Genomic DNA, 57,671 nt, shown 5'->3' with positions numbered 1-57,671 from the left:
GCATTGGGTTGGCTTCATGCTCAAGAACGCTTTTTTCAAATGGACTTGTTGCGCCGCAATTCTGCAGGTGAATTGTCAGAGTTGTTTGGCCCAGTGGCGTTAAGTCATGACAAGCGAATTCGTATCCACCAGTTCAGAAAACGTGCTAAACAGCGCTTTCAAACTATTCCAGAGAGTCAAAAGGCTATAATCACGGCATACACACAAGGAGTTAACCAAGGGTTAGAGGCGCTCACAACTCCTCCTTACGAATATTTATTACTTACAAGCAAGCCGAAAAAGTGGGCCGAAGCGGATACATTTTTAGTGTTATTTTCCATGTTTATGGATTTGCAGGATGAATTTGGCCAACGAGAACAACTCCTTGGCCACCTCAAAGAACACGTAATGAGCGATGTATTTGCGTTTTTAAATCCCAAAGGAAGCATTTGGGACTCAGCCATCGATGGCACACGTTTTCGAGAAAGCTCTATACCTCGACACGGGTTCGAACCTGCTCCAATCATAGATCAAGTCCCCTCACAAGAGATGCTTCAATCTAGCGAGACACACGAAGGTCTTCCAGGCAGTAATAGCTGGGTAGTAAGTGGCAAATTGACTACAGGTAACGGCGCCATATTAGCGAATGATATGCACTTAGGTATCGGAGTTCCCAACATTTGGTACCGCGCTTCTTTAAATTACCCGTTGCAATCTGTTGCTAAGGAAATCACAAATATCTCACTACATGGGGTGACATTGCCAGGTACCCCAGCTTTAATTGTTGGTTCCAATACGCTTATCGCTTGGGGCTTTACCAATAGCTACGGCGATTGGTCTGATGTTGTGAAAATCGAACTTGGTAACGCTGCAAATTCTTATCTGACAAACGATGGCGAACAACAATTTGTTGTAGACTTTGAGACCATCATGGTCAAAGGTGCCCCAACTGAACAGGTTGAAATAAAAAAAACGATTTGGGGACCAATCATAAACCCTAAAGAGCCTGCCACACCAAAAGCTATTCGTTGGGTTGCTCATGATGATCATGGCGTTAACTTTAATTTATTAAACTTGGCTCATGCAAAATCGGCGAAAGAGGCACTCTCAATCGCTCCGACATTAGGGATCCCAGCCCAAAATATCATCGTCGCCGACGCTAAGGGAAATATTGGCTGGACGATCGCTGGTGCCATACCTAACCGCAAAGCGCCTGGGTTTAGTCAACTAGATTGGCAGGTCCCACATTATTGGTATAAACATGACGTAACGTGGCAAGGCTACGTTCCAGCAGCTCAATATCCAGTCGTTTACAACCCAAGCAGCAATCGCATTTGGACAGGAAACAGTCGAGTTGTGGGCGATGAAGCATATGAAATTATTGGCAATGGCGGCTATGCATTAGGTGCAAGAAGTCAACAAATTCAAAAAAAATTAGAGTCACGAGAACAATTCTCTGAGCTCGATATGCTATCGATACAAAACGACCATAAAGCCGTGTTCTTGTCCCGTTGGCATCGCTTTATTATGGATAAAGTATTGCCAAATGTTGCTTTACCGGAAGACGAGTTAAAACAAATTAAAAACTACCTAATTCAATGGCAACAGGCAGCATCAGCTGACTCGGTTGGGTATACCATAGTTAGGCAATACCGCTTAAACCTCAGAGATAAAGCATTTGAAAAACTTACAAGAGATAGCAACATACAACCGAACAAAGTAAAAAGCTTACGCTTGATTCGCCACCAGTTGGAAACGCCACTGTGGTCGATGGTCACAGAGCAGCCCTTACATTTGTTGAATGACAAATATGATACATATACAGATATGTTTACCAGTGTCTTTATCGATACCACTCGTCAATTAGAAGACAAATATGGCACATTAAGTAACGCAACATGGGGAAATGTAAACAAAACAAAAATCGAACACCCGTTGGCAAGGGCCATTCCATTGCTTGGTCCTCTATTAAATATGCCTGAATACAGCGCCACTGGTGATAGTTATATGCCACGCGTGCAAGGTGTAAGGTTCGGCTCAAGCCAGCGTCTTGTTGTTATGCCTGGGCAAGAGTCCCGAGGAATAATGCATATGCCATCTGGACAGGCATCACACCCCTTTAGCCCTTATTTTGGTTCAGGGCACAAGGACTGGATTGATGGTACGCCAAGCCCTTTATTACCAGGTAAAACAGAATATTCTTTGACTTTAGTTCCTGAGCACAAGTTAGCGCTAGAGTCCAAAAACTAACATAAATGGAGTGTCGCAAAGATTTGCGGCCCTCTTCATTAGACATACTAAAAAAAGGAGCAAGTTGTTGAGTAATACGCCATCTGATTTGATAAGTTTGAGGGAAAAAATATCAAGTATCGACAGCAAACTGTTGTCTTTACTTGCTGAGCGTCGAGCAATTTCAAAACAAGTTGCCGAGCAAAAAATAGCTCAGAACAAACCAGTAAGAGATCTTGCCAGGGAAGAGCAAATGCTTATTGACCTGATAGAGCAAGGGCAAAAAAAATCACTTGATGGCTACTTTGTTAAGCAAGTTTTTCAAACCATCATCGAAGACTCTGTTCTGCATCAACAGGCACTGTTACAAGAGTTTTTAAATCTGCCAAACGGAGATGCCACCATTAATCGTGTCGCCTACCTAGGTAGTCAGGGCTCTTACAGTAACTTGGCGTGCCACAAGTACTTTTCTCGTTACCCTGGCGAATTAAAAGCCATGGGTTGTTCTAGCTTTGCTGAAATCATTGAAAAAGTCGAACACAAACATGCAGACTATGGGATCCTGCCTATCGAAAACACCTCTTCAGGCAGCATCAACGACGTATATGACTTATTACAACATACCTCACTATCGATTGTTGGCGAGCTAACTCACCCCGTCAACCATTGCATGGTCAGTGCCGTACCTACTCAACTAGAGCGAATTAAAACACTCTATGCCCATCCTCAGGTTTATGCACAATGCAGTCACTTTTTGGCCCAATTTGACGATGTAAATATTGTTCACTGTGAAGCGTCCTCTGCGGCGTTTGAAGCGATTCAAAGCGATACAACGGGGACAGTGGCAGCATTAGGTAGTGGTGAAGGAGCACGCCTATATGGCCTGCAAATCATCGCCGAAGCGCTCGCAAATCAAAAGAAAAATTACAGTCGCTTTATCGTACTAGCCAACAAACCAATTGATGTTGCCTCTCAAGTCCCTGCCAAAACCACTTGGATAATGTCGACAGAACAAAAGCCTGGTGCGTTAGTAGATGCGTTGCTTATTTTAAAACAACACGGCGTAAATATGTCTAAACTCGAGTCGCGTCCAATTACTGGAAACCCTTGGGAAGAAATGTTTTACGTTGATGTCGAGGGCAATGTTAGAGATAGTAATATGCAAAGGGCGATTGACGAGCTTCAACAAACAACGCGATATTTGAAGGTCTTAGGTTGTTATCCGAATGAAGATGTACAACCTGTAAAAATTGCTTAACTCATTAACTCATTAACTCATCATGCCTAAATATTTCGGTATATTTAGGACGAGTCCATAAAAAGTAAAAAGGTCACTCAAATGTTGAAGTGACCTTTTTTATTACTCATTTACGTATTTTAATGGGGAGCCATTATTTACTTCGACATTTTGCCTCAGCTCCTCAACCTGAACATGAACTTCTAATAGGGACCGTTGCAGCTCTTCAATTACTTTCATGTCTATTTCATCGCTACTGACCTTTTCATCTAAGTGCTCAGAAGCTTGTCTCAATTTAGATAATGACTCTTGAATGTCCGTCATTGGAAAACCTTTTGTTATTGTTTTTTCCATTCGTTCATCTATGAACATTCATGCCAGCCTTGGCTATCTCAGGCAATATACTACCTGTACGTAGGTATTTCTACTTTTTGTTATAAGGTTGGTGATGACAAAACGGCGTCTTTTCCTCAAGACGAGTTTGAATGTCCTTTACGTATCCCTGTTTTCTTTCTTTTGTGTCTTCGCAGTAGAGCGACTTTTTATATTCATCAACTTCGACAATTTCCATGTTGACCCTTATCTTTTTGAAAACACGCGGTAGCTTTTGCCCTGGGATTTGAATGTGATGCATACCACCACTATACAAAAACAGAATATTGCCCCCTTCCAGCTCATCAATGATATCTGCAACACCACCACGCACTGACATTGGATTTCCGTGTTTATCATTACCGTCTCTACGGCGCATTCTGCCTTCCGGTAAAATTGCGACGATTGCATCGTCATTGACTCGGTTCAAAAAGTTATGCCAAGACTCATCTCGCTTACGACTTATCGGTACCACACCAGGAACTAACGCATGAAAAAAGCGCCCTACTATTGGACGACTCGTTGTGATGTCGGCAACTGGCAACAGTACGTGTCGAGCAATTTTCCAGATAAAGGGGAATGGGGCTAGTCTGACTAACATAGCTTCAAATAAGCTAGTGTGATTAAGTAAGACCATTAACTTAACGTCTTTTAAATCTGGGTATTGTTTTTTACTCAACCACGTCACTTCAAATCGATAAAATAACCAGCTGATAATTTTTACCGTCGACATAACAGTAAAGCTAAAACATTGCGCAAATCGATTGGCACGCATTTGTCACCTATACATATTTTTTATTGGGGAATGAAAACCAAAATGCTAGTTAGCTTGATAGTTCAGATATGACTCTAGACCATCCGCTAAATATTGCTTTAATGAACGGCTCGGTGCACTAGGCAGGTGTACGCTAAGTAACATGCCTGGTGTATCGTTAAAGCTTTCATCTATGCCAATGCAATAAAATCGAGCAGCCATCTTTTGATATTGTTTCATCAGTACCGGAACATCTTTACTATCTCGTTCCCAGCCTTTGACGACGGCGGATAATACCCTATCTTGGTCTCGATGTTTAGTAAAAAACTCTGTCAATTCGGGGTTGATCGGTACATTAAAAGGTGTTTTAGCCGAAACTTGGTCACTTGGCTGAGTCACCACCTGACGAATAGCTTCGACCGATTCAGGGCGATATAGCTTACTAAGAGAAACGGTGCCATACAAAGTGCGATACTGCGGATGCCGAACAACAAACTCCCCTATTCCACGCCACAATAAAAACAAGCCATAAAAACTTCGTTGGTGTTCGGGAACAATAAATGAGCGCCCCATTTCTAAACATGGCTCGGTCTGGTTTATAAAGCCGGGTTTAAAATCAAACATTTTGGCGAGGTACAATCCCTTCATTCCAAATTTCTGCAACAGCTTATCTGTCTGTCCCATTCGATAGGCACCTATGATTTCCAAACTGCTTTGCTCAACAATAAACAAGTGAGTATATGTTGCATCAAAACCATCAGTATCAATGGGTTCGCCTGAGCCTTCGTTGTGCTCTCTAAACACCCGCTCTCTCTGTCTTGCTATTTCATTAACAATGTTAGGCAATTGATTTTGATAGCCATAAAACACTGAAAAGCCTTTGTATTCCAGAAGTTGCTGTGATTTTGGCAATGCATCTAACTCGAGCTGTATCAGCGATTTATCTGTCGGTTTAGCCAGTGGTTGCATAGTATCGATTACATCATCTGGCCACATGTATTCATAACGAGAGTCCAACAGGTGAGCCTGCAAACGGATATAATCATTAATAACGTCCACAGATTTAAGCTTCGCGAGTAAAGGAGTATCTAAGCGTTGACCCACTCGCATTTGAATCGGCGTGCCACGACGCTTTGTTATTTCGCGAAACATCATCAAAAGTTTGGTTTTAGACCATATTCGCGCCAAGTTTATAAAGGTTCTACTGTTTTGCCCTTCGAAGAAGACGGGTAGAACTGGTGAGTCGGTACCTTTGGCAAGTTGTGCCGCAACTCGGTTCCAATCACCATCACAAACTCGACGACGTGCTGATTCATACTCAGCGACTTTCCCACTAGGAAAAACAACCAGCACGCCACCGTCATTTAAATGTTGTCGGCAGGCTCTAAGTGCTGCCATATTGGCCGGGTTTTTAGGCTTTAAGGGATCAATAAAAATAAATTGCGTTTCGAGTTCTTTGAACATAGAAAGCGCTTTATTTGCCAACACTTTTACGTCAGGCCTAAGACGGCCAACTTCGTAGGCCAACCCAACGCCTTCTAAACAGCCAAAAGGGTGATTGGACACCACAATACAAGCACCTTCAATTGGTAATTGTTTTTTGAGATCTGTGGCGCCCATGAGAGGGGTTTTCAAAAATCGTAACAATTCTCGACTAAAATCTTGTTTATCTAGTCCAGGTAAATGACTATTGCGATACAGTTCATCCAACTTATCCAATGCCATAATTTTATCGCCAACACTTAGTAGCGGGCGCCAAAATGGCTTCCATAACTTTGATTGTTTTTTTATTTCAAAAAGTGAACGTAAACTTATTTTTGATACAACATTTACTTTCGTCATTGGCGCTTATTTTCGTTAGATTTTTGGTAAAGAACATTGCAGTGTGACGTAGACACTGCAAATTTCAATGGATTTATAAGCATTTAAACATTTGTCGAACTTAATGTGGAATTTTTTTGAGCCTCTGAAGGTCTACTCTGTCATGAAAACAAAATACCTTACATATGAAGCGTTAGTTAGAGCGTACAGCAAAGACTTATATCGCTATGGCTATTGGCTCTGTAAAGATGCAAACGTCGTAGAGGATATTGTCCAGGAAACGTTTTTACGCGCTTGGCGCTCACTGGATTCATTAAAAGATGAAAGCGCAGCTAAATCTTGGCTCATAACAATACTCCGTCGAGAAAATGCTCGCCGATTTGAACGCAAACAGTTTGACCTCGTCGATATCGATGATAACGACGTCGCTGACACTCACGTTAATAGTTCGGAAGAAGACATGGAAATTCAATTGCTTCGTCGCCAAATATTCAAACTTGAGGCCGAATATCGTGAACCTTTGCTATTACAAGTCGTCGGTGGGTTTTCCGGTGATGAAATAGCTAATATTTTAGAACTCAATCGAAATACCGTAATGACACGCCTCTTTAGAGCCCGTAATCAACTCAAAGATGCGCTTGAAAACACTACTCAACAACGAGGAGTTCAAAATGGATGAGTTAACTTTCCGTAGAAAATTATATGCAGATCCTTCTGATAACTCTTCTGAGGTTGTTGAAGCGTGTAAAGCAGATAAAAATAAAGCGAATTTTAAAGCTGATTTACTTCAGTTTGATGAAAAACTAGAACAAGCATTTAAGGTCGATGTACCGGATAACTTTTCGGAGCGCATTTTATTGCGTCAAGGAATAAATCAGCAACAAACAAAGAAACGTCAGTTCAAATCACACTTTGCGCTTGCTGCGTCTATCGTGGCGGCTTTTGGTATTACCGTTGGAGTGATTCAATACGCGCCACAGCTACAAGGGATTAGCCACCAAGGCATTGTTGGTCATGCTATCGCGCACATGACCTCAGAACTAGATCATATTCCGAGTGATGGTGAAGCGACACTCGACCAACTTAATGAAAAGTTAGCTTATTTTGGTGGGCAGTTAATTGATCAATTAGCACAAATAAAATTTGTGAGCTTTTGTACATTTGAGGGCACGCGCAGTTTACATGTTGTTATGAACGACAATGGTAAAGACGTCACTGTTTTTGTCATCCCTAAGTCAGCGGGATTGGAGCCTCAATATAGCGCGGCGCAGGATGGCTACAATGGCACTATGTTTGACACCTTAAATGCCAATATTGTGGTTGTCAGTGATGATAAAAATGTGAGTTACAATTGGTCACAAAAATTAACAACCGCTTTAAAGTGGCAGAAAGTCTGACTTACCGACCGATTGGTACGATGAGCAGTCTGGATTTTGAGATAGAGGGGATTCTCCAAATAGAATTTAATGGTTACTATAACAAACACAGTAGATATTATTCCTATTTGGAGAAGGACGAAAAATATGGATAGCTTTGACAGACACATTCTCTCACTCTTGCAAAACGATGGCTCCATGTCATTAGCGGAAATTTCAGAGCAAATCGGCTTATCACAGACACCTTGTTGGCGTCGAATTCAGCAACTTGAGCAAAGTGGCGTGATCCGAAAGCGCGTCGCTTTACTTGACCCAGAAAAACTCAACGTTGGCTTAACTGTTTTTGTTAGTTTAAAGACGAATCAGCATACGCCTGATTGGGCAAAATTGGTTGATGACTTCGCTAACAGCTCTACAGAAATCATTGAATTTTACAGGTTAAGTGGTGAAACGGATTACCTGATGAAGGTACTAGTACCGGACATGAAAGCTTATGATGAGTTTTATCAACGCCTTATTCGTCAAGCTGGTTTCAGCGACGTGAGTTCTAGTTTTGCTATGGAGCAAATGAAATACTCAACTGAAGTACCTTTAGCATACAGTTAGTAACAAAAGCTCACACTAAAGAATCCTATTCCTCCAAATCAGCCTTTGAGAAATAATTTTTCAAAGGCTTTTTTTATGCCTGTAAAAATAACAAAAACATTCCTGCCGATTAGAATCATAATAACCCCCTAAAAGAATATAACTTCATTACAGGTATTAAAATTGGAAAATTATTTCAATAAATTTAGAGTGGATATCATTGGTAATGATCTAACCCACCCGAATCAGTCCGGTCAAATTCTGTACGCAGATTGGACGGCAAGTGGGCGATTGTATAGACCAATTGAAAACCAGCTTACCAATGAAATTGGTCCTTACGTTGCCAACCCTCATACAGAGAATACACACACAGGTCGAGTAATTGGTAATTATTACAAACAAGCAAGACAGTTAATCAAACGTCACGTGAATGCCAGTGATGACTACGCATTGATCAACTGTGGAGCGGGTGCAACAAGCGCCATTGTAAAATTGCAACGACTGCTTAACTTAACTAAGTCCAAGTCAAACTCAATGAGCAAAAAACAACCAGCAAAAGCTGGTATTTTAGGTAGACTTATCACTTTCTTTCGTTCTAATGATAAAAACAATCTTCCAGTCGTTTTTGTGTCACATATGGAGCACCACTCCAACCATACAAGCTGGAATACGTGTGACGTAGATGTTGTCGTTATTAAACGTGGGCTTGGTGGCCAGCCTTGTTATGACGATTTGGAACAACAACTCAAATCTTACCAAAGCCGAAAGGTTAAAATTGGGGCATTTACCGCTTGCAGCAATGTTACAGGCATCCATACGAACGTACGTCGCCTAGCTAGAACGATGCACTTGAACGGCGGTGTTTGCTTTATTGACTATGCTTGCTCAGCTCCATATGTAGATATAGATATGATGCCAAGTGACCCACTTGAGCATATCGATGCTATTTATTTTTCTCCCCACAAGTTTTTAGGAGGGCCAGGCTCCGCCGGAGTATTGGTGTTTAACAAAAAGTTATATCAACTCAGTCACACAGCCCCAGATAAACCTGGTGGTGGAACGGTAAAATGGACAAACCCATGGGGCCAACAAGCCTTCTTCGAAGATATTGAGCGACGAGAGGATGGCGGGACACCACCGTTTCTGCAAGTAATAAAGACCGCCAAAGCAATAGAATTAAAGGAGCAAATGGGTGTTGCTAATATTCAGCAACGTGAATCTGAACTCTTGCAAATTTTATTCGATGGATTAGCTGCGATTCCCTCGCTCTCTTTATTAGAGCCAGAGGTAAAACAAAGGCTTTGCATCGTATCCTTTTATATCGAAGGTTTACATCACAACTTAATCGTTCGCTTACTCGACGACAAGTTTGGCATTCAAAGTCGAGGAGGTTGCAGTTGTGCTGGCACATACGGTCATACTTTACTAAACGTGAGTCAGCAGCAATCACAAAAAATAGTTAACGAAATCAACCGTGGCAATTTGTCTAATAAACCTGGCTGGGTAAGAATTTCACTTCACCCAACAAATACAGATAATGAAGCGTTGTTTATCGTGCAAGCAATAGAACAAATTGTATTAAATGCAGATGCTTGGAGTGATGAATACAGGTTTGTACCGCAAAGTGGCGACTTTGAAAGAGAAATTGTCTAATGCTGAATATAACAGTCTAACTAGCAGCATTTATTTTACTTGAACCAGCGACTTCCGCTCACTTACAAATAACTGAGCAAACTAACGTCTCACAGCAGCACAACAAAAAAAGAGAGCCTAAGCTCTCTTTTTCAATAACGATTTATTCAACTATTGAGCAATGATCAATATTGAACAAAAACGTTTAGTACTTTGATTAAGCTACGATTTCTAATAACTCAACGTCAAATACTAGTGTTTGGAATGGACCAATCGCACCACCGGCACCTTGCTCACCGTATGCTAGTTCGTAAGGAATTGCTAAACGCCATTTTGAACCAACTGTCATCATTTGTAGAGCTTCAGTCCAGCCTTTGATAACGCCGCCCACTGGGAACTCAACTGGTTCGCCACGGTCATAAGAGCTATCAAATACAGTACCGTCGATTAATGTACCGTGGTAATGAGTTTTAACTGTGCTTGCTGCTGTTGGCTTCTCACCTGAACCTTCTGTAATTACTTCGTACTGAAGACCAGACTCAGTAACTGTAACGCCTTCGCGCTTCGCGTTTTCGTCTAGGAATTTTTGACCTTCAGCAGATGCTTCTTTAGCACGTTCAGCTTGAGCTGCTTGCATACGCTCATTGATCACGCCAAATGCTGTACGTAGATCTTCAACAGCAACGGCCATTTCTTTACCTTCTAATGCATCAATAACACCTTGTGCTACGGCATTTGCATCTAGACCTTCAAATGGATTGCTTGCTACTTGGTCACCGATTTGACGGCCAATACCGTAACTAGCTTGCTGTTCTACAGTTGTATATTGAGACATAGTTCTCTCTTAAATTTACGTGTTAGAAAGCGCAAGATAGTAACACAAGCAAGGCCTTTATAAAAAGGGGGTCACTCTTTGTCAAAACTATCGACGATTATAGCGCCCATTGACGCAGGCATTGTGATCACGATTAGACGTTTAAAGGCAACTATAGGCTCGCTTAGTAGTGGGAGCTTATCTAGCGATAATAAAACCAAACCAACCACTAGGGCTGCCAACAAGTAAGCGATAGCAATTCGCCACAAAAACACCGGAATACGATATTTGATATTGCCTTGAAAAACACTGTTGTATGCAAACAGTCCCAAAAACAAAATTGAAAGAACAAAGACTAAAAGTAGATTTTCGAGCGGGAGTGTCGCCCCTAACTTCCATGCTTCTTCAGAAAATGAAATAGGGACTGCCAGTGCAAATGCACCTATTGTCACTTGACTGGCATCTTCAAGGTTGAACCTTAAGTCCATTGGCAAGATTTTAGTCCTCACCTTCTAATAAATTATATAAAATACGGCGTACATTATCAGACTCGAATGGCTTGTCACAAAGCGCATTAACACCTGCCTGTTCTATGTTAGCCAAATGTGTCTCGTTGGCTTCTGAGCTCACCATTAGAATTGGCAGATGAGATTGGCCGCTTTGAGTTCGGATAAACCTCGTTAGCTCCTCACCATTGACTTCAGGCATGTTGTAGTCCGTCACGACCAAGTCGAACATTTCATTCTGAAGTACTTCAATTGCTTCAGAACCATCACAAACCTGCGTAATTAAATCAATACCTAAATTATTCAATACTCGAGTGATAAAATTACGCGCCATTCGACTGTCATCAACCACTAAAACACGTACCGACTTAATATCAAAGTAAGACAATTGCAATTCGTCAGCACTGAGTAGATCAATGGTTGAATTGATTGCCGTACCTAAATGCTCAGGTGTAAATGGCTTTGGTAAAATAGCCACGACGCCTGATTGTCTGAAGTTTTCAAGCTGCTCTTTATTCGATTCACTTGATACCAACATAAAAGGAATGTCGGCCATTTCCTCTGTGTTCTTTAACTTCTTCACTAAATCCAGAGCCGTACCATCTTCAAAATACATAGCACTGGTGACCAGATCAGGTTCTGTGTTTTTGATCATTTGAAGCGCTGCTTCTATTCCATCTGCAAAATCGACATTAACAATGTCTTCTTTTGCCAACTGCTTGGCAATGAACTTTTGTTGAGTTCTTGACGGCTCAACAATTAATATTGATAAATCACTTGGTGCTAAATCGGACATAGCTTTTATTCTCTTTTATTGTACTGCTATTCAACTCAATGCTAACTGGAACTTTTAAAAACTAACCACCGGCGAGTTTACATTTGTAACCCATCGATTCTAAAATCGTTTTTAGTTGTTCGCGATCATCTCCCTGAATTTCGATCGTTCCGTCTTTGACCGCGCCACCTTTTCCGCATTTTTTCTTGATATTCTGAGCAAGTTTTTTAAATTCTTCTGGCGCTAACTCTATACCACTAATGATACAAACGCCTTTGCCTTTACGCCCTTTTGTTTGACGCTGTATTCGCAAATGTCCATCTGCATAAGCCTCACCGATAACCTCTGGCGCTTCTGGCTCATCTTCGATTCGTCCTTGGTCTGTTGAATAAACCAATTTACTTAATTGACTTTGCCAATCTGACATTTTGAGACCTCATATACATAAAACGGGGCGAAATTTAGCACACCTTTTTTTATTTAAAAATGCTTTTATCTCAGTACTTAAGATTTGTAACCCAAGACCTTTTAGTCTATAAACATTACAGGTAAGTGTTATGCTGTTTGAGGGTTATCTAAATAATCATCGTTCCCTGTAAGTTTAGCACTCAAACCCAAATGTATTTTATTTCTTCTATTTAAAGGAAAGCTTTATGAGTTTAGTAACTTCGACCTCAACTGATGGCAAGACGTTCATCATGCAAATTAAAGGAAAGTTCGACTTCAATTTGGTCCAAGACTTCAGACTGGCTTATGCAAACGTCACAAATGATACCGAAACGGTAGTTGTAGACCTACGAGAAACGGAATACATGGATAGTTCTGCTTTAGGTATGCTACTAAATATGCAAAAGCTATTGTCTGACAAGGTTGACAACTTCAAAATTTCCAACTGTCGACCACAAATAAAGAAAATCCTCCAAATCTCGCGTTTTGATAAGAAATTTGACATTGATTAATACGGACATTCCTCATGTCACTACAAATTTTAGTCGTTGATGATCAACAAATTAACCGAACCATTCTTTCCCGTAGTTTGGAAAAGGAGAATTATAAGGTCATCACGGCGGCCAATGGTTTAGAAGCGTTAGAGGCTTTTACACACAACGACCCTGACATTGTTTTACTCGATGCATTGATGCCTGTAATGGACGGTTTCACGGCCGCGCCAAAACTTAAAAAGCTGTCAGCCGATGTCTACTTGCCTATCATTTTCTTAACCGCCCTTGATGATCAAGAAAGCCTAAAACGCTGCTTAGAAGTTGGAGGGGATGACTTTTTAAGTAAGCCATTTGACCAAGTTATTCTTGCTGCCAAAATCAAAGCGCACGCCAGAATACGTGAACTTAGTAAAAAAACATTCGAACAAAAAAAGCAGCTCGATTACTACCGCCTTCAAACCGAACGAGAATTTCAGATTGTCGAGCATATTTTTAATCGAGCCTTACAAGGTAATTATCACGCCCCAGATTTAATCGACTTCTATTTGTCACCTGCCGCCATGTTTAACGGTGACATTATGCTGACAAACCTGGGTCCAACCGGAAATCTGTACATAATGATGGGTGACTTTACCGGTCATGGCTTAGCTTCTGCTATTGGTACATTGCCGGTATCTAGGGCTTTTTATGCGCTAACCAAAAAAGGCCTCTCTGTCGGAGAAGTAGCCGCTGAAATTAATTCCATACTCCTTACCCTACTTCCAAGTGACATGTTTTGCGCCGCGGCGGTTATTGAAATGAGTCATAGCGGTAAGAGTGTTACGTTCTGGAATGGCGGTACACCGGATATCTTTATTGTTAATGATAACTCGGGTATCAGAGAAATTGTGTCTGCCCAACACATGCCACTTGGCGTGTTAGATGACGATGAATTTGAATCACACACTACGAACGTAAATGTATCTAAAGAAGACAGAGTATTTATTTACTCTGACGGGGTCACCGAGTTAGTTAACCCGAGCGGCGAGATGTTTGGTGAAGCGAGACTTATCCAACGACTTAATGATCTGAATAACAATGATATCGAATCAATAGTAGAAGCATTACAAAACTTTAAAGGAGAGCAAGAGCAACACGATGATATCTCAATGCTAGCGTTACGCTGTGATTCTACACCTATTAGCAAAACCATTATTGAAGATAATTACTCAAAGCTTCCACACCACTACGAATTACACTTAGACGCTGAGGCAATCAAAACGGCCTCCCCGATTGAAGAGTTAGTCGACACAATCGCGAGTATTAAAGGGGTACAAAGGCACAAGTCGACACTTTTCCTCTTAATTTCTGAAGCTTACAATAACGCAGTAGAGCATGGCATTTTGGGCATGAGTTCTAATGTCAAAGACCAAAATGATGGGTTTATTGAATATTACGCTCTTCGACAAAGCAAGTTAGAAGAGTTGACCGAAGGTCATATTAAAATTGACATCAAGTACTCGCCTAATGATTTCATGTTCATTATCAATATTACCGATAGCGGTAGTGGTTTCGACACATCAAAACTCAACCCAAATGATGCAACTGATGATCAATCGTTTGGTCGAGGTAATGAATTGATCAGAGAACTGTCAAAATCAGTTTCTTATAACGAAAAAGGAAATCAAGTTACGATTTGTTATCAACTATTTGACCGTACTTAGCAGATTTAAGGGTATTTCTGGTTTACAACTCAGTCGTCTTATAATAGGATTCTTGACGTTTAGACGTCTAAACACCTTTCCATTTAGAAAGGGTCGCGTCAATTTGTTCTATTTCGATGTTAAAAGCATCAGGTAAATCGGTGAATACTATGTCAGCATTAATTAAATCAGAAGCCGCTCAGCACTATTACGAGCAACTTAACCTATGGTGTAATGCACACCAACCTACGCTGTCGTTGTCATACCAAGTACCTATGTTAGGCGAAGGTGGCACCTGTTCACTCTTTGGCGAACTAGACGAAACTCCATTTAATTTACACAGCGAGCTAAAAGCTCAAGAGCTAGCTGTATTAAAGGACGTGCAAAGTGTTGTTGACTGGGTCAAAGCTCAAACCAACGTTGATTGGTTTGGTGTGTATTTGGCTCGTGAAAACAAACAAAACGAAAAAGTCCTCACAAAACTTGCCTATTTTGGCAAACCATCACGTGCAGAATTCCCACTTAACGAAGAGTTTTCAGCATTGAGTAACAACGTTACAGTTGCACTTACCGGCCAATCAAAAGTGATCAATGATGTAACTGAGTACCGCAATAATGGTGGTGAATATTACACGTGCGATCCTCATGTGAACTCAGAACTTTGTTTACCTATTTTTGCTTTACACGATTCGCAAAATAAAAATGCCCTTTTGGCTAGCGAAGAACAAAAAATAGTTGGTATTATAGATGTCGAATGTTTTGCAACGAATTGCTTCGATGACCAACAAAAAGAATTATTTTCAGCGGTCTGTGAAAAATTATCTGAGCTGTTAACGTTGCGCTAACCCGTCCACTTTCATTGGTGGCACCAGAGCAAAGAGAGACTTGCATGTTTGAACAACTTAAACCGGTTCCTACCGATCCTATTTTAGGCCTAATGGCCGAATTCAAAGCCGACACAAACCCAAAGAAAGTCGACTTGAGTGTAGGTGTCTATAAAAATGAAAGTGGTGACACACCGGTCATGACAGCGGTCAAAAAGGCCGAAAAACTTCGTCTTGAAAACGAAACATCAAAAGCTTACTTAGGTCTGGCAGGTAATCTAGAGTTTAACGAATTAATGACCGACTTGGTTTTTGGCGATCATGACATTATTAAGCAAAAGCGCGTTAAAACAGCTCAAACACCAGGTGGTACAGGCTCACTACGTGTTGCCGCTGAGTTCATTAAACGCAGCAACCGCGACGCAACCATCTGGGTAACGAGCCCAACTTGGGCTAACCATTTCAGCATCTTCAATGCCGCTGGCGTCGAGACTAAAGAATTTCCATACTTTGATTTTGCCACCATGAGCCTTGATTTTGATGCAATGGTCACAACCCTTAAAACCGTACCTGCTGGTGATGTTGTGCTACTTCATGCATGTTGTCACAACCCTAGCGGTATGGACTTAACTATCGAACAGTGGCAAGTAGTGGCTGATTTAGCGAAAGCACAAGGCTTTGTTGTACTTATCGACTCTGCTTACCAAGGCTTTGGTGCTGGTTTAGATCAGGATGCGGCGGGCCTTCGTTTATTGGCTTCTCAATTAGACGAACTGTTGGTTAGTGCTTCTTGTTCTAAAAACTTCGGTTTATACCGCGATCGCGTTGGAACATTCAGTGTGATTGCAAAAGATGCCGCTGCGACAGAGGTAGCTTACAGTAATGCGCTAAGTGTTATTCGTGCTATTTACTCTATGCCACCAGCTCACGGCGCTGAAGTTGTAGCGCGTATCCTTGCTGATAAAGAACTTAAAGCTGAGTGGATGTTAGAGCTTGAAGAAAAGCGCACACGTATCAACGGCCTACGTAGCTACATTGTTGAGAAGTTTAAAGAACACAATGTCCCTGGAGACTTCGAGTTTATCGCAAAGCAAAACGGCATGTTCTCGTTTTTAGGTATCGATAAAGATGCAATACAAAGACTAAAAGATGAGTTTAGTATTTATCTAGTTGGTTCTAGCCGAATTAATATTGCTGGCATTAACAAAGATAACGCTGACTACGTTGCCAAAGCAGTCGCGACGGTGTTGACTAAATAAAGCGTTGGCCATTAACTAACAAAAAAGGGAAGCTAATGCTTCCCTTTTGTTTATTTGCAAGTTGCCCTTTTTAGGCTTTGTGCATTCTTCTTGCGCTGCTAACGTCTAGCTCTTAACACCATCACTAAGACACTAACTGCAAATAGAATCATGCAGTACCACACGTTTGATACGACTTCGATTGGTGAAATACCAAAAGTGGCGGCGGCTAGTAAGGCTTGAGCACCAAATGGCACTAAGCCCTGGGTGATGCAACTGAATATATCTAACAAGCTCGCGCTTCGCTTTGGTTCTATTTCTGCCTGCTCTGCCAGCTTCTTCGCTGAGTCACCTGACACAATAATAGCAACAGTATTATTAGCAATGGCCGTGTTCGTTAACAAGCCAAGGCTTGCGATGGCCATCTGATTTTTAACAAATAAACCTTTCTTTGAAACCTTTAACAACACAGAATTGATCTTAGCCACCAAAAAGTTTAATCCTCCTTGATGACGCATTAATTCACTGAGACCACCGACCAACAAACTCAACAAAAAGATTTCCTGCATATTGGCGAAGCCGGTATAAATGTCCTTACCCAACCCCGCGAGTTGATAATCGGCAAAAGTTGCACCAAATACTGCAGATAAAGCAATCCCTAACAATAAAACGACAAAGACGTTTAAACCCAAAATGGCTAACACTATAATCATGAAATAAGGTATCGCTAACCATACATTTGCTTCTGTTCCAGCGAGGTCGTTTTCAAGCGGTGCGCCACTGTAAAATACATAAATAGCCAACACAATAAGTGCAGCAGGTAAGGCAAATATAAGGTTTTCTTTGAATTTGTCTTTTAGTTCAGCCCCTTGAGTTTTTGTTGATGCAATTGTGGTATCAGAAATAAAACTCAAGTTGTCACCGAACATAGCGCCGCCAACAATGGCACCAGCCATAAGTTCAGCGGGTATCCCTGTCATCTCAACGACCCCAAATGCAATAGGAGCAACAGCCCCTATCGTGCCCATTGAAGTTCCCATCGCTGTGGCAACAACGGCAGAGATCACAAATAGTCCAGCAACTAAGTAAGCACTTGGGATAACACTAAGACCCAAATTAACAACAGCATCTACTCCTCCAGTTTGCTTTGCGACCGCAGCAAAGGCACCGGCAAGTAAATATATCAAACACATCGTCATGACATTATTGTTGCCCATTCCTTTGATGAGTAATGCAATACTGTCTTCAAGAGTGTGTTTGGTCGGAGTAATGACTCGATTAAAGTAAAGCCCGAGTAAAAGTGCAGGGATAATAGCGACAGGTGCAGGTAATTGGTAGAACGCATAGTCTACGCCCTGCATCTGAAGGTATATTCCGGTTCCTAAAAACAACAGAATAAAAAGGCCCAGCGGGAGTAACGCCAAGCCTGATTGATGATTATCGTTCATTAGATTCCTCTTTAATTTTGCTCGACACTATTACAGCAAGACCAAAATAATGAAACTTAGGTAAATAAGGTTAATAGAAGTGTAAGGTATCACACCACAACCCAAAGAGAAACCTAAACGTTTAGACGTCCAAACCAACACATGGACGCCCCAATGACTACTTAGCCAAATCAGTTCTAACCTTTTCAGCTCTAGTTTGGCGGGCTGTCAAAGCATCTATATCGGTTGTCGTAAATGACCAACCACTGATTTGTTGCTGCACTAGTTCAGCCAACGCATCAATGTGTGAGTTATCCGCGTTTAGACATTCAATATACTCGTACCGCTCGCCACCCGCTTCCATAAAGTACTCATGGTTTTCTTCGCCGATCTCTTCGATCGTTTCTAGACAGTCTGCTGAAAATCCTGGGCAAACGACCTGAACTGATTTAACGCCTTGTTCAGGTAACCCCTTAAGCGTTTCGTCTAAGTATGGCTTAACCCATTCCTCTTTCCCAAAACGAGACTGGAAACACGTCATATATTCGTCTTTTTCAAGTCCTAACTTTTCTGCCAATAAACGAGTCGTTTTATGGCACTGACATGCATACGGGTCGCCGTTGCGCCAATAACGCATCGGAATCCCATGATAAGAAAATATCAATTTATCGGCACGCCCATGAGTCGACCAATGACTCTTTATTTTGTTCGACAATGCATCTAACCACTTTTCTGAATCAGTATAGTGATTCACAAACCTTAACTCTGGTACAAATCGAGTTTGTTTTAAAACGTTTGCAACAGCATCAAAAGTCGACGCCGTGGTTGTTGCCGAATACTGTGGATAAAGCGGTAAAACCACCACCTTTCGAGCGCCTTGGTTAAGTAGGCTGTTCAACTTACTCTCGACCGATGGGTTACCGTATCGCATTGCAAACTCAATGAGCACATCAGGACGATCATTAAACTTAGATGCAACCCCTTTAGCGATCGCCTCGGTATTTATTAGAAGCGGTGATCCTTCATTTGTCCAAACCGTTTTATAAGCTTTAGCTGAACGTCGTGAACGAAAAGGTAAAATGATACCGTTTAGTACAAACCACCAAATAGACCTGGGCACTTCAACTACGCGAGGGTCAGATAAAAACTCTTTAAGGTAACGTTTTAATGCGCCAGGCGTCGGTGCATCAGGCGTACCTAAATTAATAAGTAAAACACCAATTTTGTCCGATTGCTCGTGGCTAAAGTCAGGGTTATTTGTGTACTTCATGTATTTCTCTATATTTTAGGTTAGCAACATATTAAGTTTGCAAAAAACAAACATACATCAACAGTGGCTAATAAGTACGTTTAAAATGAGATTTGGTTTTAGAAATTGTTCGATTGGCCGATAACAATTTTTAGAGTACCAAGTATTGAGATTTGTTATGTATTTTAGCGTGATAAAAACATTTTTGTTGATTAGTTTTATGTTTTTTGTGACCGGTTTGGACGCACGACAAAGTCAACAACATGTACCTGTCCAACATGAAATGTGGATTCAGCAAGACTTAAAACGCTATTTACCAGACCATCAAATCAAAACATTACAAGCGAACGAAGAGTCATTCATTACGCTATTGAAAGAACAAACAACGGGTTTACCACGCGGTATTGCGTTTCTGGCGCCGGATGTAAATCAAAGTATTTTAAAGCAAGCGGCGTTAAGTAACTTATACCAGTCATTAAACGATTACGGCTGGACCAGTTTGTTACTTACTTCTCCGAATTATGAAGACCTGCAACAAAATATTCTTAATCAATCTCTTGCCACGCCAAGTGAATCATCCTCAAGCCCAAACGACGATGTGTCGACCAGTGATGTAGCTAACAACCCTAACGGTAATGCTGAGTCTGACAACCAAGCCTCTCAAGAAGAAGCCTCTCAAGAAGAAGCCTCTTCAGAGGGGACTGATACCGAGACGGATCAACAAAATACTAACGACTTTTACACAAAAACCTTCTCACAGCCTTTGGCACTCAAAGAAAGCGAATTAGAGACTTTACAGGACCTTGTGGAAGGTAGGCTTAATGCAAGTATTGAGTTTGCTAGCCAATACCCTGGATTTTACCTAATGATTTGTGAGGGTAAGGTCTGCCCTATGATGGTTAACCTAATTGCAGAACAAAAGCTACCTCGGCCAGATGCCTTAGTCATGCTTAGTGCGCATAATTTGGGTACAAAACCAAATCGAGACTTTGCCGAGCTTTTAAGTATGAGTGATTATCCTGTTTTGGATTTATCGCAAACGTGGGACAACCGGTGGGTGACAGCTAATAAACCGTGGCGGGCAAAAATGGCACGTAAGAATTTTAAAACTGATTATCGCCAACGCACGTTAAACAGTTACTATGATTACCATGGACAACAACGCCGTGTCATTAAGGAAATACTCGGCTTTTTGTATTCCGTTGGTATGTAGAGCAGAGTTGGAGTTTAGGACTTACGCCGCACAGCCCAAAGAGTACTCAACGTCTGCGTCCAGCCAGAGCCACGGGTTTAAGTGAGATCAGAACTTTCTGGCTTTCTTTACGATCTCATAAGCCGCTTGAATATCCTGTGTTTTTTGTTTAGCTACTTCCATCATCTCTGGAGGCAAGCCTTTGGCAACTAGCTTGTCTGGATGGTTTTGGGCCATTAAGCGTTTATAGGCCCGCTTTATGTCTCGAACTGAGTCTCTATCGCCCACCCCAAGTAACGCATACGCATCTAATAGGCTCGGCTCACCATTTTGACTGGCACTTTGCTGCTGATGACGTTGCTGCTCTTGATGCTCTCGGTATTGTTGACGTCTGTCATACTTTTTGTATTTTTCTTGTTGCGCTTTTTTGTAAGTTTGAAAGCGAATTTCGGCTTCCCACATAGCAATTAGTTGCTGCAACTGGCGCTTGTTAAACCCTAGTTGCTTTGCGACTTTGACCAATAAGTCATATTCGGCTTGCTCCAACACATCATCGCAATAAGCCGTTTGAATCTGGATCTCTAGAAAAAACTGACAAAGATCTTTGCGATCACTGAACTGAGATTTAAATTGGCGTAATTTTTTCTTAAGGGGAAAACCTATTAGCTTTCCTTCACGAAATGCGCTTTTGGCCTCCTCAACTTGGCTGTCCGATAAACGCATTTGCGTCATAAAGTCGGTGGCGGTTTGAATGTGTTCTGGCGTGACTCGTCCGCTGGCCTTTGCGACATGTCCCATTACCGAAAAAGTGGTATAAAAAAACACGGACTGTTTGCTATCGCCACTGGTTAAAAACGCTTCCACGTTTCCTTTATCTTTTATCCTTTGCAGCGCCCTATCAAACAAGTGTCCAATGGCAAAACCTATAATTCCACCAATAAAATGTCTTACTAACAAAAGGCCAAAAACCGTTCCTGCTATTTTTCCTATCACTTCTTCCTACTTTTTGTCTTTTATGTTCAATTAAAATACCGTCTAGCAAGGTCTGACACGTAGTATATCTTAAAAAAATCGTATAGAATTCATCAGTTATTAATTTTTATTTTATCGCCAGCGTTTTTTGCATCAAAGTTGTCATTTTAACAACGTTCTCGCCCCTGGCATTGTGTAACTTTAAAGGTCTACAAAAACTTGAAATTTAGCGCAAACACTTTAATCAGCATCGGTATTTTAGGCCTGTTCTCTAGCTCGGCCTTCGCTAATTTTGAATGTCAAATGGCTACTCTAGCCCAGTCGCAAGAAAAAAATAACCCACTTCTCAAAAACTTGTCTGTTCCTAAAAATACGATCCTCGTTGAAAGTGACCGCACTGACATTCAACAAGGACAACAGATCAAGTTCGATGGCAACGTGATTATTTATCAAGAAAATCAAACCGTATTGGCAGACAGAGCTGTTTTTAATGAACAGGAGTCACAATTCACCGCCAATGGTAACGTCGAATTAAACTCGCAAACAGCCTCTGTTAAAGGTGAGTCAATTTTTATTGATGAGAAGAACAAAGACTTTGCTTTAACCAATGCCAATTATGAGTTGGGCTTTAACTCAGGTCGTGGTACCGCAGAAGCATTTTTGATCGACAACAGTGCATCCCTAGTTTTAAATGAAGCGACATTTACAACCTGCCCTGGAGACAACCCTAGTTGGCTATTCTCTTCAAGTGAGATCAACATCAGTCAAGAAGAAGGCTGGGGAGAAGCTTGGAACACCGTTTTCAAAATTGCTGACGTCCCCGTTTTATATTTACCTTACATTACCTTTCCAATCACCGATGTGAGAAAAAGTGGTCTACTTTTCCCAAAACTTGGCAGTAATACTCGTTTGGGTGCTTATTATTCTCAACCGATTTATTTTAACTTGGCCAGTAATTATGATGCCACTATCACCCCGACGTATATGTCACAACGCGGATGGTTGATGAAGCTCAATGGTCGATACTTATCAGAAGAGTCTTATAACATCCTGCAACTAGAGTACATGAATGAAGACCAAGACTTCCCTGAATTAGAAGAACGCTATTTAGGTTATGTTCAGCACGAGTCAACGTGGTCGGATGCATGGCAATTCCAAGTTCAATGGACCGAGCTCAGTGATGATAGTTATATCAGTGACTTTAACAGTGACTATCACCACAAAGCCGATACGCACCTAAACAATGTTGCACAATTGACTTATCACAGTGACAAGTTGTCTATGCGCTTGTTAAGTCAAAACATTACTGAACTAGGAATGCATAGCCCTTCATACAAAGTGCCAGCTCAACTTGAACTAGACTGGACACCAACATCAGTGACCAATGGTTTCGGGTTTGCCGTTAGATCCAGTTTTACTCATTTTACCAATGAGTATGTTGAAGAGCACAAAGTAACTCGTAGTCATATCGAACCCGAATTGAGCTACTCGTACTACACCCCTGCTTTTCAACTCGAATCAAGTGCGTCATATTTAGCTACTCACTATCAGCAGTCATTTCAATCACTCACTTTGGATCCAAACCAGGTGGTTCCAACCGAACAGTCGGTCGACCGTGGCGTCGGTAAATTCCGATTATTGGCTGGCTTAAACTTTGAAAAGTTTGGTCGTTACTTTGGCCAAGATGTTCGTCAGACACTTGAACCAAAAGTACAGTATGTGTTTGTAGAAGAGTCTGACCAATCTCAGATAGGCCTTTATGATTCACAGCGATTAAAAGAAGATTATTTTGCTCTATTCAGAAGCCAGACCTATTCAAGCATCGACCGAATTACTGCCATGAACCAAGCGACGGTTGGTATCTCTAGCAGTATATTCAACAATAATAACCAAGAAATTTTCCGCTTCGGTGTTGGTCAAGTGTATAAATTAGCGAATAAATCAATCGAACCCGGAACTAATCCTGATGATGAACGCTCTAAGCCTGCAGTTGCCGTTGAAGTGTTTGGTCAACTCTCAAAAAACTGGCAAATCGATGGTGGTATTTTGTATGACCGCGAGTCACAAAAAACGACAAGTGGATTTGTTGCTTTAGATTACTGGCTCGACGAAGACAAAAACGTGCAGTTTAACCACAGGTATGTTAGAGATGTCGCCAACACAACGATTAATCAATCTGGCGTATTTGGTAGTTACAAACTAAATGACCAGTGGTCTTTAGCCGCGAGTTACCATTACGACTCAGAACGCAAAATTAATTTAGATAGTGTCATTGGATTTGAATATCGCTCCTGTTGTTGGAGCATTCAAGTATCAGCACAACGTCAAGTATTACTTGACCTAACAAATACAGATTTCGATAACAACGCCAACGTACGATACGAGAACGGTGTTGGTATTAACTTTAAATTCCAAGGTTTGGGAGGAGAAACAGTATCAGACATTTCTAAGCTGTTCTCAGATAGTATTTTCGCCTATCGCCGCCCTTACCTCATTACAAAATAACGAGAAGATTATATGTTAAAAAAATCTCTGATCAGCGCATTGTTATTAGGCTTCGCACTGAGTGCACCACTAGCCCAAGCCGAATTAAAGAAAATCGATGAAGTGGCAGTCATCGTCGATGACGGCGTCGTATTAGAAGGCGATGTAAAAGCAATTGTCAACCAAGTCAAAGCACAGGCTGCGATTAGTAACCAACGCCTACCAGATGACGAAGTTTTGCGTACTCAAGCGCTTGAAAAACTGATTATGGAGAGCTTACAGTTACAACTCGCCAAGCGAATGGGCATTCAGATCAGTGACGCACACCTTGATTCAGTTTTACAAAGCATTGCTCAAAGCGAAGGTAAAACGATTGAGGCCTACCGTGCCGATGTAATTGCAAAAGGCGAGAGTTTCGAACAACACCGTGAAAAAATTCGTGATGAAATAGCGATTAGCGAAACGATGCGCGCTAATGTACGTCGTCGAATTTCTATTTCACCACAAGAAGTAGAAACTCTAAGTGCTATTATCGATCAGCAAACCAGTAAAGAAGAATTTAATATTGGTCACATCCTTATCAATGTAGACAGTGACGCTACCCAAGCTGATATTACTGCTCGCAAAGATGTTGCTAATAAAGTTATCGAGTTACTCGACGGCGGCGCAGACTTTGCTCAAGTTGCTATCACCTCTTCGAGTGGTGCCAAAGCTCTTGAAGGTGGAGACTGGGGGTACATGGGCATCAATGAAATGCCATCTTTGTTTGCAGAAAATGTTAAAGGCAGTAAGTCAGGCGACATCATTGGTCCACTAAAATCTGGCGCGGGCTTCCACATCATCAAAATTCTAGATGTAAGAGGCCGAGAAACCGTTGAAATAAAAGAAGTCGACGCTCGCCATATCTTGCTAAAACCGTCTATTATTTTAAGTGAAGAAAAAGCTAAACGTATGTTAGAAAAATTCCTTGCTGACATAAAAGCGGGGACTGCTGACTTCTCGGAATTAGCAAAAGAGCACTCTGAAGACCCAGGCTCTGGTTCACGAGGCGGAGAGCTAGGTTGGTCAAACCCAGAAAAATACGCACCTAAATTTCAAGAAGCTTTAGCCCAGCTTGAGCCAGGAGAATACAGTGCGCCATTTAGAACACAATTTGGGTGGCATATTGTTCAACTAAAAGCCGAGCGTAGTGCCGACGCAACCGAAGAATCAAAACGAGATCGCGCATATCAAATTATATTCAAGAGAAAGTTCGCTGAAGAGCAAGAAAACTGGTTACGTGAATTACGCAGCAAAGCGAATGTTGAGGCTATTTAATTAAAATGACCGCTATTCCCCAAATTGCTATAACCCCGGGTGAGCCAGCAGGTATCGGCCCGGATTTAGTATTAAAAATTGCTCAGCAAGAGTGGCCTAGCCAACTCATTGTGTTGGCAGATAGACAATTGTTGCTTGAAAGAGCTGAACAATTGTCATTGCCCATAAAGCTGGTCGATTTTGATCCTAGCAGCCCAGCAAAAGTTCACCAAAAAGGTCAGTTGTATATTATCCACCACCCACTAGAGGCACCAGCACAAGCGGGCGTACTCAATGAGAAGAACGGTCGTTATGTGGTTGAAACTCTCACTACAGCTAGCGCTGGTAATATGGAAGGTAAGTTTGATGCCGTCGTAACAGGTCCTGTTCACAAAGGTATTATTAATCAAGCTGGCGTGCCGTTTAGTGGCCATACTGAGTTTTTTGCAAACCACTCCAATACTTCTGATGTAGTAATGTTATTGGCTACCCAGGGACTGCGCGTTGCGCTTGTAACAACGCACATCCCACTTGCTTATGTCGCTAAAGCAATTACCCCTGAGCGAGTTGAAAAAGTCGCAACAATCCTATACCGAGACTTACAAACTAAATTTGGTATTGTTAAACCAAAAGTATTGGTGTGTGGACTCAATCCTCACGCCGGCGAAGGCGGCCATTTAGGCAGAGAAGAAATAGAAATCATAGAGCCGGTGATACAAAAGCTCAACGGCTGCGGCATGGACTTTGTTGGTCCTTTGCCAGCGGACACGCTATTCCAACCAAAATATCTGGATGACGCCGACGCAGTGTTAGCCATGTATCACGATCAAGGACTCCCCGTCCTCAAATATAAAGGGTTTGGTAACGCCGTTAACATCACTCTTGGTCTACCCTATATAAGAACCTCAGTTGATCACGGTACCGCGATTGACTTAGCAGGTTCAGGAACCGCAAATACAGGCAGCATGGAAGTTGCAATTGGACACGCCATAAAAATGGCAAATGAAAAAAAGGCTTAATGCACTCAATGAGTAAATACAAAACTTCCAACAAAAAGCACTTTGACCCATCAAAAGGCATTCATCAGGGTCATAAGGCCCGTAAACGCTTTGGTCAAAACTTTTTGACTGATGAAGATATAATCGAAAGAATCGTTCGCGCAATTGCACCAAAAGAAGGTGACAATATTTTAGAAATTGGTCCAGGTCTTGGCGCAATTACAGAGCCTGTCGCCGAACGAACTGATTTACTAAACGTAGTAGAGCTAGACAAAGACCTAGCTGAGCGTCTTCAGACTCACCCTTTTATTGGCAAGAAGCTCAACATATATCAAGCTGATGCGTTGAAGTTTGATTTCAGCCAAGTCATTCGTGACGACAAAAAGCTCAAAGTGTTTGGCAACCTACCATACAACATATCAACGCCTTTACTATTTCATTTATATGAATACTTAGACAATATCGAAAACATGCACTTCATGCTGCAAAAAGAGGTTGTTAATCGTATGTGTGCTGCGCCTAACTCCAAGGCTTATGGTCGATTAAGTATCATGACACAATACTATTGCCGCACAGTGCCAGTCACCGATGTTCCGCCTTCATCGTTTGTTCCGCCACCAAAAGTAGACTCGGCTGTAATTCGTTTAATTCCAAAAGCAAAAGAAGAGCGAAGCCAAGTCGCCCCTGCTCTCTTAAACACTATTTGCCTGGAAGCCTTTAACCAACGTAGAAAAACGTTGAGAAATAGCCTTCAAAACCTCATTTCAGCTGACGGGCTCGCTGAGTTAGGAATTGATGCAAGCCTTAGAGCTGAAAACCTTAGCCTTGATGACTACATAAAAATCGCCATTTGGTATGGTGAAAATAAAGCAAAAATAGGTAGCAGTAATGAAGATTGATGTTAGCGTTACAACGCGAGACATTCCTGAACAAACAGACCCAAAGCAGAACCGATTCGTCTTTGCGTATACCATCACTATCACAAATAATGATGAAAAAGCGGCACAATTGATGAGCCGATATTGGCTCATCACCGATGCAAATGGTAAGAAAATCGAAGTCAAAGGCGCGGGCGTAGTTGGTGAACAACCAATCATAGCGCCGGGTCAAAGTTACACTTACACCAGCGGATGTGTGTTAGAAACAGAAATTGGTACTATGGAAGGTTACTATCAGTTTGAAGTCGAATCGACTGAGGTTCAAATTCCCATTCCAGTATTCCGATTAGCCGTACCTAACGTCGTTCATTAATTAATAGGCGGCTCTTAGGTGGCAGACTATTTTATAGGCGATATCCAAGGCTGTTTCCAAGGCCTAAACAAGGCCTTGGCTGAAGTGCAATTCGAGCATGGTCGAGACACGCTTTGGCTGACTGGTGACCTCATTGCTAGAGGTGAAGACTCCCTTTCAACCCTTAACTTCTTAACCCAACACGATTCCTCTGTTAGAACCGTTTTAGGTAACCATGACCTGCATTTTCTTGCCGTTGCCAACGGCATCAAACGGGTTAACCCAAAAGATAATCTTGCCGCTTTACTTGACTCACCTCAACTCCAATTTTTTGTCGACTGGCTTAGACAACAGCCATTGTTATTGCCTTTACCCGATAAATCAGGTTTCCTAAGTCACGCTGGCCTACCACCTGGTTGGGCAACAACTGACGCTGAAAAATGGGCAGAACAATTGCATAAAACATTAAGTAGCGAGGATTACCTAGATTTTCTTCCAAACATGTATGGTAATGAACCGGCTAAATGGAGTGAAAATTTAACAGCATTAGAAAAGCTTAAATTTACTGTCAATGGTCTTACTCGGATGCGTTTTTGTGATCGCGACGGCAAGCTTAATTTTGCTGACAAAACGTCACCCAGTGTTGATGCACATGAACATCAAAAAAAATCATTGATACCCTGGTACGAATTTGAGCCTGAAAGATTTGACAAAACTAAGTGGGTCTTTGGTCATTGGGCTGCATTAATGGGTAAGACGTCAGTACCAAATGTCATTGGATTAGACACTGGATACGTATGGGGAAATTATTTGACAATTTTACACTGGCAAAACCAGAAAAAATTTAAAATTAGTGCATAATAGCCAGTAATAATAAGGGGCACAGCATATTTCGATTGTGTTACCTGTAGATGGTTTACCGTTAAAACCACATAATGATTAATAATAACAACACTTTGGCCGATAACCTGAAGTAAATAATCAAGTTAGCAGTCTTCTTTGGAGAACTTATGAAACTTACAGTTGCAATGAGGGTAATAGGTGGATTTTCTATTACCGCAGTCCTGTTGCTCGTTTTAGGGATCAATTCAGTACAGATACTGAGCGACATTTCAGACTCAACCGAGCAAGTTAACAAACTATCTGTCCCCGCACTTGAGTCCAGCGCCAAGTTACAACAACAGTTTTTGGCAATGAGTAAAACAACATTACTTGACTATTACGCAACTGAATATGCCGAAGTTGAAGAAACAATTAGCACCTTCAATCAACAAGCGACAGCGATTGAAGAAGAAATCAATAAACTATCTTCTATTGTCAAAGATGTACCTGAACTAAGCGCCGAAGTGCCAAATGTAGAGGAACGCTTCAATAATTTCAAAAATGCTTCTTATCAATTATTCGACGCAAAAAAGGCGACACTTAATTTGGCAGATAGCGTATCTGAACAACTTGATGAAACGGAAATGGCCGCTGACGATGCAGCCGTTTATATTCTCGACTTTATTGATTTAAATGACTTACCAAGTAATCACCCAGCGGTAACTTCGGCAGCACGCATCGAAATGGACATGTTAAACATCATCTCCAATATTAATGACCTTGCCAAAAACAATAATCGTGAAACCGTCAAAACAATTATAAAAGAAATTGAATACATCCAAGGTAATGCACAGAAGGCCGTTCTAGCATTGGAAAAAGCGAGTGAAGGCCAAGACTACGAAGCCAAACAGGACATTATCGACCAAGTAGAAACGGTTAATGAATTGCTTAATGCACCAAATAGTGTTGCTAATCTTAAAATTCAATTGTTGAACAAACTAGACGCAGCGGCCAGTTATCTCGACGAAACGACAAGCCTGTCAGAAGCGGGTATCGCTGAACTTAAGCATCTAGAGCTTTTGGTTAAACAAGAATTGAATACCACTACTGAAGGCGTTAAAAACGCGGTTAGTTCGGGCGCGACACAAAACTGGGTTGTCATGATCCTCGCACTGGTCGTTCTGTTATTCATTGGTTATAGAACCGTAATCAGTGTTAAACGTCCACTTGCGGCGGTCAATGAAGTCTTAAACGTTGTTGCAACCGGTGATCTCACCGTGAAGCTAGACGACTCAAGTAAAGACGAATTCGGTGAATTAGCGAAAAATTGCAACATGCTAATTGAAAGCCTTCGTGAGTTGATTCACGGTATTGTAAGTCGTTCAAATCAATTAGCGACTGCATCTGAAGAAACATCAATGGTCGTTAAAGAGTCAACGGTTGCCATCAACGAGCAACGCTCTCAAGTAGAACAAGCTGCAACTGCCACCACAGAAATGGCCAGCACATCTTACTCAGTAATGGACCGTGCAAATGAAGCATTGAGTGACATTAAACAAGCTGACCAAGATGCTGAACGCGTTAAAGGAATCTCAGATAACAATAAGCAAACAATTATCCAGCTAGCGAGTGAAATTGAACAAGCTTCTGGTGTTATCCACGAAGTTAACGAACACAGTGCCGCTATCGGTGGTATTTTGGATGTTATTCGCGGTATCGCAGAACAAACTAACTTGTTAGCACTTAACGCAGCGATTGAAGCCGCACGTGCGGGTGAACAAGGTCGTGGTTTTGCCGTAGTAGCCGATGAAGTTCGTTCACTTGCAAGTAAAACACAAGAGTCGACTGAAGAAATTCAGAGCATGATTGAGCAATTGCAACGCGGTTCAAAGTCTGCGGTTAGTGTAATGAACCACTCTAAGACCCAAGCGGATGTGTGTGTTGAGCAAACAGAGCAAGCGACCTTAGCATTAAACAGCATTACTGATTCAGTACACCAAGCTAATGACATGAGTGAACAAATCGTGTCAGCAGCAAAAGAGCAGAACGAAGTCAGTAATGAAATCAGTGAACGACTAGAGTCTATCGTTGCCATTGCTGAACAAACCGCTTCAGGTGCTTCTCAGACGGATCTATCGTCACAAGAAGTGGCGCGCTTAGCAGAAGAACTACGCCAGTCTGTAGAGCAGTTCCGACTGTAATCCTGCCCTCGCCCATCGATAAGTCGATGGGCCTCAAAGCAAACAAAAAGCCAGCATCATAATGATGCTGGCTTTTTTATGGTCAAGTACAGAGAGCATTTAAGCTAACCAACAAAAGACACTCCAGTGATTTTAAATAACAAGTTGTCAGAATATTTTACACGATTTGGATTTCTAGCAACACAAACAAAATAAAACATTGATTTAAAAGGAAATTAATTAGCCAGCCCGCTGGCCCGATCCTTGCTTAAACCTCCCTGTACCTGGTTAAATTTAAAATTCTAAAGGGATGTTGAAATGAAGAGTAAGCTCTTAAAAAGTGTAATAATTACGGCAGCTTTAACTATTAGCGGAGTAGCTAATGCAAGTTTAATTACGTTCTACGACACCGTAAGTGGCGGGCAAAGCCACTATGACGCAACAATTGCAGCTTCATCTGTGCAATCGGATAGCAGTTATACGCTGACTGCTCAAGGGTCTGGTAACAGTTGGGGGTTTGGTGACTTTACTATCGGTACGGCCTCAGGAAGCTCATGGACAAACCCAAACGCAGGGTATGCTATGACTGGGGCTGCAATTAATACCACTGGCTCTTCTGGAACAAATGATATAATTACCTTTACTTTTACAGATTCAATTAATGCATTTGGCTTTGAATTAGGAGATTGGGGCACCTGTTGCTATCCGTCAACGGTCAGAGCATCTTTTGATAATGGTGCCTGGGTAGACATTGGTACCATGACGCAAGCATCAGATAACCCCAATTACGACCCAAATAATTCGTCGCATGTAAACAGTGGTGGAACTCAAGGCAAAGGGGTCTTCATCGGACTGATTGATGACAGCGCAGTTTTTAATACCGTAAAAATCGATTTCACTGCAAGTGGTGATTTTCTGTATGCCGGGGGGACTATTAAATATTCAACTTTTGATGTTGGTGGTGCTGTAGTTGTAGATAACCCGTCACAAGTTCCAGAGCCCACATCTCTAGCAATTTTAAGTTTAGGCTTGCTTAGCCTTACAATTAAGCGAAAAAAAGTATAAATGGATTTACTTAGAAAGTATCAAAGCAAACAAAAAGCCAGCATCATAATGATGCTGGCTTTTTTATGTGTTCGCTATAGCTTATACGTATCGTCTTTCCGTTGCCGCTTTGAAATTCACTTTTGGCATTTCAAATATGGCTTAGATATAGAAATAAGACGTTATGATTTAGCCCCACAAGACTCGCGCACGACGAGTTTTGTTTTCATAAATGAATTGGTTACTGGTTCGCCCTTAATGAGCTCTACAAGCTTATCTACAAGTAATACGCCTGCCGCCGTAGAATCTTGTCGACACGTAGTCAATGCAGGCTTGGTATAACGAGCAATTGGCACATCATCAAAACCCACGACTGCGCAATCATTTGGCACCGTCACATTACGCTCTTCAAGCGCTTTTAATACACCTGTCGCAATCAAGTCACTGGCGACAACAATGGCATCGAGAGGCTTACCTTCATCTAGCAACGCGACAGTGGCATGATAACCGTCTTCTTCCGTATTTGCCGCATCCTTTTGTAATTGTTCATCTACTAGTAAACCGGCCTTAATCAGTGCCTCACTATGTCCTTCATAACGGGCTCTAAATTCTGGGGCTCCATCGTGAACAGAACCCACAAAACCAAAGTGCTTGCGGCCGTTGTCAATTAGGTGTTGAGTAATTTGTTGCCCACCGTGAAAGTTATCACATCCGATCGAGCACGTTTCAAAGCTAGTTGTTGCCGCGCCCCAACGGACAAATGGGGTACCGTGTTTGACCAGCTCTCGCAGTTTACTTTCATAATCTAGGTAATCGCCATAACCTAGCAAAATCAAACCGTCGGCCTTATTACTGTCTTTAAAAACAGAGTGCCAATCAGCATCTAACTCTTGAAATGAGACAAGCAGGTCATAACCTAATTTGCCGCACTCACGAGTAATACTGCCAAGCATGGATAAGAAAAAAGGATTGACGAGCGAGTCATCACTCATAGGGTCTTCGAATAACAAAAGCGCCAATGTGGTACTGGTTTGAGAGCGAAGACTACTGGCGTTTTTATCTACCGTGTAGTTGAGCTCTTTGGCGATTTGTTGAATTTTTTCACGTGTTTTTTCGCTGACAAGAGGACTATTACGCAATGCTCTTGACACCGTTGACTGCGAAACGCCTGCGCGATAAGCAATATCAAATGATGTGGCTTTACCTTTCACGAATATTTAACACCTATTCCGTTTTTTTAAATACTACCTTGCCCTACATAAGCTGTAAAACTATATTTTAAAAAAGTTCAAGCCCGAGACGAACGGATGCATACGTATTCAGGTGAATTATTTTTCAATTTTTATCAAATAACCGATATTTGATTTAATAATGCATATTATGCATAACTTTTTTCAATAAAACCAACGGTGACCGTTTAACTGAGTGTTTTTACCTCAATGCTGGCTGTTATTCCGTTCTTTAATAAAAAGCCCTGAAATTGACTTAATCAATATCAGGGCTAAGTTTATTTTTTTGATCAAACAAAGGAGGCGAGCTCTTTGTTTACGTCGATGGTTTCTTAAACGCCGTTAGGAAAACGTTTTTCCTGCACGATTTCACTTTGACGAATTTGAATGAAAGCCTTCCCGTACTCTAATAAAAGCTTCAAGCCTTCATCAACACGGTTTGCGACAAACTGTTTCTCAGCGATATATTCACCATTTTCATCAATTGTAGCGTTTAAGCGATCAATAACAGTGTTTACTGGAATAAAGTTTAAAAACGTATTTTTGTACGCTGTTGCTCGCATTTCCTGAATCGGATAACGACCACCACTGCCTGCAGAAACAGTAACGATATAAGCAGGCTTATGACGAAATACCCCAGTGAAAAGAAAGAACAAGTTCTTCACTGCTGGCGGAACCATACCGTGCCATTCAGGAACAACAAACACATATGCATCGGCATCTTCAAGAGACTTCTTTGCTGATTCTAATTGTGACAAGTCAGTATCTTCTTCCCACATAGGTAATTCGAGTTCAGCTAAATCAAAAATCGTCACGTCCTGACTTGCGTCTATTCTGGTCAGTTGATTTTTTAGATATAAAGCGGTCTTAGCACTACCAGAGTTTGCTCTTGTGCTACCTGAAACAATTGAAATATTCATTCAAGTTACCCTGTTACTTTTTAGTTATAAAAAACCCAGCAATCAGCTGGGCTTTAATGATTGTGTAAAGATAGTACCGTTACGCAGTTGCTTTGTCTTCAGTTGGTATCAAAATAGGTTCAGCCGAACTGTCACGAACAAATAACACCGACAAAGCACCGAGTATCATAGAGCCACCAGCAAGCATAATGATGTAAATAGCCTCATTAGCGAATACTGAACCTAAGATCCAGCCACTTACTAGGCCTGATACGATTTGTGGTGCCGCAATCGTAAAGTTAAAGATACCCATATAAACACCTGTTTTATCAGCCGGTAACGCACCTGCCAAAATGGCATACGGCATTGCCAAAATAGCAGCCCATGCGATGCCCACACCAATCATAGACCAAACCACACCAATCGCTCCTTGCGGAACTTCAACCTGTGTGATTAATAGGTTTACATGAGTTATCGTCGGGTCAGTAAACACCACCATACTGATATACCCAAGACCACCCGCTAGCAAGGAAAGTGAATAAACGAGTTTACGGCCAAACTTGTCAGCTAACTTCGTTAGTACCACAGCAAAAGCAACAGAGAACAATGCTTGCGCCGCATACAAAATGCCAACCCAGTCGCCAGCAGCACCTTTTGCTTGAGAAATGCTGTCAGGTACAGCGTGAGTCGCTAAGTAAACTGGATCGAACCAATCTACCGCTACACCCCATGTATTTTGAGTAAGTGCGGCGGGTAAGTAAGTCCACATAATAAATAAAGCAAACCATGAAAAAAACTGCACAAGCGCTAGTTGTTTCATTATCACCGGTGATTCTTTTAATAAAGCCCAGAAGCCAGACAGCTTTTCTGCCATCGATTTCTTTTCTTGTTGCTCAGCCTCAACTTCATTGATGTCTAAGCCTTTATATTCGTAATATTGCTCAGGTTCGTATTCTTTCGTTCTAAATACAGTCCAAAGTACCGAACCTAATAAAATGGTTGCCCCAATATAAAATGACCAAATAACCGACGGTGCGACTTCGCCCGCTTTAGACGCGTTTTCTAGGCCAATAACATTTGTTAGCACAAAAGGTAAAATAGAACCGATAACAGCACCGATATTGATTAATAACGTTTGAACTGAATAACCTAAGTTACGTTGCTCTGGCGGGACCATATCTGAAACCAACGAACGAAACGGTTGGAAAGTCACATTAAACGCGGCATCTTTTACCGCAAATATGATCAAGCCGAATAGCATTGGCGGAATAAATGCAACAAGCAAATGTGCATTCGGTAACAGAGCCATGGCGCCAGCAGCGACAATCGCACCACCAAAAATAAACGGTAAGCGACGCCCCATTTTATTCCACGTGCGGTCAGACAAAGAACCGACGATTGGTTGCACCAACAACCCCATAATAGGAGCCGCTAGCCAAAATAGAGAAAGAGAAGAAAGATCAGCGCCAAGGTCAGACAAAATTCGACTTACATTACCATTTTGTAATGCAAATCCAATTTGTACGCCTAAAAAGCCAAAACTGACATTCCAAACTTGCCAGAAGGATAACTTAGGTTGTTTCATAACTTATTCCTGTTTGATTCGCATGACATTTAGTTATCGATATTATTATCATTAGAGTTCATGCAACTTAACCTTAGAGCCTATAATGAAGGCAGCCTCTGGGACAATAAAATACATACGTATTCAGGTATAATCAAAGTCTGTCGCCCTTCCTTTCTTAATGGCTCGAGATAGTAGTTTGGTGAGTCGGTATTGCCAAAATTATCTCGCGTTGCTTTTGTCCCTAAGCACAACCTCCAAAAATTTTCTTAATTACTTTTCTTGAAATAACAAAATGTTCCGAAAAACTTACCTAGATTGGACTGGTTTTGACTGGAAAAACTAAAAATCCATGCAAGACTTAGTTTACTGTTTTTCGCAATTCTGTACTTGGATGCGACCCGTGCAGTTATGCGGTGAGATATTTGAAGGAATAAATATGACAATTTGCTTGCTGAACACCAACACAACACCACAACGCAAAGTCTTTGCTTGTGTGAAGTGTGCTTGCATGCAATATCTCGCACCAACCACTATTCGACAAACAGTCTCCTCAATCTCCATTACAATATTCTCAATTACATTATATTTAACCCTAACATCATTAATACAGTCATCCATTACCAACTTATTTGGTCACATTACTTATTTCATTGTCTCTTTAAAGCTGTGCGCTAACCAACTTGCAATTAAAAATAATAACTATTCCAAAATAAACAGCTTGTCACAAAACAATAAAGAGTTAAGGATTCAATTATGATAGTAATATATCTGTGTGCCGGCGCCGTTATTGCGCTGATCTTTGCTACGTATTCACAAGATGAAACTGAACGTCCAGCTTCTAGTTCGTTGCCGGGCATTAATCCTAAATTTGAAAAAGAGCACCGCGCTCTTAATCGAAAGCGATTAACTATCGCATTCGTTCTTACCACTCTTTTTTGGCCCATCGTCATTTTACTTGCGATTGATAATGCATCATTTTCACCGCGCTCAAACCTAAAGCTGTCTTCACATGACCTATTACATCCTATCGATTTATCTGAAAAGACCGTCAATAGTGTCATAAAAGACAAACAACGGATTCACCTTCAGCAAAACCCGAAGGATAACCTTTGGGCATTTCGCACCCATGTCACTAAAAAGCGTCAACGGACAATGATTGTTGAAGGGTATGCTCTGGTTAACAACCAGAATGACATTCTCGATTATGTCGTCGTTGAAGAGTATCCAGAAGAGTTACAAGCTTTGCATTAGCCTGTGAGGTGTACAGGCTTTGTATCTACAATTTAACAATGAATCGTCAATGAACCAACGATAAAGCAGGACAGTCACCTGGGTTGATTATCAGGTGACGAGTCTAAGGCTATCAGGTGACAAGTCTAAGGGTGACTGGACGAACGTTCGATTTACCCCTCGTATCAGAATGAGCAGGCTCTGTTAGTAAATGCCCCTGTGGATTTGAAATAAGCGTAAAGGGAAAGCGTTTCTTTCGGCCAATACTTGTCGACGATTTTGTTCGCCCGCTCGTGCCGAGTAGAGTTGATGTCTGTTTAGCTTTATTTTGAGAGCTATTTTGTGAATTGTTTTGTGAAGCACTGTGTGAAATAGCTGACGAGCTGTCCTCTGTACCTGGAGCACTTAAGTTACTCGCCGTGCGATTGTGCCACAATAAACAGGACTCTACATACACGTCCAATCCTGCCACCAAACGCGCCATGTAAGCTTCTTGTTCTGTTCGGTATATCTTAGCGTCTTCTAGGGTACCGAACGCCTCAGGGCCTTTGTAGCCCGTGTAATAACCTTTTTCCGGGTGTACTAATAAATAGTGCCACGCTTTACCTACGTTCACGAAAACAATCCTCTTGTGTTGGGGAAGTCAGCAACGTCCTGTCGCTAATGAAAATCCTTTGCTAGTAAGTAAAGATAGTTGGTTTTAAGTAACGCGCAAGGTCACTTATCGGTTTAATTTAAACAGCCATAAAACGGCATCTTTAAATTCACTTCGCCAAAACATTTCATTGTGTTCAGCCCCAGGAACAACCTTAGAATAAAGTGCGTTAGTTTCATGACCTTGGGTTTGAAGTTGTGCAGTCATTTTTTTCATACCTTTAACCATACTCTCGCCCTCTTTTTCGCCTACGATAAAGTATAGTCTGTGAGAATTTTTCATCGGTTTATCAACAAGTTCGTCATAAACTTTGTCTGAATACCAATAGGATGGAGAAAAGATGCCTGCCTTGCCAAATACCTCAGGGTGTGACTGCACGGCAACGTGGCTAATCAAACCGCCCATAGAGCTGCCCATGATTGCGGTATCTTTATTAGAGGAAAGTGTGCGATATCGCTCATCGACAAGAGGCTTGATAACTTCGACAATATCACGCACATACAATCGCCCTTCTCCTACACCATACTTAGCATGGTCCCAAGCACTGTATTCATTAATTCTATACTTACTACTGTTATCAATACCTACGACAATTGCTTCAAAACCAGTCTCTTGAGCAATTTGGTCCATCGACTCATCCACTTGCCACTCACCCATGAATGAGGTTTCGTCATCAAACAAGTTTTGGGCGTCATGCATGTAAATAACCGGATATTGCTGCTTTGGTTCCACGTGATAAGAAGGCGGAAGGTATACTCGCAAAGTACGTGTACGGTTGAGGTTCGTTAACTGGACGTTTTCAATAGTTTGTACCTGACCTTTCTGTAATGCTTCAGATGAGTCATTAGGTACCATATTTACTCTCTCATTTGGTGCTAGATTTAGTGCTGTGTTTGGCATTTCATCTGACACCTTTTTTGACACTGACAACACTACCGACGCTAAACCCTCAAGCTCGATGTTCACTGCAGCCGTTGACGGGCTCACTTCTAGTGACAAAACTCGGTCACTCAACTGGTCTACAAGCTCGTAATGACCAGGAGTAAGTTGCCACTCACTAGTAAGTCTTGGCGATAGCTCAAGGCGATAGGCCGAAGTAGACTCACTAAAGTTACTTACCACTACGACTCGTTCTGCCAACCCTGACTTGTTTTCAGACGAAGACCAACGAGCAAAACTCATTTGAGAGTCTGTGTAGCCATTTGTTTTTGAAAGGTTAAAGTTGTGAAGATCTAAGTACTCGCCCATCATGGCGGGTGATGTCGCAGCGAAGTTCAGTACCTTTTTGTAATAGCGACGTAGGCTTCGTTCTTCACTTGTCAGTTGACCACCATCAAATTTGCCGTTATTCATCCAACGTTGATGTGCTGGCACGCCAGCGTAGTCGAAAATAGTTGTCCTAGATGGATCACCAAACCCGGTTTCTTCCGAACCATCTTCTCCCACTTCTTGACCAAAATAAATCATCATTGGTGCCGAATTAATGAGCGCACTGACCACTAAGGCCGGCTTGCCTTTGTTCATGTCACCGGCAAACTCTGGACTTGCGACTCGTTGTTCATCGTGATTATCTAAAAAATGCAGTAAATGCTGTTCGATATCGGCGAATTTTCGTTGAATACGTACTAATTCTGACGTGCCCGCTTTGCCTTGCATAACTGGCTTGATGGCATCATAGAAATCGACTTTGTCGTACAAGTAGTCCATTTTGCCAAGAAAAATATAATCTCGATAAACGTCCGGGTTATATATTTCTGCCAATAAAAATGCATCTGGATTTACTTGTTTGATTGCTGAGTTTAAGAAGCTCCAAAACTCCACCGGGACCATTTCAGACATATCAAATCGAAAGCCATCTACGCCTTTATAAGTCCAGTACAAGGCAATGTCTCTAAACTTAAACCAACTATCTGGAATACGGTTTTGACTGATTTGTTCTTGCCAAAACTCAAAGTGTGCAGTGGCGTCTTTTTTATCAAAGTCCTCTGGTAGCTCTGGAAAGTCTTTCGTCCCGTCGGGGCGTACACCATAATTCACTTTTACCGTTTCGTACCAGTCATTGGCGTTAGGTTTACTGGCTCTCGACCCGTTGCCAGTCCACTTAGCCGGGTTCTCTTCGAATTTACCGTCACTTAGTGGGTGAGCTTCGCCACCTAAAGGCTGTTGGCCTTCAATCACATCAGGCACTTCAAATGACTCACCAACGACGTAATAAAAATTATTGTCTCTGTGATATTCCACAGTAGTGATATCCGAATCACCAAAGTCTTCGACACCTTCAGGTTTGGCGAGGGACTCGTAGTTTCGAGCGACATGATTAGGCACAATATCAATGATGACCTTCATATTATGCGCATGAGTACGTGCGATGAGCGCTTCAAACTCCTGCAAACGCTGCGCTGGATCATCGGCTAAATCTGGGTTTACCGAGTAATAATCTTTTACCGCATATGGACTCCCTGCGCGACCCTTCACCACATCGGGATCATCAAGGCTGATACCGTAATCGGTATAATCATTTATCACGGCATGATGCGGCACGCCTGTATACCAGATATGAGTCACACCTAACTCGCGAATACCCTCTAACGCTTCGGGTGTGAAATCGCTGAATTTGCCAACGCCGTTTTCTTCTATCGTGCCCCAAGGCTTATTGGTTGTATTTTTATTGCCAAAAAGACGAGTAAAAACCTGATAGACAATAGGCTTACCTTGCTCGTTTGTTTCAACTTCTGGCATTTGAACCACCGTTTCAGGTTTTTCTACAGGTGCACAACCATTAAGAACACCGATGCTAAAAATCGCCATCGCTGCGACTTTTAATTTTAATATAGCCTTTGGCTTTGACCGGAAAACGCGCATAACCGTCCCTTATTTTATATTGATTTCACTGGCGGGTTCTTGCCAGGTTGTTTTTATTATGAGTTGTTTGTTGATACTGTCATAGATGGCCGCATTTGGCTCCAAGTCAAAGTCAGCTTGGTTTACCATTAGAGCAACGGGTTTATTATCAATTTGAATGTCTTTTGGAAAACTAGGCCAGTGATGCACAACCAGTAACACGTTTCGTTGCTCTGGCATGCCATCATAAGCACCAGCAATATCTCGCTTTAGAGATAAGTTCATCACTGCTTGCCCCTGCTTACTCGCTGCCACGGTTTTAAACGTCAATTTTTCAAACTTTTGATTTGAAATACTATCCGCCGACTGACCATCATCTTCAAACATCATGGACTCATTGACGAGTCGGCTTGGGTCAAAATACACGTCCAAACGCAATTGCTCTGAAGAATATTCAGTGGCATTGTTGTGATCATTTACGCTTGGAATGATTGCGCCGCCTTTTACAAATACCGGAATCGTTGTTAAGTCATTAAGCACACTGATTACTTTGCCTGCGGGCTCTGTAACAGTTAGCACTTCGTCGTTCCATAGGTTTGTCCATTGACCTTTCGGAAGGTAAACCTCGGTAGGCGTTTTTAAACCTGGTTTGGTAATCGGTTTGACTAAAAAGCTATCGCCCCACATAAATTGGTCGTTCATATCGATCAAAGCCGAATTTTGCTCGTCACCGAAAAACATCGGGCGCATCAATGGCATGCCCGTTAGGTGGTTTTGATAAGCCAAGGTGTAATTATATGGCATCAATCGATACCTCAGCTTGATAAACTCGCGCAGTATATCAATGGTTTCTTGGTCGTGATAAATAGGTTCAGGCGCAATATTGTCTTGTGCATGTGGACGGTAGATTGGCTGGAAGACGCCGTACTGGAGCCAGCGGATATACATTTCTTTGTCGAACGACTCGCCACCAGCAAAGCCCCCCAAATCAGAATGGGTGTAAGCTAACCCCAATAGGCTCATTTGCATAGTCAGTTCGGGTTGTGGTTTTAAACCATCCCATGAGCGGCTGACATCACCAGTCCAAGGTATAAAACCATATCGTTGTGAGCCAGCAAAACCCGCTCTCATAATGATAAACGGCCGCTCATTTGGTCGAGCCTGCAATTGTGATTCATATGCTAACTGCGCCCATTGGTGGCCATAGGCATTGTGAATTTCGTCGCCGCTTGCGTTCAAATTCCACTTATCGAGTCGGTGTAACATGTCACTAGGGTGCACTTCTGGCTCACCCAAGTCTCCCCAAACTCCCATTACACCTTGTTTCGCCAAATCTTTATAAATATCGCCAAACCATTGCTGCGCCGAATCCGAGAAAACGTCAATTAGGCCCGTTTCGCCAAAAAAGAATTCAAATTCTCGAACGCCAGTGCCTGCAATGTTTTTTGCCAACACGTCTTTCTGAACCGCTTCTTGATAACGATTCGAGCTTGTCAAAACAAAGGGTTCAGTAATCAATGTCGTTTTAACCCCTTGTGCTGCTAACGACTCGATCATTTTTTGAGGCTCAGGAAACGTTGTACGATCCCAATCAAGGTTGCCCATATGGCCTTTAACGTCTTTGCCGAACCAATATAAGTCAAGAATAATGGAATCGACCGGCACATCTGCGTCTTTAAATCGCTTTATGGTATCTAAGACTTGTTCTTGAGATTTGTAGCCAAATCGAGAAGAGTGGTTGCCCAAAGCCCAGCGCGCTGGCATTGGCTGTTTACCCGTTACTTTCACGTATTGGTGAATCAAATCTGGGTAACTGTCTCCAGCAAACAAAATATAAGCCTGTCGCCCACCCGTTGCTTCAAACTGTAAAACGTCAGACTCTGTTTTACCTAAATCAATCGCGCCCTTGGCTGGATTGTCATAAAGAATGACGTATTTTTTCGACGACATGACTGCTGGAATACTGTAGTTCATTTGCTCTGAATAGGTGCCATAGCCATAGTGAGCGCGGTTGTAAAGTGGTAATCGATGACCACGACGGTCCATACCAACAACGCGTTCGCCGGTTCCCATCAGCTTTTCATTATCATCAAGGTTAAAGCGAAACCCTTGTAATGTGGTTTGCTCGAAGTAACCGGACTCTTCTTGAGTCAGCAACTCATCATCTTTGTAAAACGTCAGCTGAAGTGTCGCCTTGTCTATTGAAACGCTGAGCCTTTTTGTCGAATAAACTAGCTTGGTATCTTGCTCTATAAATTTAACGGCGGCACCTAAGTCAACACTCGGGTCTTTGGCAAAACTAGGAAATTCCCGGCTGTATTGACCAAGAGCTTTGACCTCAATAGCGAGTTCATGAAGCGCATTTATGATTAGCTGGCCTTGGCTATGAGTAACAACCAAGCCCTCTGGAGTGACTTGGTGAGACTGATAAACCTTTTTGAGCGATACGGGTTGGCGTGTAATTCCCGCCTTTAAACTCGATGTCTCTGTTACCGATACTTTCTCAGATTGCAAAGCAACGACAGGGTCATTTGGAAGGTCACTTTCTATTTTTGTTGCTAACTTTGATTCCGCATAGACAGAAACGCTCACTGTCATGCCGAGTGAAATAGCCACTAAACTTCTTTTTAGAAAAGTGTTCAATTTATTCATAAAACTGAGATCCATCGTTTTAACCTTTTACGTTCGGCCTGTTACAGATATACAAGGTGACAACCGTCAGTGGCATCACCTTAGATGACAGTAACGACTAATATTAGTTATTCGGAACTAACTCAAATACCGCCGCTGTTTTTGCCGGAATTGTTAACGAATTTGTTAATTTAAAAGACTTGTTATTCAAAACATCTCTCACCACAAACTGACGATTTTGTAGTACCTGAGTAAAACGGTCGAGTGATAGTTCTGCCGCTTCTTCATTTTTGTTCATCACGACCATGACCAGCGGCTTAGTATTATCAACTGATAAATCGCCTTCGTATCTAAAGTAAGTGTACGTGCCATTTTCTCTGGCGTAATGAATGAGATTACCTCGCGTAATTGCAGGGCTGGTTTTACGCCAGTTAAGTAGTTTTTTAAGCATAGATTGCGTGTTCTGTTGCTCGGCGGTTAAGCCTTTACCGGTAAAGGCATTGACGGTGTCTGACGGCCATCCGCCTGGGAAGTCGGTTCTGATCACGCCGTGATCGTCTAAACCCGGTAATAGAATTTCGGTGCCGTAATAATACTGAGGGATACCACGTGTGGTGGCAAAAAAGGTCAAAGCCATTCTTGTCAATGCAGCATCTTCACCCAAAACAGAATAGATACGAGACATATCGTGATTATCAGGGAAGGTCACTAACTTAGTTGGGTCACCAAAAAGAAAGTCATTGGCAAGCGATGTGTATGTGGTGATCCAACCCGAATTCCATGCTTCTTTACTCGTTAAGCTTTTTACAATAGCGTCCTGCAACGCAAAATCGAAAACACTTGGCAATTGTGAGTCGTAGTCGTCATGACGTTTTGAACCGCGTTGCCAATAAGCGGTTATCGCTGGATTTAGGGTCCATTCTTCACCTACTACGGTGAAGTTTGGATATTCTTCAATAATACGCGCATTCCAGTCAGACAAAAACGCTTTATCCGGGTAGGAATAAGTATCAAGTCGAATACCGGACAAATGAGCTGTCTCGATCCACCAAATGCTATTTTGTATTAGGTATGTAGCCAAAAACGGATTGCGCTGGTTAAGGTCAGGCATGGTCGGTACAAACCAGCCATCTGCAAAACCTTTCTTGTCTACTTCCGCAGCATACGGATCGTGAATGGCTTCACGTAAGTGAGTTGTTCCAACAAATTTACCACCATTATTTATCCAATCTGAAGCGGGCATGTCCTTCATCCACCAGTGCTCAGAACCAATGTGATTTAGGATCACATCTTTTATGAGTCCAACTCCTTTTTCTTTCGCTTGTTTTGCCAAAGAAATATAAAGTTCGTTATCACCATACCTTGGGTCCACTTGATAGTAGTCGGTGGTACTGTACCCATGATATGAGTAGGTAGGCATGTTGTTTTCTAGAACTGGATTTAACCACATTTGGGTGAACCCCATATCAGAAATATAATCGAGGCGCTGAATAATACCTTGGATGTCACCACCGTGACGGCCACCAGGATGAGAACGATTAATGCCCTCTTTCATAGACGTAACTTCATCGTTACTCAAATCGCCATTGACAAATCTGTCTGGGGTAATGAGATAAATAACATCTGAGGCATCAAAGCCACGGCGCTGTGCACTACCTGCCTGGCGTTGATAAATTGGATATTGATGACTAAAGCTTGTTTTGTCTGAATGGCTAAACTCTAACGTGTAGTCACCTGGCTTGACGTCATCAGCGAGTATTAAATTAACGAATAAGTAATTTGGATTGTCGGTGGTCTGAACCGATTGGACAGTGATTCCAGTACCGTCTTTTACAGAGACACTGTATTGACTAATGTCGTCTCCATGAACCATTAACTGCAACTGGTTTGAAGCCATTTGTGCCCACCAATTAGCCGGTTCCAAATGCTTAATTGGATTGGCGTTCGCGGTTGCGCCCAGTGATATTAAGGCAAAACAGAAAAGTTGAGTGACGAGGCAGGTAATCGCCTTTTTTACCTTTATCGCTGCTTGTACCTTTCGCGTTGATTGTAACTTATGCACCGCTTTCGTTGATTTTGACATAGCCATTCCCTTGATTTATTCGTTCGATTCGCAAGTTGGGTTTTCTTTTCGAAAAACCCCAACTGTGTCGATTTATACTGGGTATTGTTAACCTTCTAGGTTAACTAGCTAACTGTAACAATGACAACTATTTAGACTTGAATTCGGTGTTTTCTAACGTTAAAACATACGTATTCAGTAGGTTTGGTGACTTACTCTTGGTTTAGGACCTGTTCAAAGGTCAAGCCGGTTAGTTGGGTAATGGTTTTAACGACGTAAACCATTATGGCAATCAACATCACCAAAGAAGGGATAGCAATTACTGGATAACTCAGTAGGGTCATCTCACCGAGTTGCTCATTAAATTCAACAGTACCTGCAGGACTGGTCACAATCATTTTGGCAAGTATGTAATTCGCAGATGCAGAAAAAACAAAAGTAGAGGCTAATAAATGGTTTGCACGATTGATTTTGGCTTTAAAGGTATTCGTTTGATTTCGCTGGGCCAAGGTGTCATAAATGAGGTTTAGATTAAACATCACAGGGTTTAGCATGAGTTTGGCGAGTAACGGTTTACCAGTAAAACCAGACACTAACACGACCAGACCAATCACCGCTGGAATAGCCGCTTCTTTAATGGCTAGCCAATCTGGTCCTAATTCAAAAAGACCAATCATGCCGGTCAGCAGCGTACTCAAAAAGCCTAGCAGGGATATAAAATTGAACGTGCGTTGTTTTGCAAAATCGTAAATGCCATAACCAATCGGAAAGGCCAGCGCGACAATTAATCCGTTCACCGTACCAAGGTATTCATCACCGGAGAGTTTCATCAAGATAAGAGACGGCACAACAATATTAAAGATAAGTTCTAAAAAGGTATTGTTGGTTGGCTTGTTCGGCGCTGATTGTGAGTTGGGTGTTTGGTCAGTCATAAATCGTTATTAACTCATACGTGAAGCTTGCTAGCAAAATTTCTTATTTAAACTTGTATGGTAAACAAGCTGATAAATAGATCGGAAACCACAAAGAAGTAAAGCGGACATCGCTACTTCCAAACTTGTTTAACAGTTTTGCGAGTCTACCTTAATTTACCTACGATAAAAACAAAAAGGCCATACTCTCGTATGACCTTTCCTTAGTTTAAAAAGATTCAGCTGAGTGATTACTCACATTGTTGAATCAATAATGTACCCACGTTAGAGCCTTGTGCAGGATCTGCTTCATTTAAGGTTAGTAAGAAGCTATATGTCCCTGCCGCTAACGACGCTGAATTGTTATCTGTACCAGCGTTGTTATACGCAACATCATATTCGGTACCAACGACTAATGGTGTTTGTAAAATACTACCCGAACCATCTTGTGCCCATAATTGGGTAGTCCAGCTACCGTCGCTCGACGCAAGCTTAAACTGCATGTCACCGCTGAAATCAGCAACCACTTGGTACTGGTTATTGCCTTTATATGTCATCTTGTAATCGGCCTCAGCATTCCAACCAGAGTGATCACCTCTCACGTATAAATGACCGTCACCTTCAGCTACAAAAGGAGCTGCTTCGGTTGAGTCTGGCAATGCACAGCTCACCAACAAGTTACCCAAAGTAACTTTTAACACTGGCGTTGCTTGCTCAACATTAAGATTAACCTTGTATGAAGCCGCTTGCGTCAGGGTAATTGCAAAGTTATCAGTGCTTCCTTCAACAATGCTAATCGACTCAGCATCAATACTAACGTCAGCAAACCCTAAGTTAACTTCCGTTAGTGCAACATCACCTAAGTTGAACTCGTAAGTACCTGGTTGAAGTGTCACGCTAGCTTCATAATTACCACGGTTATCGTAGGTAAAACTGTCAAAGCTATCTGCGACTAATCCTTCAAGACCGACAACCGTGTCACCGTAAGGTGAGATCACTCGGTCTACATCAGGGCCTAAGCCAGAGCCTTGACCACCACTTTGAGCCTGAACAAATACCGCAACAGTATGTGCTGGTACGGTGAACGTTCCATGTGTCGCATCTTCACTAAACGATGACGTTTGTACAACGGAATCTGCTGACGTCTGTTGGACAGGGTGTAATGTAAACCCTGACGCAGTTTTAACCGAGTGGCTTAGTTGTGCATCAGTACCGTTGATAACAACCACAATCGCGTCGTAATTAGGGTCAAGATCAGTGACCGCCGCACCATCGTCAATACTCATGACAATCAAGCCTGGCGTTTGACCTTCGCCCGTATTATGGAAACCAACACGCTCCATTACTTGCGCCTCTGTCGTTAAGCTGAATAGCTTAGATTCGCTTCGAATTTTCAAGAACTCTTTAAACACAGCACTTGATAGCTGAATGTCTGTCATCGACACCTGTGCATTGATGTTGTCAGACTGGCTTGTTGCATAACTGTCACTGCGTTCGATTGGGTAACCGACATTCCAGTTGTTTGTGGCATCTGTATAGTCGATATGGTTGAACCAGTCTCCTGAGTCATACGTGTTGCGATCCATTGATTTTGAACGCATTTTATCAACGCCCAATTGGAAGAACGGCATACCTTGACTCAATACCGGAATTGCAGCTGATAAGTTGTGAATACGCGCACGAACCTCTGCTGTTGTATCTGCACTGAAATTATATTGCAGATAATCATACAGAGTTTCGTTATCGTGCTTAGACACGTAGTTGATGATATCTGCTGGGTCTAAGGCATAAGAAGATTGTGAGAAGTTCTTCCCTTGTTTTTCGTTGCCTGATTTATCCGTTAGAACATAGTTTTGTAATGTGCCGGCAAGGCCCAAACGAATGTGGTCTGTTCCTGTTAAATCAGCACTTGATGTCGATAAGGCTTGATTGCGAATTGTATCGCGTGGACGGTCATTAAAGGTACCAACTTCGCTACCTGCTAAGTTGTACTGAGTGGCTTGTTCAAACAGGCGATTGTTTTCAACTTCACCCCAGTTCCAACCTTCACCATAGAAATAAGTATCTGGGTCGATTTGTGCAACTGCATTACGTCCACCTAAGATCACGTCTTTTGGCATGTGACCCATTACGTCAAAACGGAATCCGTCCATACCGTAATGTTCTGTCCAGAACACCAAAGAATCGATTACAAATTTACCCATCATGCGATTTTCGGTTGCGGTATTTTCACAACATGTTGAACGCTCGATTTCGCCCGTTACTTCGTTGTATCTGTGGTAGTAACCCGGTACAAGTTTGTCGAAGACAGAATTGTCATACAAACCAGATGAGCTTGTGTGGTTGTAGACAACATCGTGAATGACTCGTAAACCTTTTTCATGAAGCGCCTGTACCATCTCTCTAAACTCTAGAATACGCGCTGTTCCTTCAGGGTTTGAAGAGTAGCTACCTTCAACTGTATTGAAGTGGTGTGGGTCATACCCCCAGTTAAAGCCGTCTAAGTCTTTAAAGCTAAGAACTAAGTCGCGCGCTTCATTACTTGACGGGTTATAGCTTGCAAGAACTGACTCTAACGTTGCAGAACCATCTTCAACACCACAAACTGGCGCTGATGAACGAACCGCACAAAGCTCAGATACGGTACTTGTCAGATTGATTTGATTTGCTTCATCTTCATTAATTGTCGCAATGTCATTTGCAGGTAGCATATGGAAGTGCGTAACACCTGCGTCTGCCATTGCTTGTAGATATTGAGCCGCATTACTTGATGTCTCAGTAAAGGCTTTGTATTTGCCTCTGTTCGCTTCAAGCGTGGTTTCATCACGAATACTGAAGTCGCGAATATGACCTTCTAAGAAAACACCTTGTTCAATGTAGTCAACAGTAGGAACAGTGTGACCTACCCAACCAGCTGGGTATAAATCCGCATCTGTCATATTTACAAATTGTGAATAGCGACCATTCGTTGATGTGTTTACAGAATATGGGTCTGTCGCTTCTGTTGTTTCAACCGCTTTCGTTACCGGATGGTAAACTGTAGGCTCAAAACGGTAATACAAACGGTCGTAGTCTTGAGTTTCACTAGTTGTAAATGACCAAACACCCGTATCACTGTCTTCCGTCATTGGATGAGTAGCAACGCTTGATTTATCGGTATTGTAGACTTTTAGGTTAAGAGACTGAGCTGTTGGTGCCCACACTTTAACTGTGATATTGCCTTCTGCGTCATAACTAATACCTAGGTCAGTTACTTCATCTGCGTCATTTGTTCCCGAAGTGTAAATATCATCTAAGGCTTTTTGATTTTGAACTAACGTTGCGCTGGTTAACTCATCGTTTGCATCATAAGTCACTAATACCAATTGGCTTTTTACTAGCGTAGAAAGATCAGCTTGAGTTAAATCAAACCCATACGCATCCCAGCTTGTCAAATGAGGGACTTTTGCCGCAAGCTCAGAGTCTAACGTTGAACTAGTGAGCTCAATGCTATTTTCGCTGGTAATTGCCGCTTCCTGATTTGCGCTAATCAGCTCGTCTAAATCACCATTTAATGACCAAACTAGCTTTAATTTATCGGCGCTGCCATTAAATAAAATCGTGTTGCTTCCAACCCAATGTGCAGCGGCATCTTTTACCGCGACTGGCGGCTCAGCAAAGACTTCTTCCGGTGTCGTAAATACACCAAGACCTGAGACAACAAAGGCCCAACGGTCATTTGTTAGTGATAGTTTTTGGTCATCACCAGGATCTTTTTCATCGCCTTTGTGAACAATGAAGTTGGTACATTCGGCATCTGCTTTGGTATCAAACAGCCAATATGCACCGTAATTCGGATCAATACCGTCCGGTTCTAAGCCTGCTGTCCATTCAGTACCAGCACCACTTTCAAAATCGGCGTAGCCATCACAGTTTTCGTTATTCCATGCGTGTAAAGCAAAGCCATCATATTCACCATCTGCACGTAAGTAGAAAACCGCACCTTGAGTCGCAGACGGTTTTACTACAGGCGGTTCAATTTCCGGTGTGTCAGGCTCATCTGGCGTATCGGCAACCGATGCAATTACATCAACGTCAATCTCTATTGAGTCACTAAGAGCCGGGCTACCATTATCCGTTACGGTAATAGAAATCGCTAAGTCGGCCAAGTCAGCAGCAACCAATTTAGTCGTATCAGCCACAATAATGCTGCCACTACTTGCGTCAATAGAAAATACATTGCTCGAGTCAACAATTGACCAAGTTAAGTCATCACCGTCTTCATCAGTTGCTGACGCTTTGTAGACTTCTGTTCCATTCTCCGTGCCTTCTTCAACTGACATTGAGTTTGCAGAAGTAATAGAAGGTGCTCGATTCTCTTGTTGAGCGGGAGGGTTTACACATGCCGTTCCGGCATTATTAGGGACTTGAGGTGCGGTACAATTGAGACCCGTGTCTGGAGCTTCGTCACTGCCGCCACCGCCACACGCTGTTAGCGCAACAGCCATAGACGAAGCAATCAGTGACTTAGTAAGCCATGATTTATCTTGCATAGTATTTCCTATTGATAGTGAGCTTTTATTATTTTTTATCCGTCTTACTATAAAAAGAACGAGCTCAACTATCTGTTGAATACGTATGTAAGTTCCTCTATTTGCGACCAATCGCTTTTTGTAACGGCACGAGGTTATCTTTTACGACTTGATTGTTCGGATCTTGTTTTTTCGCTTCTAGTAGCCAAAATTCGGCTAGTTCTAATTGGTTCGTTAACGAATAGGCGTGAGCAAGCGCCAACTTAGCGTTTAGGTTATTTGGTTCATGGCGCAACACGCGTTTTAGATAACGTGGGGCTTGTTTCGCTTGTTGTGCTTGAATCAAATAATTACCTGCTCTAAACGCAAACTCAGGATGGTAAGGAATCGCATCAGAAATTAGCTTTGCGGCTTTAATGACGGTTTGGGTATCCTTCTTCCGAAGTGCGACATCTAAGTTTTTCTGGGCAATATCGAGCCATGTCGCTTTTTTCCGATAATAATCAAGTCCTAGTCTATCAGGCCAATTCATTGCAGGTGGCAGCGACGCAATCTGAGGCGTGTCAGTGAAAGGATAGTCCGACATCAAAAATTTAATCGTGGCCTCTCCTTTGTATTCTTCCGAACGAAATAATGGGATATCTTTAGCCGCGGCTTTTTTAGAAACTATTGATGTAAATTCAGCAATTTCTGATGACTTGGCTAGCACCTGATAAAACGCTTCCGATATTTCAAAATAACCTTGAACATTAGGGTGCAAATGCTCCAACATGAGGTCATTACCAATAACCCCATTTTTGGCCGCCTGTTGTAGTTGAGACTCAGAATCAACAAGCGTAACACCTGGCAGTTTGGCCAGTCGTCGAATGATTTGATTGATTTCTACTGGCGCTCTAAAACGCAATAGATCGTGCTGTTTGGCAAGCTCTAAGTTGGCGTTTGCTTGTTCTTGAGCACCTAACGCTAAATAGGCTTTACCAACGTAATAAAAGGCTTCTGCACTCGAGGTTTGATGTGCATGCTGCTCGAGGCTGGCTAACCTTGAATCTTGCTTTAACTTTAACGCCACTTTGCGAAACGTACTGTATGATTGAGACTCAGCTTCCTTCAACGTGTTGAGAGTGGCGAAAAATTCATCGTCCACGCTATTAGACTCAAATGGCGGTTGGTCGGCCAAATTACTTGCAATAGTACTTATAAAAACTGGAATACCGTGCGCTTCATACTTAGCGAGTAACAGCTCCATATTACCTTCAAATTGTTCTAGTCCTGCTTCAAACAACGGATGTTTGGTATCGATGTTTTTGTGTTTGGCAACTTTTGCCATCACAGTCTGCGATTGACGTGCACCGGCTTTCGCTAATGCCGCTTCATCAGAGCTGCCCAAGGACGTTTTAAGTGTGTGTAAAGTGCGTTGAAACAACTGAAATAGGCGTAGATCTTTAAATTTTAAAAACAATAAGTTGGCGGGTCTTGAGTTAAAGGCTGAGTACGTTGAACCTACCCCCATGATCCCCAAAAACTCATTGTGTCCCGCGTATATCAGCACAGCGTCTGGCTGCTGCTCTATGATTTCATCGGCAAAATCTAACAAGGTGTAACTGTTCACTGCAGAGAGTGCTGTATTGATCACTTCAACTTCACGCTCGGGCAAACTTTGTTTGATTCGGTAATCCAACAAGCCAGCAATAGAAGCACCATATCCATACGGAAAACCGGCCGCCGTTGAGCCACCTTGCACAAACAAGCGCAAACCGTTCTGAGGTTTTTCAGTTAAAAAGAAGTTGGTTTCTATGGTGACATTTGGACCAGCACTCGGGTCAGCAAAATATCGGCTCACCACGTCCGGTCTTGGCAATGTATACTCGGGTGCTTGAGGGTTAGTTATGAACAGCGGTACAGTTTGACCATAACCAACTAAGCGCAACAGCCCCTCGAGTCCAGCCAACAATACAAATGGCAATAAAATAGCGATAACGTAAAAAAAACGGTTACGACTCATGATGATTTTTCCTAGTTCACTGTTGTGTTTGCATTGCTGACTTTATTGATAAAGAACTCAATACGTTGTCGATAACTTTGTTGTTTAGACGAGGTCTTTCTCTCATTAATGCGTTGCGCTTCTTTTAGCGCTTCCAAACTCTGGTTAGTACGCCCAACCATAAACAAGTCAAACGCCAAATTAAGTAGGTAATCAATATTTTCTGGCTGTATTTCTAGCGCCTTTTGCTGGTGAAAACGCGCCATCTCTAATGCGCCGATTTGACGAAAGTATCGCGCTGCCACCTGATGAGCTTCATCAGAGACCACCATAGCATCAGCCATAATACCTGCGACGATAGCCGCTGACTTTATCTGCTTGTTTTTCAGGTAATATTGTAATAACTGTTTTTGTAGTGACCACCAACTTTCACCTCTGGTGCGTTTAATCAATAGCTCATCGACTTCTTTAGGTAAATCTAATGAAATCATCCCATTTTCTTTGACTTTAAAAGGTGATTCTAACAGCACCTTGTTACCTTGAACGAACGGATAGTCTTTTGTTAATTGGTGAATTTTTAACGTCGCAAAGGCATCAGCTAATTCAGTGACAGGTGCCCAAGAATAAGCCTCTTTATTCGACTGTATCCTCGATGCTGATACAGCCTCAAAAGGCAAAAGACGAGTCAAAGAATCAAAAAACGCATCAGCGAGTAAAAAGTAGCCTTTTTTGTTTGGATGAACATGTTCATAAAACAACTCTGTATCCAAAACTCCAAACTTACTATTTTGTCTAAATGCACTTTCGACATTCACCAATTGCACAGAATTAGGCGCTTGAAGGTTAGCCTCTTCCACTAGTGACTCAACTATCTCATTGAAGTCAGACGGTGCTCTAAATCGCATTAAATCTAAATCTTTGGCCTTAACAAATGACGTCTTCGCCTTCGCAAACTGACGCTGTTCGAAGTATTGCTCAGCCTCTTTGTATGCTTGGCCCGCTGGGTCATTTTGCGCAACACTTGAAAACGGTGCCAGCCCTTTTTCTATACTCACCAAGTTGCCAATAAAAACAGGTACATTGGCCTTTTGATAGTTGTCGAGCAACATAGATAAGTTTTGCTGATACTGCATTAACCCTTGTTTATAGGTGGCCGAGTCAATCTCAATAGCTTGACCTTGAGCCGCCTTCGCCATTGTAGTGCGCGCTGAGAGATTTATACTCTCTGAGGCACTCTCGCTAGCTGAGTGCATTTTGCGCGCAGACTCCAAGTTCGCGGAGCGGTTTTTATTAGCGTCATTTAAAACCGGAACTGACTCTGTTGTCTTTGCCGTACTGGCTATAACTTGTTTTTTAGGCACGAGAACCCAACTTGCATAGGCGTGTTCTAATGCATTAAAAAGGTGTAACTTTTTAAGCTTTAAATAGAGAAGTGTCGCCCCATAACTAGCCTGCTCAGAAAGAGAAGTGCCAAATACAGAGCCTGCGCCAAGGATACCTAAATATTCATTGTGGCCCGTATAAATGAGCACAGCATCCGGTTCTAATGCCAATATTTCATCCTGAATATCAATGAGCGTAAATGTATTTACCGCGGCCATCGCAGTATTAATAATTTCAAACTTTGCATCGGGATACGTTGCTTTTAAGCGCTGCTCCAACATGCCTTGCAGAGAGCCGAATCGGCCAAATGGAAAACCGGCAGCAGTCGAGCCGCCTTGAATTACGATGCGATAGGTATCTTTCGGTTTGTGCTTTTGAAAATAAACAGTATCAGGGCTGACATTTGCCGCCAATTCGGGGTGTGAAAAATAACGCTGAACCAAATCAGGATTTGGCATTAAATAATCATCTGAAATAGGTGCCTCAACAAACACCTCAGGCACTTTTCCAATTCCAATTAGACGGAGACTCCATTCAATCGATGCCAAGATAACAAAGGGCAATATAATCGCGATGAAGTAAAACAGAGGCCTTGCTTTTCTGGGTACTTTATTCGTTTCAGATTGATTCTGATGGGACTGTTCCATGCTCAAATTACTGCTTTTGGTTTTATTATTATTTTTATAATTTTCTAATCCGATAATAACAGGTAAAGGCATTTAATCAATCGCTTCCCGGCCCTCAGAATCAATATGTCAGAGTCTAAAAATAATCCTCTTTTTGTTGCCTAATTGCAGTGACTCAAGTGGCTTTGCCCGTTAGAATAAATCTAGATTTTGAGAAAAGGATTGTAGTAGAAATGGCTCATCGAATTTTGGGGATTTCAGCGTATTACCACGACAGCGCCGCAGCGTTAATTATCGACGGTGCAATTGTCGCCGCCGCCCAAGAAGAACGCTTCACTCGTAAAAAACACGACCCTAGTTTTCCCACCCAGGCGATTCAATATTGTCTTCAAGAAGCAAATCTGACTCTAGATGCCCTTGATGCCATTATTTTTTATGACAAACCTCTTCTCAAATTTGAACGCCTTCTCGAAACCTACATGGCGAATGCCCCCCGAGGTATCAAATCATTCATACGCGCAATGCCTATTTGGCTTAAAGAAAAACTGTACCTTAAAACTGTATTGCGTCGAGAATTTCGCAGTCTAATAGATCCTGAAGGCAATGAAGATCCTAAACTACTCAAATTACCCAAACTGTTATTTAGCCAACACCACTTATCTCATGCGGCTAGTGCGTTTTTTCCATCGCCCTATGAAGAAGCTGCAGTTCTCTGTTTAGATGGTGTTGGTGAGTGGGCAACATCAACGGCTTGGCAGGGAAAAGGCAATAAGCTCGATGCCAAATGGGAAATTCAATTTCCTCATTCTCTTGGGCTTTTATACTCTGCCTTTACATACTACTGTGGCTTTAAGGTCAACTCTGGTGAATATAAATTAATGGGTTTGGCGCCTTACGGCGAACCTAAATACGTCAACACTATTTTCGAAAACTTAGTGACTTTGCACGAAGACGGAAGCTTCGATCTCAACATGGACTACTTTGACTTTGCCGTTGGTAGCACAATGACTAACGAGCGGTTTGATAAACTATTTGGTGGCCCTAGACATAGTGAAAGCGCTGAGGTTAGCCAAAAACAAATGGATTTAGCTCGCTCGATACAAGTTGTGACTGAAGAGATTGTTCTTAAAATCGTTAAACACCTCCACACCTTAGTCCCTTCTGACAACTTGTGCTTGGCCGGTGGTGTTGCGCTTAATTGTGTTGCTAATGGTAGGTTGCTGCGCGAGGGACCATACAAAAACATCTGGATTCAACCAGCGGCCGGCGATGCGGGCGGTTCACTTGGAGCTGCATTAACGGCCTACCACCATTATTTTGACGGCTCTCGTGCAAGGCCGGTAGATGCTTCGGAAGTAGAATATAACGGCGTCGATGACATGAAAGGCGGCTACTTAGGGCCACAATACAGCAATGAAGAAATTTTGGCTGAAGTTGAAAACCAAGGTTTAGTCGCCAGTTGGTTAGACGAAGGTTTAAATAAAAATGTACCAAGCTCATCTGAACAAACTCAAAACTCGAACAAATTCGACACAGTTGCAGAGCTAATTGAGCAAGGCAACGTCATTGGCTGGTTTCAGGGGCGGATGGAATTTGGACCTCGAGCTTTGGGTAACCGAAGCATAATTGGCGATCCTCGAAATACTCAAATGCAGTCAGTGATGAATCTAAAAATTAAATATCGTGAGTCATTCAGACCATTTGCACCTGCAGTCTTAGCGGAAGATGTGAATGACTATTTTGAACACAAGGTGCCGAGTCCATATATGTTAATGGTCGCTGACGTACAGCCCAACCTCAGAAAACAAACAGACGCCAACTGTTTTGGTATCGATAAACTGAATCAAGTTCGCTCAAATATTCCAGCCGTCACTCACGTTGATTATTCGGCCCGTGTTCAAACCGTACACGAGCAAACCAACCCAGAGTTTTATCAACTCATCTCCGCGTTCAAAAAACGTTCGGGCTGTAGTGTCGTGGTCAATACGTCTTTTAATGTCCGTGGTGAACCTCCGGTTTGCTCTCCGGCTGATGCCATTCGTTGCTTTTTAGCAACAGAAATGGACTACCTAGTAATGAATGACATTATCTTGGCAAAAACAAAACAGCCTCAAAGCGCAATCGATGCGGCTAAAAGCATTGAATTTGAAATGGATTAGTCATGAATAATTTAACGAAACAAGATACAAAACAACTCAAACAATTTGCGCTGACCATGATGTGGGCGTTTCCATTGTTTTTCTCACTGATACTGCCTTGGTTGTTTAGTTACCATTATCAGCTCTGGCCTTTGGTAGTGTCGGCTGTTCTTGGTCTAGGCTACTTACTTTGGCCATCAGGCTTGTTTTACCCTTACAAAGGATGGATGAGCATTGCAGGTGTCATTGGTTGGATCAATACGAGAATCATTTTAGGCGTGTGCTTTTATTTAATGCTTTTTCCATTGGGTATCGTCCTAAAACTATTTGGAAAATTACAATACAAAAACAAACCCAAAGGCACTTCTAATTATCGTCAGCCTGAGGCAAAATCAGATAAACAAAGTTTGGAGTACCCTTTTTAATGTTAGAGTTTATGTCTGATCTGTGGGCGTTTTTAAGAGTCCGTAAGAAAATTTGGTTATTGCCCGTTATCGTTATCTTGGCGTTATTAGGCGGCTTGGTTGTTGCAACTCAACAAAGTGCGCTAGCGACCTTCATATATACCCTTTTCTAATCTCATTGATGAAACAGATACCTAGACGAAATGCCTAGCAGGACGTCTTTGCAAAGTATCTGAAACACCCAAACATGACAAAGGCCCGCTTGGGCCTTTTTCTTTCTCGTCACTTAGCATGTTTGTCCTGAATTAGTCACTCAGTCGCAGAACTGGTCTGTTACTGTGAGTTATAGCTCAGGGTAGTCCGGTTACGGCTCTAGTCATTCCAGTTACTACTCTGGGCATTCAGCTTGTTGCCAGCCACCTTCAAGGTTATTTACTGCGCTAAACCCCAGATTCTCTGCTTTATTTAAATGCTGTTTATCAATTTCAAAAACATGAATGTCAGAAGTACCGGCGCCACAGACGGTAATATATTGTTGTGATGTATAACCGCAGTACTCTTCATTTACTTGTATACCACCACCGATTAAATAGCCTTTACTCACTTCAATTGAATGACCTTCAAATTGACATTGGATCTCACCCGTTGAGATATACACCAAGACTTCGTCCTCTTCATAAAACTTTATTACTGTGTCTTCAGAGCAGCCACTGAGCACCAATAAAGAAAAGCAAAAGAATAAAACCGCATGTTTGGAATAACATTTGGGGCTGGATAACAATTGAAAAACGACGCTCACTGTATTTCTCCTAAATACTTAGCTATTAAACCTTAGTTTTTGGGCTTATTTATTGGGTTTAGCTTTCGGGTATGTTGCTATGGACAATACACCTTTGGCCTAAGATATAGTCTAGTGAGTGAGTCAGAGATGTCAGTATAAGAAT

Annotated in this window: 44 protein-coding genes and 2 pseudogenes (1 of these 46 only partly in view); 23 read left to right on the top strand and 23 right to left on the bottom strand. The window is 42.1% G+C overall.

Features of this window, described 5'->3' with window-relative positions; translation table 11 throughout:
• Window positions 1-2,229, top strand: the 3' portion of a protein-coding gene (locus tag AC4E96_RS01750) for a penicillin acylase family protein (protein WP_490254718.1). The gene continues 204 nt to the left of window position 1, outside the view; 2,229 of the gene's 2,433 nt are visible here — the last part of the coding sequence; the start codon falls outside the window, past its left edge; it ends in the stop codon at window positions 2,227-2,229.
• Between the two features lie 67 nt (window positions 2,230-2,296).
• Complete coding sequence (locus AC4E96_RS01745; RefSeq protein WP_490254717.1) at window positions 2,297-3,466, top strand: chorismate mutase; 1,170 nt, start codon at window positions 2,297-2,299, stop codon at window positions 3,464-3,466.
• A gap of 102 nt (window positions 3,467-3,568) precedes the next feature.
• Here the strand turns inward: AC4E96_RS01745 and AC4E96_RS01740 are convergent, their stop codons facing one another.
• The 3 genes from AC4E96_RS01740 to AC4E96_RS01730 all read right to left on the bottom strand — a co-directional run bounded on the left by AC4E96_RS01740 (window position 3,569) and on the right by AC4E96_RS01730 (window position 6,296).
• Complete coding sequence (locus AC4E96_RS01740; protein WP_490254716.1) at window positions 3,569-3,799, bottom strand: hypothetical protein; 231 nt, start codon at window positions 3,797-3,799, stop codon at window positions 3,569-3,571.
• A gap of 70 nt (window positions 3,800-3,869) precedes the next feature.
• On the bottom strand, window positions 3,870-4,592 hold the full coding sequence (locus tag AC4E96_RS01735) for a lysophospholipid acyltransferase family protein (protein WP_488033153.1): 723 nt from the start codon (window positions 4,590-4,592) through the stop codon (window positions 3,870-3,872).
• Between the two features lie 45 nt (window positions 4,593-4,637).
• Window positions 4,638-6,296 (bottom strand): bifunctional lysophospholipid acyltransferase family protein/GNAT family N-acetyltransferase, encoded by a 1,659-nt coding sequence (locus tag AC4E96_RS01730; RefSeq protein ID WP_490254715.1) that lies wholly within the window; start codon window positions 6,294-6,296, stop codon window positions 4,638-4,640.
• Between the two features lie 220 nt (window positions 6,297-6,516).
• Here AC4E96_RS01730 and AC4E96_RS01725 point away from each other — a divergent pair, with 220 nt between their 5' ends.
• The 4 genes from AC4E96_RS01725 (at window position 6,517) to AC4E96_RS01710 (ending at window position 10,006) form a co-directional block, all read left to right on the top strand.
• Complete coding sequence (locus tag AC4E96_RS01725; protein ID WP_488033155.1) at window positions 6,517-7,071, top strand: sigma-70 family RNA polymerase sigma factor; 555 nt, start codon at window positions 6,517-6,519, stop codon at window positions 7,069-7,071.
• Entirely contained in the window at window positions 7,064-7,789 is a 726-nt protein-coding gene (locus AC4E96_RS01720; protein ID WP_488033156.1) for a DUF3379 family protein, read from the top strand. The genes AC4E96_RS01725 and AC4E96_RS01720 overlap by 8 nt, the downstream gene beginning before the upstream one ends.
• Before the next feature lie 126 nt (window positions 7,790-7,915).
• Window positions 7,916-8,374: an Lrp/AsnC family transcriptional regulator gene (locus AC4E96_RS01715; RefSeq protein WP_488033157.1), complete on the top strand. Its 459-nt coding sequence runs from the start codon at window positions 7,916-7,918 to the stop codon at window positions 8,372-8,374.
• Between the two features lie 162 nt (window positions 8,375-8,536).
• Window positions 8,537-10,006 (top strand): aminotransferase class V-fold PLP-dependent enzyme, encoded by a 1,470-nt coding sequence (locus AC4E96_RS01710; RefSeq protein ID WP_490254714.1) that lies wholly within the window; start codon window positions 8,537-8,539, stop codon window positions 10,004-10,006.
• 196 nt (window positions 10,007-10,202) lie between these two features.
• Here the strand turns inward: AC4E96_RS01710 and bamJ are convergent, their stop codons facing one another.
• The 4 genes from bamJ to yciH form a co-directional block, all read right to left on the bottom strand.
• A complete protein-coding gene (bamJ, locus tag AC4E96_RS01705; protein ID WP_488033159.1) occupies window positions 10,203-10,820 on the bottom strand; it encodes a BamJ family beta-barrel-assembly machinery protein in 618 nt (205 codons plus the stop codon).
• A 71-nt stretch (window positions 10,821-10,891) separates the two neighbouring features.
• Window positions 10,892-11,287 (bottom strand): DUF2391 family protein, encoded by a 396-nt coding sequence (locus AC4E96_RS01700; protein ID WP_488033160.1) that lies wholly within the window; start codon window positions 11,285-11,287, stop codon window positions 10,892-10,894.
• 10 nt (window positions 11,288-11,297) lie between these two features.
• Window positions 11,298-12,101 (bottom strand): response regulator, encoded by an 804-nt coding sequence (locus AC4E96_RS01695; RefSeq protein ID WP_488033161.1) that lies wholly within the window; start codon window positions 12,099-12,101, stop codon window positions 11,298-11,300.
• Between the two features lie 61 nt (window positions 12,102-12,162).
• Window positions 12,163-12,507, bottom strand: coding sequence for a stress response translation initiation inhibitor YciH (gene yciH, locus AC4E96_RS01690; protein WP_488033162.1), 345 nt, complete (start codon window positions 12,505-12,507; stop codon window positions 12,163-12,165).
• Window positions 12,508-12,733: 226 nt separating this feature from the next.
• On the opposite strand from yciH, the gene AC4E96_RS01685 reads away from it, so the two are divergent.
• The 4 genes from AC4E96_RS01685 (at window position 12,734) to AC4E96_RS01670 (ending at window position 16,786) form a co-directional block, all read left to right on the top strand.
• Window positions 12,734-13,039 carry an STAS domain-containing protein gene (locus tag AC4E96_RS01685; RefSeq protein ID WP_488033163.1) on the top strand — a complete coding sequence of 102 codons (306 nt, stop codon included), beginning with the start codon at window positions 12,734-12,736 and terminating at the stop codon, window positions 13,037-13,039.
• 14 nt (window positions 13,040-13,053) lie between these two features.
• Window positions 13,054-14,724, top strand: coding sequence for an ATP-binding SpoIIE family protein phosphatase (locus tag AC4E96_RS01680; RefSeq protein WP_490254713.1), 1,671 nt, complete (start codon window positions 13,054-13,056; stop codon window positions 14,722-14,724).
• A gap of 149 nt (window positions 14,725-14,873) precedes the next feature.
• Entirely contained in the window at window positions 14,874-15,548 is a 675-nt protein-coding gene (locus tag AC4E96_RS01675; protein WP_488033165.1) for a GAF domain-containing protein, read from the top strand.
• 44 nt (window positions 15,549-15,592) lie between these two features.
• Window positions 15,593-16,786, top strand: coding sequence for an amino acid aminotransferase (locus tag AC4E96_RS01670; protein ID WP_488033166.1), 1,194 nt, complete (start codon window positions 15,593-15,595; stop codon window positions 16,784-16,786).
• Window positions 16,787-16,884: 98 nt separating this feature from the next.
• Here the strand turns inward: AC4E96_RS01670 and AC4E96_RS01665 are convergent, their stop codons facing one another.
• Window positions 16,885-18,213 carry a Na+/H+ antiporter NhaC family protein gene (locus tag AC4E96_RS01665; RefSeq protein WP_490254712.1) on the bottom strand — a complete coding sequence of 443 codons (1,329 nt, stop codon included), beginning with the start codon at window positions 18,211-18,213 and terminating at the stop codon, window positions 16,885-16,887.
• A gap of 157 nt (window positions 18,214-18,370) precedes the next feature.
• Window positions 18,371-19,462: a ferrochelatase gene (gene hemH / locus AC4E96_RS01660; RefSeq protein ID WP_490254711.1), complete on the bottom strand. Its 1,092-nt coding sequence runs from the start codon at window positions 19,460-19,462 to the stop codon at window positions 18,371-18,373.
• Between the two features lie 199 nt (window positions 19,463-19,661).
• Between hemH and AC4E96_RS01655 the strand changes: the two genes are divergently transcribed.
• Window positions 19,662-20,654 carry a DUF3530 family protein gene (locus AC4E96_RS01655; protein WP_490254710.1) on the top strand — a complete coding sequence of 331 codons (993 nt, stop codon included), beginning with the start codon at window positions 19,662-19,664 and terminating at the stop codon, window positions 20,652-20,654.
• A gap of 87 nt (window positions 20,655-20,741) precedes the next feature.
• Here the strand turns inward: AC4E96_RS01655 and djlA are convergent, their stop codons facing one another.
• Window positions 20,742-21,626, bottom strand: coding sequence for a co-chaperone DjlA (gene djlA, locus AC4E96_RS01650; RefSeq protein WP_488033171.1), 885 nt, complete (start codon window positions 21,624-21,626; stop codon window positions 20,742-20,744).
• 282 nt (window positions 21,627-21,908) lie between these two features.
• On the opposite strand from djlA, the gene AC4E96_RS01645 reads away from it, so the two are divergent.
• The 8 genes from AC4E96_RS01645 to AC4E96_RS01610 all read left to right on the top strand — a co-directional run bounded on the left by AC4E96_RS01645 (window position 21,909) and on the right by AC4E96_RS01610 (window position 31,680).
• Complete coding sequence (locus AC4E96_RS01645; protein ID WP_490254709.1) at window positions 21,909-24,110, top strand: LPS-assembly protein LptD; 2,202 nt, start codon at window positions 21,909-21,911, stop codon at window positions 24,108-24,110.
• 12 nt (window positions 24,111-24,122) lie between these two features.
• Window positions 24,123-25,406 carry a peptidylprolyl isomerase SurA gene (gene surA, locus AC4E96_RS01640; protein WP_490254708.1) on the top strand — a complete coding sequence of 428 codons (1,284 nt, stop codon included), beginning with the start codon at window positions 24,123-24,125 and terminating at the stop codon, window positions 25,404-25,406.
• A gap of 5 nt (window positions 25,407-25,411) precedes the next feature.
• Window positions 25,412-26,404, top strand: a complete 993-nt coding sequence (gene pdxA / locus AC4E96_RS01635; RefSeq protein ID WP_490254707.1) for a 4-hydroxythreonine-4-phosphate dehydrogenase PdxA — start codon at window positions 25,412-25,414, stop codon at window positions 26,402-26,404.
• Between the two features lie 8 nt (window positions 26,405-26,412).
• The gene (gene rsmA / locus AC4E96_RS01630) at window positions 26,413-27,282 is read left to right on the top strand and encodes a 16S rRNA (adenine(1518)-N(6)/adenine(1519)-N(6))-dimethyltransferase RsmA (RefSeq protein ID WP_488033175.1); all 870 of its coding nucleotides are present in this window, start codon (window positions 26,413-26,415) and stop codon (window positions 27,280-27,282) included.
• A complete protein-coding gene (apaG, locus tag AC4E96_RS01625) occupies window positions 27,272-27,634 on the top strand; it encodes a Co2+/Mg2+ efflux protein ApaG (protein WP_490254706.1) in 363 nt (120 codons plus the stop codon). The genes rsmA and apaG overlap by 11 nt, the downstream gene beginning before the upstream one ends.
• Window positions 27,635-27,652: 18 nt before the next feature.
• Window positions 27,653-28,474 carry a symmetrical bis(5'-nucleosyl)-tetraphosphatase gene (locus tag AC4E96_RS01620; RefSeq protein WP_490254705.1) on the top strand — a complete coding sequence of 274 codons (822 nt, stop codon included), beginning with the start codon at window positions 27,653-27,655 and terminating at the stop codon, window positions 28,472-28,474.
• 149 nt (window positions 28,475-28,623) lie between these two features.
• Window positions 28,624-30,636 (top strand): methyl-accepting chemotaxis protein, encoded by a 2,013-nt coding sequence (locus tag AC4E96_RS01615; RefSeq protein ID WP_490254704.1) that lies wholly within the window; start codon window positions 28,624-28,626, stop codon window positions 30,634-30,636.
• 297 nt (window positions 30,637-30,933) lie between these two features.
• On the top strand, window positions 30,934-31,680 hold the full coding sequence (locus AC4E96_RS01610; RefSeq protein ID WP_490254703.1) for a PEP-CTERM sorting domain-containing protein: 747 nt from the start codon (window positions 30,934-30,936) through the stop codon (window positions 31,678-31,680).
• Between the two features lie 161 nt (window positions 31,681-31,841).
• Here the strand turns inward: AC4E96_RS01610 and AC4E96_RS01605 are convergent, their stop codons facing one another.
• The 3 genes from AC4E96_RS01605 to AC4E96_RS01595 all read right to left on the bottom strand — a co-directional run bounded on the left by AC4E96_RS01605 (window position 31,842) and on the right by AC4E96_RS01595 (window position 35,372).
• The gene (locus tag AC4E96_RS01605) at window positions 31,842-32,870 is read right to left on the bottom strand and encodes a LacI family DNA-binding transcriptional regulator (RefSeq protein WP_490254702.1); all 1,029 of its coding nucleotides are present in this window, start codon (window positions 32,868-32,870) and stop codon (window positions 31,842-31,844) included.
• Between the two features lie 350 nt (window positions 32,871-33,220).
• Window positions 33,221-33,808, bottom strand: a complete 588-nt coding sequence (locus tag AC4E96_RS01600) for an NADPH-dependent FMN reductase (protein WP_488033180.1) — start codon at window positions 33,806-33,808, stop codon at window positions 33,221-33,223.
• Between the two features lie 79 nt (window positions 33,809-33,887).
• Complete coding sequence (locus tag AC4E96_RS01595; protein ID WP_488033181.1) at window positions 33,888-35,372, bottom strand: MFS transporter; 1,485 nt, start codon at window positions 35,370-35,372, stop codon at window positions 33,888-33,890.
• Window positions 35,373-36,107: 735 nt separating this feature from the next.
• Here AC4E96_RS01595 and AC4E96_RS01590 point away from each other — a divergent pair.
• Window positions 36,108-36,605, top strand: a complete 498-nt coding sequence (locus tag AC4E96_RS01590) for a hypothetical protein (RefSeq protein WP_490254701.1) — start codon at window positions 36,108-36,110, stop codon at window positions 36,603-36,605.
• A gap of 112 nt (window positions 36,606-36,717) precedes the next feature.
• On the opposite strand, the gene AC4E96_RS01585 is transcribed toward AC4E96_RS01590, so the two are convergent.
• The 9 genes and pseudogenes from AC4E96_RS01585 to AC4E96_RS01545 all read right to left on the bottom strand — a co-directional run bounded on the left by AC4E96_RS01585 (window position 36,718) and on the right by AC4E96_RS01545 (window position 54,278).
• A complete protein-coding gene (locus AC4E96_RS01585; protein WP_490254700.1) occupies window positions 36,718-37,200 on the bottom strand; it encodes a hypothetical protein in 483 nt (160 codons plus the stop codon).
• 105 nt (window positions 37,201-37,305) lie between these two features.
• Window positions 37,306-38,010: pseudogene (locus tag AC4E96_RS01580) on the bottom strand (alpha/beta hydrolase); the annotation flags it as partial.
• A gap of 150 nt (window positions 38,011-38,160) precedes the next feature.
• A pseudogene (locus AC4E96_RS01575) lies at window positions 38,161-40,101 on the bottom strand (alpha-amylase family protein); the annotation flags it as partial.
• A 9-nt stretch (window positions 40,102-40,110) separates the two neighbouring features.
• On the bottom strand, window positions 40,111-42,696 hold the full coding sequence (locus tag AC4E96_RS01570) for a glycoside hydrolase family 31 protein (RefSeq protein ID WP_490254699.1): 2,586 nt from the start codon (window positions 42,694-42,696) through the stop codon (window positions 40,111-40,113).
• 139 nt (window positions 42,697-42,835) lie between these two features.
• Window positions 42,836-44,794, bottom strand: a complete 1,959-nt coding sequence (locus tag AC4E96_RS01565) for a glycoside hydrolase family 13 protein (RefSeq protein WP_490254698.1) — start codon at window positions 44,792-44,794, stop codon at window positions 42,836-42,838.
• A 191-nt stretch (window positions 44,795-44,985) separates the two neighbouring features.
• The gene (locus AC4E96_RS01560) at window positions 44,986-45,705 is read right to left on the bottom strand and encodes a VC0807 family protein (protein WP_488033937.1); all 720 of its coding nucleotides are present in this window, start codon (window positions 45,703-45,705) and stop codon (window positions 44,986-44,988) included.
• A 230-nt stretch (window positions 45,706-45,935) separates the two neighbouring features.
• The gene (locus tag AC4E96_RS01555; protein ID WP_490254697.1) at window positions 45,936-50,216 is read right to left on the bottom strand and encodes an alpha-1,6-glucosidase domain-containing protein; all 4,281 of its coding nucleotides are present in this window, start codon (window positions 50,214-50,216) and stop codon (window positions 45,936-45,938) included.
• Window positions 50,217-50,313: 97 nt separating this feature from the next.
• On the bottom strand, window positions 50,314-52,197 hold the full coding sequence (locus AC4E96_RS01550) for an SGNH/GDSL hydrolase family protein (RefSeq protein ID WP_490254696.1): 1,884 nt from the start codon (window positions 52,195-52,197) through the stop codon (window positions 50,314-50,316).
• Window positions 52,198-52,208: 11 nt separating this feature from the next.
• A complete protein-coding gene (locus AC4E96_RS01545) occupies window positions 52,209-54,278 on the bottom strand; it encodes an SGNH/GDSL hydrolase family protein (protein WP_490254695.1) in 2,070 nt (689 codons plus the stop codon).
• Between the two features lie 140 nt (window positions 54,279-54,418).
• On the opposite strand from AC4E96_RS01545, the gene AC4E96_RS01540 reads away from it, so the two are divergent.
• From AC4E96_RS01540 to AC4E96_RS01530, 3 genes are read left to right on the top strand one after another with little or no spacing between them, the layout of a single operon-like run.
• On the top strand, window positions 54,419-56,344 hold the full coding sequence (locus AC4E96_RS01540; protein WP_490254694.1) for a carbamoyltransferase family protein: 1,926 nt from the start codon (window positions 54,419-54,421) through the stop codon (window positions 56,342-56,344).
• A gap of 2 nt (window positions 56,345-56,346) precedes the next feature.
• Window positions 56,347-56,748, top strand: coding sequence for an SxtJ family membrane protein (locus tag AC4E96_RS01535; protein WP_490254693.1), 402 nt, complete (start codon window positions 56,347-56,349; stop codon window positions 56,746-56,748).
• Complete coding sequence (locus tag AC4E96_RS01530) at window positions 56,748-56,900, top strand: DUF5989 family protein (protein WP_332874931.1); 153 nt, start codon at window positions 56,748-56,750, stop codon at window positions 56,898-56,900. The genes AC4E96_RS01535 and AC4E96_RS01530 overlap by 1 nt, the downstream gene beginning before the upstream one ends.
• A gap of 215 nt (window positions 56,901-57,115) precedes the next feature.
• Here AC4E96_RS01530 and AC4E96_RS01525 read toward each other — a convergent pair whose 3' ends face one another.
• A complete protein-coding gene (locus AC4E96_RS01525) occupies window positions 57,116-57,526 on the bottom strand; it encodes a hypothetical protein (RefSeq protein ID WP_490254692.1) in 411 nt (136 codons plus the stop codon).
• Window positions 57,527-57,671 lie beyond the last annotated feature (145 nt).

This window comes from Psychrosphaera sp., from assembly GCF_982872775.1.
Note: the sequence above shows the minus strand (reverse complement) of the source record. Positions and strands in the feature narration are given on the sequence as shown.

Bases quoted from the DNA above. Each gene is read 5' to 3' on its own strand.
- AC4E96_RS01615 (WP_490254704.1), top strand. From the start codon at position 28,624: ATGAAACTTACAGTTGCAATGAGGGTAATAGGTGGATTTTCTATTACC.
- AC4E96_RS01530 (WP_332874931.1), top strand. From the start codon at position 56,748: ATGTTAGAGTTTATGTCTGATCTGTGGGCGTTTTTAAGAGTCCGTAAG.
- AC4E96_RS01560 (WP_488033937.1), bottom strand. From the start codon at position 45,705: ATGACTGACCAAACACCCAACTCACAATCAGCGCCGAACAAGCCAACC.
- AC4E96_RS01675 (WP_488033165.1), top strand. From the start codon at position 14,874: ATGTCAGCATTAATTAAATCAGAAGCCGCTCAGCACTATTACGAGCAA.
- AC4E96_RS01740 (WP_490254716.1), bottom strand. From the start codon at position 3,799: ATGGAAAAAACAATAACAAAAGGTTTTCCAATGACGGACATTCAAGAG.
- AC4E96_RS01600 (WP_488033180.1), bottom strand. From the start codon at position 33,808: ATGAATATTTCAATTGTTTCAGGTAGCACAAGAGCAAACTCTGGTAGT.
- AC4E96_RS01540 (WP_490254694.1), top strand. From the start codon at position 54,419: ATGGCTCATCGAATTTTGGGGATTTCAGCGTATTACCACGACAGCGCC.
- AC4E96_RS01590 (WP_490254701.1), top strand. From the start codon at position 36,108: ATGATAGTAATATATCTGTGTGCCGGCGCCGTTATTGCGCTGATCTTT.
- AC4E96_RS01665 (WP_490254712.1), bottom strand. From the start codon at position 18,213: ATGAACGATAATCATCAATCAGGCTTGGCGTTACTCCCGCTGGGCCTT.
- AC4E96_RS01655 (WP_490254710.1), top strand. From the start codon at position 19,662: ATGTTTTTTGTGACCGGTTTGGACGCACGACAAAGTCAACAACATGTA.
- AC4E96_RS01725 (WP_488033155.1), top strand. From the start codon at position 6,517: ATGTGGAATTTTTTTGAGCCTCTGAAGGTCTACTCTGTCATGAAAACA.
- AC4E96_RS01555 (WP_490254697.1), bottom strand. From the start codon at position 50,216: ATGCAAGATAAATCATGGCTTACTAAGTCACTGATTGCTTCGTCTATG.
- AC4E96_RS01680 (WP_490254713.1), top strand. From the start codon at position 13,054: ATGTCACTACAAATTTTAGTCGTTGATGATCAACAAATTAACCGAACC.
- apaG (WP_490254706.1), top strand. From the start codon at position 27,272: ATGAAGATTGATGTTAGCGTTACAACGCGAGACATTCCTGAACAAACA.
- pdxA (WP_490254707.1), top strand. From the start codon at position 25,412: ATGACCGCTATTCCCCAAATTGCTATAACCCCGGGTGAGCCAGCAGGT.
- AC4E96_RS01645 (WP_490254709.1), top strand. From the start codon at position 21,909: ATGGCTACTCTAGCCCAGTCGCAAGAAAAAAATAACCCACTTCTCAAA.
- surA (WP_490254708.1), top strand. From the start codon at position 24,123: ATGTTAAAAAAATCTCTGATCAGCGCATTGTTATTAGGCTTCGCACTG.
- AC4E96_RS01730 (WP_490254715.1), bottom strand. From the start codon at position 6,296: ATGGCATTGGATAAGTTGGATGAACTGTATCGCAATAGTCATTTACCT.
- AC4E96_RS01715 (WP_488033157.1), top strand. From the start codon at position 7,916: ATGGATAGCTTTGACAGACACATTCTCTCACTCTTGCAAAACGATGGC.
- hemH (WP_490254711.1), bottom strand. From the start codon at position 19,462: ATGAAGTACACAAATAACCCTGACTTTAGCCACGAGCAATCGGACAAA.
- AC4E96_RS01695 (WP_488033161.1), bottom strand. From the start codon at position 12,101: ATGTCCGATTTAGCACCAAGTGATTTATCAATATTAATTGTTGAGCCG.
- AC4E96_RS01595 (WP_488033181.1), bottom strand. From the start codon at position 35,372: ATGAAACAACCTAAGTTATCCTTCTGGCAAGTTTGGAATGTCAGTTTT.
- AC4E96_RS01720 (WP_488033156.1), top strand. From the start codon at position 7,064: ATGGATGAGTTAACTTTCCGTAGAAAATTATATGCAGATCCTTCTGAT.
- AC4E96_RS01685 (WP_488033163.1), top strand. From the start codon at position 12,734: ATGAGTTTAGTAACTTCGACCTCAACTGATGGCAAGACGTTCATCATG.
- AC4E96_RS01545 (WP_490254695.1), bottom strand. From the start codon at position 54,278: ATGCCTTTACCTGTTATTATCGGATTAGAAAATTATAAAAATAATAAT.
- yciH (WP_488033162.1), bottom strand. From the start codon at position 12,507: ATGTCAGATTGGCAAAGTCAATTAAGTAAATTGGTTTATTCAACAGAC.
- AC4E96_RS01700 (WP_488033160.1), bottom strand. From the start codon at position 11,287: ATGGACTTAAGGTTCAACCTTGAAGATGCCAGTCAAGTGACAATAGGT.
- AC4E96_RS01535 (WP_490254693.1), top strand. From the start codon at position 56,347: ATGAATAATTTAACGAAACAAGATACAAAACAACTCAAACAATTTGCG.
- AC4E96_RS01670 (WP_488033166.1), top strand. From the start codon at position 15,593: ATGTTTGAACAACTTAAACCGGTTCCTACCGATCCTATTTTAGGCCTA.
- bamJ (WP_488033159.1), bottom strand. From the start codon at position 10,820: ATGTCTCAATATACAACTGTAGAACAGCAAGCTAGTTACGGTATTGGC.
- AC4E96_RS01610 (WP_490254703.1), top strand. From the start codon at position 30,934: ATGAAGAGTAAGCTCTTAAAAAGTGTAATAATTACGGCAGCTTTAACT.
- rsmA (WP_488033175.1), top strand. From the start codon at position 26,413: ATGAGTAAATACAAAACTTCCAACAAAAAGCACTTTGACCCATCAAAA.
- AC4E96_RS01550 (WP_490254696.1), bottom strand. From the start codon at position 52,197: ATGAGTCGTAACCGTTTTTTTTACGTTATCGCTATTTTATTGCCATTT.
- AC4E96_RS01565 (WP_490254698.1), bottom strand. From the start codon at position 44,794: ATGTCAAAATCAACGAAAGCGGTGCATAAGTTACAATCAACGCGAAAG.
- AC4E96_RS01735 (WP_488033153.1), bottom strand. From the start codon at position 4,592: ATGCGTGCCAATCGATTTGCGCAATGTTTTAGCTTTACTGTTATGTCG.